Source organism: Flavilitoribacter nigricans DSM 23189 = NBRC 102662 (assembly GCF_002646595.1).
GTDB classification, from domain to species: domain Bacteria; phylum Bacteroidota; class Bacteroidia; order Chitinophagales; family Saprospiraceae; genus Flavilitoribacter; species Flavilitoribacter nigricans.
On record NZ_PDUD01000022.1, the window covers coordinates 173,015 to 230,685 of the forward strand.

The 57,671-nt window shown below is 52.1% G+C and carries 41 protein-coding genes and 1 pseudogene (2 of these 42 running past the window's edge); 29 read left to right on the forward strand and 13 right to left on the reverse strand.

Annotated features, from left to right (window positions below; all coding sequences use genetic code 11):
• The 9 genes and pseudogenes from CRP01_RS17320 to CRP01_RS17360 all read left to right on the forward strand — a co-directional run.
• Positions 1 to 2,663, forward strand: the 3' portion of a protein-coding gene (locus CRP01_RS17320) for a SusC/RagA family TonB-linked outer membrane protein (protein WP_099151335.1). It extends 520 nt beyond the left edge of the window; 2,663 of the gene's 3,183 nt are visible here — the last part of the coding sequence; its start codon lies off the left edge, out of view; the stop codon is at positions 2,661 to 2,663.
• Between the two features lie 17 nt (positions 2,664 to 2,680).
• A complete protein-coding gene (locus CRP01_RS17325) occupies positions 2,681 to 4,420 on the forward strand; it encodes a RagB/SusD family nutrient uptake outer membrane protein (RefSeq protein ID WP_099151336.1) in 1,740 nt (579 codons plus the stop codon).
• A gap of 210 nt (positions 4,421 to 4,630) precedes the next feature.
• Positions 4,631 to 7,027, forward strand: a complete 2,397-nt coding sequence (locus CRP01_RS17330; protein WP_099151337.1) for an ABC transporter permease — start codon at positions 4,631 to 4,633, stop codon at positions 7,025 to 7,027.
• Between the two features lie 473 nt (positions 7,028 to 7,500).
• The gene (locus CRP01_RS17335) at positions 7,501 to 8,919 is read left to right on the forward strand and encodes a GntP family permease (protein WP_099151338.1); all 1,419 of its coding nucleotides are present in this window, start codon (positions 7,501 to 7,503) and stop codon (positions 8,917 to 8,919) included.
• A 16-nt stretch (positions 8,920 to 8,935) separates the two neighbouring features.
• Positions 8,936 to 10,240, forward strand: coding sequence for an enolase C-terminal domain-like protein (locus CRP01_RS17340; RefSeq protein WP_099151339.1), 1,305 nt, complete (start codon positions 8,936 to 8,938; stop codon positions 10,238 to 10,240).
• A 198-nt stretch (positions 10,241 to 10,438) separates the two neighbouring features.
• Positions 10,439 to 11,362, forward strand: coding sequence for a 5-dehydro-4-deoxyglucarate dehydratase (gene kdgD, locus CRP01_RS17345; protein ID WP_099151340.1), 924 nt, complete (start codon positions 10,439 to 10,441; stop codon positions 11,360 to 11,362).
• A 259-nt stretch (positions 11,363 to 11,621) separates the two neighbouring features.
• On the forward strand, positions 11,622 to 11,948 hold the full coding sequence (locus CRP01_RS17350) for a PadR family transcriptional regulator (RefSeq protein ID WP_099151341.1): 327 nt from the start codon (positions 11,622 to 11,624) through the stop codon (positions 11,946 to 11,948).
• 67 nt (positions 11,949 to 12,015) lie between these two features.
• Positions 12,016 to 12,132, forward strand: a pseudogene (locus CRP01_RS43455) (permease prefix domain 2-containing transporter); the annotation flags it as partial.
• A gap of 54 nt (positions 12,133 to 12,186) precedes the next feature.
• A complete protein-coding gene (locus CRP01_RS17360) occupies positions 12,187 to 14,619 on the forward strand; it encodes an ABC transporter permease (protein ID WP_099151343.1) in 2,433 nt (810 codons plus the stop codon).
• Positions 14,620 to 14,650: 31 nt separating this feature from the next.
• On the opposite strand, the gene CRP01_RS17365 is transcribed toward CRP01_RS17360, so the two are convergent.
• The 3 genes from CRP01_RS17365 to CRP01_RS17375 all read right to left on the reverse strand — a co-directional run bounded on the left by CRP01_RS17365 (position 14,651) and on the right by CRP01_RS17375 (position 18,843).
• Entirely contained in the window at positions 14,651 to 15,697 is a 1,047-nt protein-coding gene (locus tag CRP01_RS17365; RefSeq protein ID WP_099151344.1) for a serine hydrolase domain-containing protein, read from the reverse strand.
• Between the two features lie 135 nt (positions 15,698 to 15,832).
• Positions 15,833 to 18,448 (reverse strand): ABC transporter permease, encoded by a 2,616-nt coding sequence (locus CRP01_RS17370; RefSeq protein WP_099151345.1) that lies wholly within the window; start codon positions 18,446 to 18,448, stop codon positions 15,833 to 15,835.
• 56 nt (positions 18,449 to 18,504) lie between these two features.
• The gene (locus CRP01_RS17375) at positions 18,505 to 18,843 is read right to left on the reverse strand and encodes a PadR family transcriptional regulator (protein WP_099151346.1); all 339 of its coding nucleotides are present in this window, start codon (positions 18,841 to 18,843) and stop codon (positions 18,505 to 18,507) included.
• Positions 18,844 to 18,999: 156 nt separating this feature from the next.
• On the opposite strand from CRP01_RS17375, the gene CRP01_RS17380 reads away from it, so the two are divergent.
• From CRP01_RS17380 to CRP01_RS17390, 3 genes are all read left to right on the forward strand, one after another.
• Positions 19,000 to 19,338, forward strand: coding sequence for a PadR family transcriptional regulator (locus CRP01_RS17380; protein WP_099151347.1), 339 nt, complete (start codon positions 19,000 to 19,002; stop codon positions 19,336 to 19,338).
• Complete coding sequence (locus CRP01_RS17385; protein ID WP_099151348.1) at positions 19,338 to 21,998, forward strand: ABC transporter permease; 2,661 nt, start codon at positions 19,338 to 19,340, stop codon at positions 21,996 to 21,998. The genes CRP01_RS17380 and CRP01_RS17385 overlap by 1 nt, the downstream gene beginning before the upstream one ends.
• A gap of 357 nt (positions 21,999 to 22,355) precedes the next feature.
• On the forward strand, positions 22,356 to 22,910 hold the full coding sequence (locus tag CRP01_RS17390; protein ID WP_099151349.1) for an FKBP-type peptidyl-prolyl cis-trans isomerase: 555 nt from the start codon (positions 22,356 to 22,358) through the stop codon (positions 22,908 to 22,910).
• Between the two features lie 21 nt (positions 22,911 to 22,931).
• Here CRP01_RS17390 and CRP01_RS17395 read toward each other — a convergent pair whose 3' ends face one another.
• Both CRP01_RS17395 and CRP01_RS17400 read right to left on the reverse strand, forming a co-directional pair.
• On the reverse strand, positions 22,932 to 23,735 hold the full coding sequence (locus CRP01_RS17395) for a DUF6683 family protein (protein WP_099151350.1): 804 nt from the start codon (positions 23,733 to 23,735) through the stop codon (positions 22,932 to 22,934).
• A 121-nt stretch (positions 23,736 to 23,856) separates the two neighbouring features.
• A complete protein-coding gene (locus CRP01_RS17400; protein WP_099151351.1) occupies positions 23,857 to 26,151 on the reverse strand; it encodes a GH92 family glycosyl hydrolase in 2,295 nt (764 codons plus the stop codon).
• Between the two features lie 209 nt (positions 26,152 to 26,360).
• Here CRP01_RS17400 and CRP01_RS17405 point away from each other — a divergent pair, with 209 nt between their 5' ends.
• On the forward strand, positions 26,361 to 27,458 hold the full coding sequence (locus tag CRP01_RS17405) for a glycosyltransferase family 4 protein (protein ID WP_099151352.1): 1,098 nt from the start codon (positions 26,361 to 26,363) through the stop codon (positions 27,456 to 27,458).
• Between the two features lie 461 nt (positions 27,459 to 27,919).
• On the forward strand, positions 27,920 to 29,416 hold the full coding sequence (locus tag CRP01_RS17410; protein WP_099151353.1) for a PhoPQ-activated pathogenicity-related family protein: 1,497 nt from the start codon (positions 27,920 to 27,922) through the stop codon (positions 29,414 to 29,416).
• A gap of 91 nt (positions 29,417 to 29,507) precedes the next feature.
• Here CRP01_RS17410 and CRP01_RS17415 read toward each other — a convergent pair whose 3' ends face one another.
• A complete protein-coding gene (locus tag CRP01_RS17415) occupies positions 29,508 to 30,587 on the reverse strand; it encodes a branched-chain amino acid aminotransferase (protein WP_099151354.1) in 1,080 nt (359 codons plus the stop codon).
• Between the two features lie 103 nt (positions 30,588 to 30,690).
• Here CRP01_RS17415 and CRP01_RS17420 point away from each other — a divergent pair, with 103 nt between their 5' ends.
• The 4 genes from CRP01_RS17420 to CRP01_RS17435 all read left to right on the forward strand — a co-directional run bounded on the left by CRP01_RS17420 (position 30,691) and on the right by CRP01_RS17435 (position 35,926).
• The gene (locus tag CRP01_RS17420; RefSeq protein ID WP_099151355.1) at positions 30,691 to 31,149 is read left to right on the forward strand and encodes a hypothetical protein; all 459 of its coding nucleotides are present in this window, start codon (positions 30,691 to 30,693) and stop codon (positions 31,147 to 31,149) included.
• Positions 31,150 to 31,479: 330 nt separating this feature from the next.
• Positions 31,480 to 32,070 carry a non-canonical purine NTP diphosphatase gene (locus CRP01_RS17425; RefSeq protein WP_099151356.1) on the forward strand — a complete coding sequence of 197 codons (591 nt, stop codon included), beginning with the start codon at positions 31,480 to 31,482 and terminating at the stop codon, positions 32,068 to 32,070.
• A 10-nt stretch (positions 32,071 to 32,080) separates the two neighbouring features.
• On the forward strand, positions 32,081 to 33,022 hold the full coding sequence (locus CRP01_RS17430; protein WP_099151357.1) for a DUF4340 domain-containing protein: 942 nt from the start codon (positions 32,081 to 32,083) through the stop codon (positions 33,020 to 33,022).
• Between the two features lie 234 nt (positions 33,023 to 33,256).
• Positions 33,257 to 35,926 (forward strand): LamG-like jellyroll fold domain-containing protein, encoded by a 2,670-nt coding sequence (locus tag CRP01_RS17435; protein ID WP_099151358.1) that lies wholly within the window; start codon positions 33,257 to 33,259, stop codon positions 35,924 to 35,926.
• A 35-nt stretch (positions 35,927 to 35,961) separates the two neighbouring features.
• Here CRP01_RS17435 and CRP01_RS17440 read toward each other — a convergent pair whose 3' ends face one another.
• Entirely contained in the window at positions 35,962 to 36,690 is a 729-nt protein-coding gene (locus CRP01_RS17440) for a gluconate 2-dehydrogenase subunit 3 family protein (RefSeq protein ID WP_099151359.1), read from the reverse strand.
• Between the two features lie 6 nt (positions 36,691 to 36,696).
• On the reverse strand, positions 36,697 to 38,412 hold the full coding sequence (locus CRP01_RS17445; protein ID WP_099151360.1) for a GMC oxidoreductase: 1,716 nt from the start codon (positions 38,410 to 38,412) through the stop codon (positions 36,697 to 36,699).
• Between the two features lie 184 nt (positions 38,413 to 38,596).
• Here CRP01_RS17445 and CRP01_RS17450 point away from each other — a divergent pair, with 184 nt between their 5' ends.
• Both CRP01_RS17450 and pxpB read left to right on the forward strand, forming a co-directional pair.
• Positions 38,597 to 39,352, forward strand: a complete 756-nt coding sequence (locus CRP01_RS17450; RefSeq protein WP_099151361.1) for a 5-oxoprolinase subunit PxpA — start codon at positions 38,597 to 38,599, stop codon at positions 39,350 to 39,352.
• 81 nt (positions 39,353 to 39,433) lie between these two features.
• Positions 39,434 to 40,123, forward strand: coding sequence for a 5-oxoprolinase subunit PxpB (gene pxpB, locus CRP01_RS17455; RefSeq protein WP_099151362.1), 690 nt, complete (start codon positions 39,434 to 39,436; stop codon positions 40,121 to 40,123).
• A gap of 329 nt (positions 40,124 to 40,452) precedes the next feature.
• Here pxpB and CRP01_RS17460 read toward each other — a convergent pair whose 3' ends face one another.
• A complete protein-coding gene (locus CRP01_RS17460) occupies positions 40,453 to 40,752 on the reverse strand; it encodes a S1 domain-containing protein (RefSeq protein ID WP_099151363.1) in 300 nt (99 codons plus the stop codon).
• 429 nt (positions 40,753 to 41,181) lie between these two features.
• Here CRP01_RS17460 and CRP01_RS17465 point away from each other — a divergent pair, with 429 nt between their 5' ends.
• From CRP01_RS17465 to CRP01_RS17490, 6 genes are all read left to right on the forward strand, one after another.
• Positions 41,182 to 41,364, forward strand: a complete 183-nt coding sequence (locus CRP01_RS17465; RefSeq protein WP_099151364.1) for a hypothetical protein — start codon at positions 41,182 to 41,184, stop codon at positions 41,362 to 41,364.
• 312 nt (positions 41,365 to 41,676) lie between these two features.
• The gene (metG, locus tag CRP01_RS17470) at positions 41,677 to 43,797 is read left to right on the forward strand and encodes a methionine--tRNA ligase (RefSeq protein ID WP_099151365.1); all 2,121 of its coding nucleotides are present in this window, start codon (positions 41,677 to 41,679) and stop codon (positions 43,795 to 43,797) included.
• A 311-nt stretch (positions 43,798 to 44,108) separates the two neighbouring features.
• Positions 44,109 to 45,470 carry an APC family permease gene (locus CRP01_RS17475; RefSeq protein ID WP_233752703.1) on the forward strand — a complete coding sequence of 454 codons (1,362 nt, stop codon included), beginning with the start codon at positions 44,109 to 44,111 and terminating at the stop codon, positions 45,468 to 45,470.
• Between the two features lie 375 nt (positions 45,471 to 45,845).
• Positions 45,846 to 47,000 (forward strand): sensor histidine kinase, encoded by a 1,155-nt coding sequence (locus CRP01_RS17480; RefSeq protein WP_099151367.1) that lies wholly within the window; start codon positions 45,846 to 45,848, stop codon positions 46,998 to 47,000.
• A 57-nt stretch (positions 47,001 to 47,057) separates the two neighbouring features.
• The gene (locus CRP01_RS17485; protein WP_099151368.1) at positions 47,058 to 47,840 is read left to right on the forward strand and encodes a LytR/AlgR family response regulator transcription factor; all 783 of its coding nucleotides are present in this window, start codon (positions 47,058 to 47,060) and stop codon (positions 47,838 to 47,840) included.
• A 71-nt stretch (positions 47,841 to 47,911) separates the two neighbouring features.
• Positions 47,912 to 50,809, forward strand: a complete 2,898-nt coding sequence (locus CRP01_RS17490) for a CHAT domain-containing protein (protein WP_143473422.1) — start codon at positions 47,912 to 47,914, stop codon at positions 50,807 to 50,809.
• A gap of 10 nt (positions 50,810 to 50,819) precedes the next feature.
• Here CRP01_RS17490 and CRP01_RS17495 read toward each other — a convergent pair whose 3' ends face one another.
• The 3 genes from CRP01_RS17495 to CRP01_RS17505 all read right to left on the reverse strand — a co-directional run bounded on the left by CRP01_RS17495 (position 50,820) and on the right by CRP01_RS17505 (position 52,901).
• A complete protein-coding gene (locus tag CRP01_RS17495) occupies positions 50,820 to 51,524 on the reverse strand; it encodes a hypothetical protein (RefSeq protein ID WP_143473423.1) in 705 nt (234 codons plus the stop codon).
• A 36-nt stretch (positions 51,525 to 51,560) separates the two neighbouring features.
• Complete coding sequence (locus CRP01_RS17500) at positions 51,561 to 52,289, reverse strand: tetratricopeptide repeat protein (RefSeq protein WP_143473424.1); 729 nt, start codon at positions 52,287 to 52,289, stop codon at positions 51,561 to 51,563.
• Between the two features lie 132 nt (positions 52,290 to 52,421).
• Positions 52,422 to 52,901, reverse strand: a complete 480-nt coding sequence (locus CRP01_RS17505; protein ID WP_170110415.1) for an RNA polymerase sigma factor — start codon at positions 52,899 to 52,901, stop codon at positions 52,422 to 52,424.
• Between the two features lie 406 nt (positions 52,902 to 53,307).
• Here CRP01_RS17505 and CRP01_RS42335 point away from each other — a divergent pair, with 406 nt between their 5' ends.
• On the forward strand, positions 53,308 to 53,448 hold the full coding sequence (locus CRP01_RS42335) for a hypothetical protein (RefSeq protein ID WP_170110416.1): 141 nt from the start codon (positions 53,308 to 53,310) through the stop codon (positions 53,446 to 53,448).
• Between the two features lie 52 nt (positions 53,449 to 53,500).
• On the opposite strand, the gene CRP01_RS17510 is transcribed toward CRP01_RS42335, so the two are convergent.
• A complete protein-coding gene (locus CRP01_RS17510; protein ID WP_099151373.1) occupies positions 53,501 to 54,970 on the reverse strand; it encodes a hypothetical protein in 1,470 nt (489 codons plus the stop codon).
• Positions 54,971 to 55,119: 149 nt separating this feature from the next.
• Here CRP01_RS17510 and CRP01_RS17515 point away from each other — a divergent pair, with 149 nt between their 5' ends.
• Positions 55,120 to 56,544, forward strand: coding sequence for a hypothetical protein (locus tag CRP01_RS17515; RefSeq protein WP_099151374.1), 1,425 nt, complete (start codon positions 55,120 to 55,122; stop codon positions 56,542 to 56,544).
• A 16-nt stretch (positions 56,545 to 56,560) separates the two neighbouring features.
• On the forward strand, positions 56,561 to 57,671 hold the 5' portion of the coding sequence (locus CRP01_RS17520) for a S8 family peptidase (RefSeq protein ID WP_099151375.1). It continues 62 nt past the right edge of the window; 1,111 of the gene's 1,173 nt are visible here — the first part of the coding sequence; its start codon is at positions 56,561 to 56,563; its stop codon lies beyond the right edge, outside the window.

The following is a 57,671-nucleotide window of genomic DNA, read 5'->3' on the forward strand; positions in this document are numbered from 1 at the left end:
ACAACAACCCGCTATACATCATTGACGGGGTACCTTCCACCAACCAGTCGACCTTAAACCCGAACGACATTGAAACTTTACAGGTACTCAAAGATGCCTCAGCGGCTTCCATCTACGGATCGCGGGCGGCAAACGGGGTGATCATCATTACCACCAAACAGGGTAAACTCGGCCGGCCCAAGATCTCGTACAGTACTTACTACGGGCTGCAATCGGCTACCAATGACGTCGAGTCGCTCAACGCCCGGGAACTGGGAGAATACCTCTACCTGGCCGATCTTTACGCCGGCAAAACCCCGGCACACGGTCAGTATACCTTCGGCTCGGACGGTTCCGTGACCATTCCGCGCTACGTATTCCCGAGCGGCGCCAATTCGGTGGATGAAAGTCTGTATTCTCTGACTCCGGACAACATCTACGCCATCACCGAATCGGCCGACACCTACTGGTGGGGAGAAGTAACGCAGGACAACGCTCCGATCGTCAACCATCAGCTTTCCGCCAGCGGCGCCACCGAAAGCGCCCGATATGCCCTCAGCCTTAACTATTTCAGCCAGGAAGCCATTACGCGTTTTGTAAGTTACGACCGGGTATCCCTCCGGGCCAACACTGAATTTACGGTAGCCAACCGCCTGAAGGTCGGAGAGAATTTCACCTTCGCCCTCGGCAACCGCAAAGGCGGCTTCGGCAACAACCAGGAACAAAATGCCGTATCCGGCTCGTACAAACACCACCCGCTTCTGCCGATCTACGACATAGCCGGCAACTTCGCCGGTAGCCGGGGCGCCAACCTGGGGAACAACTTCAACCCCTACGCCAGCCTGTTCCGCGATCAGGACGATCGTACCTGGAACCTGCGCGGATTCGGTAACGTATACGCCGACCTGGAGATCATTGATAACCTTTCCGTACGTTCCAGTTTCGGGATCGATCTGAATACTTCCCGGAGAAGGGATATCGGACGGCCCCAGCCGGAATACGTGGAGGGTAACTTCATCAACAGCTCCAGCGCTACCAATAACTACAGCTACCAGTGGGTATGGTCCAATACCCTGAATTACAGTCATACGTTCAACGACGTCCACCAGTTAAATGCCAACATCGGGGTGGAAGCTATTGAGCAATTCGGAGAATTTTTCAGTGCCGGTCGCCAGCGGTTTGCGTTCCAGACAACGGACGTCATCAGCTATCTCGATCTGGGGGATGCGTCTACCTCTTCCAACGGCGGCAACGTTTTTACGGATTACGCCCTGTTCTCCCAGTTCGGTCAGTTCAACTACAGCTATAACGACCGTTACCTGGCCCAGTTCACCGTCCGGAACGATGCCTCGTCCCGTTTCCGGCAGGCGTCCAACAGTGCCATATTCCCGGCCTTCAGTCTGGGTTGGCGGCTCACGGAGGAGCCCTTCTTCCAGAATGCCTTCCCATTTATCAGTGATTTCAAACTCCGCTACGGATGGGGCCAGACGGGTAACCAGGACATCGGTGATTACAATGCCTATACGACCTACCTCTCCAATATCTACGCCGCGGGTTATCCCATTACCGGAGCCGGTAGTAATATCGGTTTCAGCGATGCTTCTTTCGGTAACCCGAACGCCAAGTGGGAGACCACCACCTCGAACAACCTCGGCTTCGATGCCCGCATGTTCAACGACAAACTGGAACTGGAACTCGACCTCTGGAACCGGATCACCACCGATATGCTGCTCCAGGTGCCGATCACCTTTACGGCGGGTGACGGTAGCTCGCCGGCAATCAACGTAGGACAGGTGACCAACCGGGGACTGGACCTGGCGCTCACCTATTCCGATAACCTCGGCGATTTCCGCTACAGCGTTACGGGTAACTTCTCCACCTATCGCAACAATATCGACGCCCTAAATACGGAAGAATCCCGGATCTTCGGCTACAGCTCCCGGGTGCCGTCCATGACCGTTACCCAGGTGGGTTATCCCATTTCTTCATTCTACGGTTTTAACGTACTGGGTATCTTCCAGTCCCAGGCCGAGGTGGAAACCTGGCCGGAATACGGAGATTACAACGCGCCCGGAAAATTCCGGATCGAGGATGTCAACGGAGACGGTCAGATCAACGATGAAGACCGGACTGTGATCGGCAATCCGCACCCGGACTATACCTACGGTCTCAACCTGAACATCGGCTACAAAAACTTCGAACTGACCCTGTTCGGCAACGGATCCCAGGGTAATGATGTCTTCAACTACGTCCGTTTCTTTGCCGACTTCAACTCCTTCCAGGGGAACCGTTCGCGGAGAGCATTATACGAAGCCTGGCAGCCCTCCAACCCGAGCGCACCGAGATCCCAGTGGGTAGCCGCCAATCCCAACGCGACTACGCCCATCATGGATGCGAACGATCAGATCAGTAGCCGGGTATCTACCTATCTGCTGGAAGACGGCAGTTATTTCCGTCTGAAGAACGTGCAACTCACCTACAACCTGCCCGCTACCCTGGCCCAGCGATGGGGATTAGGCGGTGGACAGATCTACGTACAGGGACAGAATATGCTGACGATCACCAATTATTCGGGCCTGAACCCCGAGATCCAGACCGGAGCGGATACCACCCTCGGATTCGACGGTGGCTATATGCCGGTTTCCCGCACGATCATTTTTGGTTTGAATGTTAGTTTACAATAAAAAATAAAATTTTGATCATGAGATCTATCAAAATAATATTTACGCTGGCGGTATTCATGGGGGCGCTATCCTGCAGCGATGACTTTTTAACCAAAGCTCCCCAGGCGCAGTTCAGTACGGTGGCGCTGGAAACACCGGAAGGGGTAGAAGGTATTCTGCTGGGAGCCTACGCCATGGTGGACGGTACCGGGCTTAACGGTCAGGCACCCTGGGAAAATGACATCCACAACTGGGTGTTCGGCGGTATTGCTTCCGACAATGCGCTGAAGGGAACGGATGCCGGTGACCAGCCCGAGCAGTCCTTTATCGAGGCCTACGACTTCAACTCCTTCAATAACCACATCCGCAACAAGTGGAGAGGTTTGTACAAGGGTGTGGCCCGTACCAACGATGCCATCAACAGTGCAGAAGCGGTGGAAGCGCTCGGAGAAGACCGCAGAAGGCAGATCATTGCCGAGGCGCGGTTCCTGCGTGGACTGTTCCATTTTGAAGCACAAAAAATGTGGAAGTTCCCGGTTTACATCGACAATACCGTGTACGACATCAACAATGTAGAAAGTACGAAGATCCCGAATGACGGTAAGATCTGGGATCAGATCGAAGCGGATTTCGAGGCCGCCGCGGCGGTCCTTCCGGAAACCCAGTCTGAGGTCGGCCGGCCCACCAGCTACGCCGCCAAAGCGTTCCTGGCGAAAGCCAAGATGTACCAGGGCTGGGATGAAAACGGCAATGCCAACCTCAGCAAACTGCAGGAAGCCAAACCGCTGCTGGAAGACATCATCAATTCCAACAAATACAGTCTGGTCTCTAAATTTTCGGACAACTTCCTGGTGCGCACCAATAACAACGCCGAGTCCATCTGGGAAGTCCAGTTTACGGTCAGTAGCGCTACGGGAGACAATGCCAACCAGGGCGTTGGTCTGGCACACCCATACATCGCCCCCTGGGGTTGCTGCGGGTTCTACCAGGCGTCCCAAAACCTGGTCAATGCCTTTAAGACCGATGCCAACGGTCTCCCGCTGCCGGATTCCTACAACGACGAGAACGTGACCTGGGAAACCGAATATACCGGACCGCTGGATCCCCGCCTCGACCACACCGTCGGCCGGCCGGGTATCCTCTACAAAAATTTCCAGATCCACGGTACGGATTTTATTCGTGACCTGTCTTACGCCGGGCCTTATTCTTCCATGAAGCACGTAGCCGAGCCCGAAGTTTTCGGCATCAACGGCTGGGGGAACCTCTCCGCCAATGGCTACCGCATCATGCGCTACGGCATGGTCCTGCTCTGGCTGGCCGAGGTAGAAGTGGAATTGGGCAACCTGGACCGTGCCCAGGAGCTGGTCAATTTGATCCGCGCCCGGGCCGCCAATGCGGAAGACTTTGTGCCGAAAGCAACCCAGGGTGCCGACAGCCGCCAGAGTTTCACCGTGCTCTCCGAGCCGGCCGCCAATTACACCATCAGCGAGTATACCGCTCCCTGGACGGATCAGGATATGGCCCGCAAAGCGGTACGTTTCGAAAGCCGTCTGGAATTCGCCATGGAAGGCCATCGCTTCTTTGATCTGCAGCGCTGGGGCATTCAGGCGGAAGTACTCAACGACTATCTGCAGAGTGAATCCAGATATCGGGTTTATCTCCAGGGTAAAACTTTCGTAGAAGGCAAGAATGAATTCTATCCGATCCCGACCGAAGCGATCGACCGCTCGTACATCGACGGTCAGCCTACTTTGACGCAGGATCCATCCTATAACTAAGAAAATGAGCAATTGGGAAGTTCGGAGCACCAAACTCCGAACTTCCTGACGCTCACTGCTGAGTTCAAGATCACTACACACCAAATCATCTTCCCGCTGCATCTATGATTTTTATGAAGCTCCCGGTTCCGGTATGCCTGAACAGTATATAGGATCGGAAAGCCTGCCGGTAGTGCCTACTACTCCACCCACTTTATAAAAATCACCGACATGACTGTAAGACACCAGATCCTGATCCTGTTTCGTCAACTCCGGCGCTTCAGGGTCCAGTACCTCATTAGTTTTTCCGGGCTGTTCCTGGCCACTACTACCTTCTTACTTTTACTGCACTTCATCACTTACCATTATTCCTTTGACCGTTTTCACCAACACGCCGATGAGATCGTGCGGCTGAACACCATCATCGACCTGCCGAACCAACAAAACCGTTACGCCGCTACCGCTTTCCAGGTGGGGCCGGAAATAGCCGAACGGGTTCCCGGGATCAGGGAGGTGGCGCGAATGCGGGCCATGCCCGCTGCGGTACAGCACGGAGAACAGCGCTTTGACGAAGGACTGCTCACCTTTGTCGACTCCAGCTTCCTGGACGTATTTTCCTTCGAAGTACTGGCCGGAAACCGGGAAAATCCACTCGATGCTCCCGGTAGCATCGTACTGCGGAAAACCCTGGCCGACAAATACTTTCCAAACGAGAACCCAATTGGAAAAACGCTGCAGGTAACGCTGGGCGACCGGCAGGAAGCCGTCGAGATCAGCGCCGTGGTGGCCGATCCTCCTCCCAATTCCAGTATCAATTTTCAGATGTTGCTCAATATGCGACAGATTGAAAATGCCTTCCGGCCGGGATACGCCTCGCTGATGCCGGGTCTGTTTACTTTTTTTCGGCTGCAGCCGGGGCAACGACCGGAACAGATCGCTGCCGGTTTGGAGAGTTTTGTCGGGGAAAACCTGCCCGAAGAGTTGCAGCGGGTCATGTCATTTAATGCCCTGCCGCTCCGGGAACTGTATTTTGAGAATGGCTACCAGTTCGACGTTGCGATCAAAGGAAACCAGACCACCTTGATCAGCTTGCTGGCCCTGGCGATCATCACGCTGCTGATGGCGATGATCAATTACGTGAACATTACTACCGCACTGGGTCTGAAACGCTCCCGCGAAGTAGCGGTCCGCAAGATCATGGGATCTTCCGCCCTGCAGATCGCTACTAATCAATATTTTGATTCCCTGATCGTTATCGCCCTTACCCTGCTGCCCGCTGCCGGATTGAGCAAAATGCTGCTGCCCCAACTGGGCACCTGGCTGGATCTGGAGATCACCGCCGGCCCGATGAATCAGCTACTCTTCTGGCCGGGTTTGCTGTTGTTTGCGGTGGTGCTGGCGGCAGTAGCCGCGGTCTATCCCGCGCTGGTGCTTGCACGCTTGCCCATCCTCGAAGTGCTCAAAAGGAACCGGCCGTTTTTCCACCTGCAATTCGATCTGAAAAAGATCATGCTGGGCTTTCAGTTTGCCGTAGCGGTCTTTTTCCTCAGTTCGGCCTGGATCGTTTACAATCAGTTGCAGTTCCTGCGGGAAAAAGATCCCGGGTTCAATAAAGAACAGATCCTGTTGGTGGATGTAGCCGGTCCGGAGCTCCAGGATCGTATACCGGCCCTGAAACAAAGTCTGCAGACCGTATCCGGAGTAAAGGCGTTGTCGGCCTCCACATCCGGCATTTACGGTGTGCATACGCAGGCCAATTTTTCCGTTCCGACCGACAGCAGCGAACAAGGCTTTCTCATGGACATCAACTTCGTCGATCCCGATTTTCTGGACACCTATCAGGTGGACCTGATCGCGGGCCGCAATTTTTCGGAAGACATCCATTCGGATATCCGTAACGCATTCATCCTCAACGAAACCGCAGCCAAACGCCTGGGGATGGAGGACGCAAATTCGGCCCTGGACCTGCGATTACAGCGCATCAGCCGGGATACCCTGGAGGCTCCCGTGATCGGCGTGGTAGCCGATTACCACTTTCAATCCATGCACCAGACCATCGCCCCGATGGTGTGGCAGATCGTGCCCAGTGCACCGAAAAACGTACTGGCTATTCGCATGCAGGGAGATATGGCGGGCATCATCAGTGGCCTGGAGCAGCAATGGGCACAAAGCAGCGCCGGCGAAACCTTCGATTTCACCTTCCTGGACGAAGCCATGGACAATGCCTACCGTTCGGAACAACAAATGGGCTGGTTTATTCGGATGATCACCGCCGTGCTGCTGTTCATCTCCTGTTCGGGTTTATACGGCATGATGCTTTTCCTGGTGGAACAGAAAACGTTGGAGATCGGCATCCGCAAAACCTTCGGTGCCGGCAATTTTCAGATCCAGTCTCTGCTGTACCGCCAATATCTGGCGCTCACCCTTTTCGGTATCGTCCTGGGCGGTAGCGCCGCCTACTGGATCTGCAGTAAATGGCTGGAGAATTTTGCCTACCATATTCCGCTGCAAGCGGTCCCCATCCTGATCGCCGGACTTGCCTGCCTCCTGCTGGGCTGGCTTTCCATCGCCCTACTGGGCTTCCGGGCCGGGCAGCTGAATCCGGTGGAAGTGATGCGGGAAAGTTGAGAAAATGTGTTGAAGTGTTGAAGGGTGAATGTGTGAATGTTCGGTCTGTTTGGTTGAAAATCAGCTTTTTGCTATTCGATGAATGGGGGTGTGTTGGTTTCTGGGTTTGATGGGCTTATAAAAGAGTCATTTATCTGAAAATCAGATCATTATTATTTGATAAATTTTGGTTACACACCGTTTAACGAACACTTTTGCCGGCTGTGTAATTTTGATAATCGGCAAAAAGATTCCGAGAGACCAGCTGCTAAACGAACCCATTAATCCTGAAGTAACAGGAAGGACGTCAAATCAGTCATTTGCGATCCAGTACCCGATGACTAACCTTAACACATTTCCACTTCAACACCTCAACACACCTTAACACAAAAATCACAGTGTAAGGAATTCCCCAAGAAATACGTCCTACTGGGTGCAAGCTCTAAACACCGGCGACCTACCCGGTTGCCGGGTCAACCGCCTAAACACCCAATATGAACCCTTTTGTCCTGCTCTTGATCGGTCTGATTATCGTGTTAGGGGGGATCCTGGTTGCCAAATGGCATCCCATCCTGGCCTTGCTGCTGGGTGCCGTTGTTATTGGCGCGCTGACCAGTGATGCCCAGTTGCAGGCTTACGCACTTTCCAAGAATTTTTCGCCCGAGCAGGTGCAGGATCTGTTAGACCAGAGCCTGGGGAAAAGAATTGCGGCAGCCTTCGGGAATACCTGCGAAAAGATCGGTCTGCTGATCGCCCTGGCTTCCATCATTGGGAAATGCCTGTTGGACAGCGGTGGAGCCGAACGCATCGTTCGCAGTATGCTCGGGGTATTTGGAGAGAAACGGGCGCCTTTTGCCTTTATGGTCAGCAGTTTTGCGCTGGCCATTCCCATATTTTTCGATACTGTTTTTTACCTGATGATCCCACTGGCCCGGGCCATGGGCATCCGTAAAGCCAAGGCCTTTCCCGTGTTTATTATGGCTATCGTGGCGGGGGCAGCCATGGCGCACTCCCTGGTGCCTCCAACTCCGGGACCGCTTTTTGCCGCCAGCGCGCTGGGTGTGGGTATTGGCATCATGATGATCATCGGATCCATCGTGGGCATTTTTGCATCGGGTGCCGGTCTGGCCTACGCCTTTTGGATCAATCGTCGGCAGGATATCCCCTTGCGCAATACTTCCGCTACTTCGGTAGAAACGCTGAAAAACTGGCTGGAAAAGGACAATAAACAATTGCCTTCCCCCTTTCTCGCCCATTTGCCCATTGTATTGCCTCTGCTCCTGATCGCCGGTAATACGATTACCCAAAATCTGGAGTTGCCCATCCCTGCGGGTGTGCGGGAGGTCTTCCGTGCGGTTGGTGACCCGGTAATCGCCCTGCTGATATCGACCCTGGCCGCACTCTATCTGCTTTCCCGGCAATTCAATTTCCAGCTGAAAGCCCTGAAACAGCCCATGGAAGCTGCCGTAAGCAGTGCGGGTATCATCATCCTAATCACTGCCATGGGTGGCGCCTTCGGGGCCATGCTGCAGCAAACTTCCATCGGCAACCTGCTGATCGAACTGTCGCCGGATTATCAGATCCTGGCCTTACCCATGGCCTGGTTCATCGCAGCATTGATCCGCACGGCTCAGGGTTCCGCCACGGTGGCGATCATCACCGCCGTGGGTATGCTGACGGCTTTCGGGGCGGAGGGAGTGCTCAATTACCATCCCGTTTACCTGGCGGTGGCCATCGGTTGCGGTTCCAAACTATTTCCCTGGATGAACGACAGCGGTTTCTGGATCGTCGGCCGGATGAGCGGTTTCACGGAAGGCGAAACGTTCCGGAATTTCTCTTTTCTGATGACGGTCATGGCCGTAGCCGGACTCATCGTCACGATGATCCTGGCCAGCCTGTTTCCCCTTATTTAAAAACACCTTTACTTGCATGAAAATAAAAGACCTTAGGATTCATTCCATTGCTATTGCCGACCCTCCCTTGCGGAGTTCGTACGGCTTACACGCGCCCTACGCCCTACGCACCATCATCGAACTGGAAAGCGAAGACGGTATTATCGGCATCAACGAAACCTACGGAGGCGAAGTACCCGCCGCCGCCCTGCGCGCTATCCGCGATCAGGTCATCGGAGCGGACGCATTCCGCCTCACGGGTACGCTCAACCCGGAAATGAAATTTAAACCGGCGGGCATCGAACGCTCCCAAACCTTCCTGGTGCCGGGAGAAAACCCGCTCGACGAAAGTTCCCGCACCTACGCGGCCATTGAAGTGGCCTGCCTGGACCTGATCGGTAAAAGCCTGGGCGTACCGGTCTGCGACCTGATCGGCGGCCGGGTACGCGACCGGGTCCCTTTTTCGGCTTATCCTTTTTACAAACACGCCGGGGGTGGCGGTGAGGGCGACGATCTCCGGGACGACGAATACGGTGAGGCCCTTAGCCCGGAAACGCTGGTGCAGCAGGTGAAGCAAATGATCGACACCTACGGTTTCGGCTCCATTAAATTCAAAGCCGGCGTGCTGGATCCCGAGCAGGAAATTGCCACGGTGCAACAGATGTACCAGGAATTCGGCCCGGATGTTCCCCTGCGGATCGACCCCAACTCCGCCTGGTCGGTAGATACTTCCGTACAGGTCGGCAAAGCCCTGGCCAAAGAACTTTCCGGTGGCGGCTATCTGGAAGATCCAACCGCCGGCATCGACGGCATGTCGGCCGTACGCCGACAGTTACTGGACGCAGGCATCGATGTGCCGTTGGCAACCAATGTGGCCGTTACTTCCTTCGGTCATATACCCGAATCGGTGGAAAAGGATGCCGTTCAGATCATTTTGTGTGACCACCATTACTGGGGCGGCATGCGGCAGGTACAGCATCTGGCCAAGCTGGCGGAGACCTTTAATATCGGCCTGTCCATGCACTCCAACAGTCACCTGGGGGTATCGCTGATGGCTATGGCCCACGTAGCCGCCGCCACCCCGCATCTGACTTACGCCTGTGATACGCATTATCCCTGGCAGTCGGCAAAAGATGAGGTGGTACTCGGCGGCCGCGTACCGATTGAGGGTGGCTGTGTCGTGATCCCCGACCGGGGCGGTTTGGGCGTCGAACTGGACTACGACCAGCTGGAGCGCGGCAAAGAACGCTACCGCACTATCCCCTACCGTAAACGGGACGACGAAGCGGAAATGCAAAAACATATCGATCCGAACTGGAAACGGGTATTGCCGCGGTGGTAATTGAATGTAAAATTGCAATGGCAATAGCAATAGCAATAGCAAGTTCAATGCCCCAAGATCATTCAGTAAGTTAAATATTCGAGTACAAAGCGGCCTTTGGCTCGCTATTGTAATTGACATTGCCATTGAATTTGCCATTTTTACAGATCATGACGCGTCCCAAATTCCTAAACATCACAAATTCTTAATTCGCAAATTATGCCACTACCTATATCCCAAATAAGAGCTGCCCTGGAAGACGGGTTGTTATCCTTCCCGGTAACCGACATGGATCATCAGGGGCGATTCCGGGCCGACACCTACGCCGATCGTATTGAATGGTTCGTCAGTCAGGGCGTTTCGGCCGTATTTGTTGCCGGCGGTACCGGTGAATTCTTTTCGCTGTCCGCCGAAGAGTATACGCAGGTGGTTCAGACCGCTACGCAGACCGTCGCGGGAAAAGTGCCGGTAATCTCCAGCGCCGGACGAAGTATTCCGGAAGCGATCGCCTTTGCCAAAATCGCGGAAAAAGCGGGGATCGATGCTTTGCTGTTGATGCCGCCTTATCTGACGGATGCCCCCCAGTCGGGTATTTTCCAGTACGCCCGGACCATTCTGGAAAACACCAGTTTGCCCGTCATTTATTACAATCGTTCGAACGGGGTTTTATCGGCGGATTATATCCGGCAACTGGCCGATGCCTGTCCCAACCTGATCGGCATCAAGGACGGCACGAGCAATATGCAGGAGTTGAATATGATCATCAGAACGGTTGGGGATCGTTTGTCCTATATCGGCGGTGCACCCACGGCGGAGATCATTTCCGAGGCTTATCTCTCCATTGGGGTCAATACCTATTCATCGGCAGTTTTTAATTTTGTGCCGGAATTGGCCAATCTTTTCTACGCCAGTATGCGAGCCGGAGATACCGCCACGGTGACCAGTATTCTACAAACGTTTTTCATTCCATTCATTCAGTTGAGAAGCCGCAATAAAGGTTACGCGGTCAGCCTGATCAAAGCCGGCGCCCGGATCATCGGCAAAGAAGCGGGTGACGTGCGGGCACCACTGGTGATGCCGACCGCTGCGGAAGTCAGCGAACTGGAACGGATCATTCAGAACGGTTTGCAGCTACTCCAATAGTAAAAGGTGGTATTTACTGGACAAAATGGTGAGGAGCTCTTGGGGTCACCCACTCCCCCCCTTTCCAAGTCACCTTGTCTCCTGATCACCCCCTCCGCCCATATTGAAAAAAGGTCCGGTATTTTGTCCATAAGCCTTCGGCCCTACCCCACTGTCGCGGGCTTTAAAAGCATTTCTTTTACAAAAGTTCAAAAAATACCGGCCTTTGTTTTACAAAAGCTGAACAAATCACTACATTTGTTTTACAAATATTCTACAAATGGCAGATAATGACCGCCTCGGCAACCTGGAAGAGATGATCCTGCTGATGGTGATCCTGGCCCGGGAAGAAGCCTACGGCATTACGGTACGGGAAGCTTATATCCGGCAGTTCGGCCAGGATATTTCGCTGAGCGCCGTGCATACGGTATTGCGCAGACTGGAAAAAAAGGGATTTACCCGATCCAAACTGGGGGGAGCGAGCGCCGAACGCGGAGGCCGCCGGAAAAGACTCTACGAGGTCACCCGCTACGGTTATACCCGGGCGGCCGAGATCCAGGAGCAGCGCAACCGCGTCTGGGACCTTATTTTAAAGTTAGGCATCTGAGATGGAAAAACAACCGCCACAAACACCGCGTTGGGCCGACCGATTCCTGGCCTAGTTCTGCGCCCCCGACCTGCTGGAGGAAGTACAGGGCGACCTGTATGAATTCTTCATCCAGAACACCGACATCTACGGTGCCAGACGCGCCCGACGCCAGTACGTGCTCGACGTGCTCCGCTTCTTCAATCTTTCCACCATCCGGGGAAATCGAAAATGGCAACCCGATAAACTGTATTCCTTTATGATCCACAACAACTTCCGTTTCCTGCTCCGCCGCCTGGGCAAACAAAAGCTGAATACCGGTCTGCATATTCTCGGACTGACCCTCGGACTGAGCGTGTGCATTCTGATCGGGCTGTTCATTCAACACGAATTGAGTTTTGATCAATACCACGCACAGGCGGACCGGATCTACCGGGTCAATCAGGTCTGGGAAGAAAGTGGAGAAAGAACGGTCTATTACGACGCACCGGCACCGCTGGCGGCCGGCCTGAAAGCCGAGATCCCCGGCATCGAGGAGGTGGGCGCAGTTTATCCCCTCAGCGAGAAGATCGTAGAGATCGATCCGCATAAACGTTTTAAACAAGCCCATATCCTGATGGTGGACGCCTCCATCCTGAATATTCTGGACTTTCAGGTGCTCGCCGGTGACGGCTACCGGGATTTGCGTCAACCAAACCAGGCCCTGTTGACGGAATCCACTGCGGCTAAGTTCTTCGGTCGGGAGTCGCCGATCGGGAAAACGTTCCTGCTGGATAATGAAAGTACCGTAACTGTGGCGGGCATCATTGCCGATCCGCCCCGGAATACGCATTTGCCGGCCGAGGTCTTACTCTCCTATTTTCCCACTTCGCCCTGGCTGGTGCGCAACCAGAACAACTGGGGAATGTCCTTTGGCGCTTCGGTCTACGTGACCTTGGAGGCGGGAGTGGATCCCCAAACCCTGCATGCGCCCATCCGTGCCATGTACGACCGGAATATCAACGATGACAATGACGATCCGGAAGTGGCCTACGCCGAACTGCAGTCGCTGCGCCGCATCCACCTGGAACCCGAGATATCCGGGGGCGGCAAATGGGTAAAGGCCATGAACCCGAAATGGCTGTGGTTCTTCGGCGGCATCAGTCTGATGGTGTTGCTGCTGGCCTGTATCAACTTCATCAACCTGTCTACCGCCCAGGCGCTCACCCGGGCCCGGGAAGTCGGCATCCGCAAAGCCATCGGGGCCGGTCGCGGTCAACTGATCGTCCAATTCCTGAATGAGGCCTTTTTGCTCATCGGTATATCCAGTCTGCTGGCCCTGGCCATTACGCGCATCAGTCTACCCATTGTCAACGAGCTTACCGAAAGACAGATCAGTATGGAGATCCTGTTCTCTGCCGCCGGCCTGGGAGCCTTTGCGTTGTTTTTCCTGCTTACCGGATTGCTTACGGGACTCTACCCCGCCTGGCTGATCGCCAGATTCAAACCGGCGGTCGCGATGAAAGCGAGTTTTTCCCGGAGCGACCGGCGCTCCGATTATCTGCGGAAAGGATTGGTGGTCACTCAGTTTACCATCTCGGCGACCTTGCTCATCGGCCTGCTCATCATGTCCCGTCAGATGGATTATTTCCACCAAAAGAACCTGGGTTTTGATCAGGAGAACATCATTACCGTGCGTATGCCAGATGTGAAAAAGAATGAGCTTTTCCGAAAACAACTGGCCGGTATTCCCCAGATCGAGGACCTTTCCTTCGCCATGGCCGCTCCGGCCAGCGACAATTCCTGGACGACCCTGATGCACGAAACGGACCTGCAGGCCAAGGATCGGAAACAGGTCCGGATCATCTGGGCGGATGAACGCTACGATGACATTTATGACCTCCAGCTACTGGCGGGGCGAATGACGGAGAATAAAGACACCAATACCGTTAGTGAACAACTGCCCGAAGGCACCCAATCTCTTAAAGTACTCGTCAACGAACGCCTGATCAGGACGATGGGTTACGCCAGTCCGGAAGAAGCCCTCCACCAGCGCTTTCTGATCGGCATGAACGGCTGGGAAGTCGACGTGGTCGGAGTGATCGCCGATTTCAACATCTCTTCCCTGCACGAAGCGATCGAACCGCTGATCATCTCCCCGTTGGAAAAATTTCAGAACGAAGCCAGCATCAAATTGCGACCGGGAGAAGAACTGCCCGCTACCCTGGCGGCCATCGAATCCGCCTGGGCGGGGCTGTTTCCCGATGAGATGTACGACTTTGCTTTTCTGGAGCAGACCATTGAGCAGTATTACGAGTCGGAAAGCCGCCTGTACGGACTATTCAAGATCTTCGCCGGCCTGGCCATGCTGATCTCCTGCCTCGGCCTCTGGGGGCTGGCTACTTTTGCGGCCGTTCAACGAACCAAGGAGATTGGGATCCGTAAGGTATGCGGAGCGGATGTAACCAGTCTGATCGCCCTGCTTTCCCGGGATTTTCTCAAACTGGTATTGATCGCTCTTCTGCTGGCCATTCCGCTGGCCTGGTACGGTATGGACAGTTGGTTACAAAACTTCTCCTTCCGGATCAGTATCGGCTGGACGGTATTTCTCGTTTCCGGCATCCTCGTGATCGCTATTGCTTTTTTCACGGTGGGTTTTCAATCGCTGAAAGCCGCCCTGGCCAGTCCGATACGGGCTTTGCGAAGTGAATGATCCCTGGTACAGGGTGTAAAGGCGTTTTGCCTTACCGGCGCAGTTGGGTCTTTACGGTAGCCAGGATGCTGTCGGTCAGGTCCTTTAGTTCAGCGGGGCCGTCACTGTTGGTCATCGTGATGACCGTCAGTCCGTCCCGGTATTGCCGATGGATCAGGGTACCGAAGGAGTAAGCGTATCCGCCGTGTTCGTGCAGGAGGCTGCCGTCCTCGTCCGGTCGGATCACCCCAAGTGCTCCCTGACCGTCCAGGCTCGTTTCCCGAAAGAATTCCGCGATGCCGGCTCCGCCCTTTTCGTAAACTTCCTGTACATAGCTGATCCATTTGAAAAGATCAGCGGGTGTCATATAGATCGGGGCGTAGCAGAGGTCAAAATGTTTGTACTGCGGGTTGTCCAGGATGTCATCGCCGTACCGGGCAGAATAAGCTTTAGTCAGATTGGGGATATCTCCGGGCGGGTTTCCCGCAAAGAGGGCACCGTCCATCCGCAAGGGCTCAAAAAAATGCTTTTCCACCCAGCGCTGATAGTCCACGCCCGTTACCGAGGCTACAATTTGTGCCTGTAAAAAATTATTCAGATTGCTGTACAGATAGTCACTGCCGGGTTCGAAAAGCAGGTGCTCGATCTGCCGTAGGTCCCGGAGGGTATTTGCGTCCGAAGTAGAAGTATAAAAATTCAGGTTGGGCAGGCCGCTCCGGTAAAAGATCAGATCCTGCACACTTACGCGGTCGGCCCAGGCGGGCAGATCGGGTAAAAACCGACTGACCGGATCCGAATAACGGATCTTACCTTCCCGGATCAGATGCAGTACGGCAAAACCGGCTACCTCCTTGGCTGCCGAACCGATATTGAAGCGCGAATGCTCACTAATGGGTGCAGATCTTTGGAGATCGACAAAACCGTAATGCTGTTGCACCAATATCCGGCTGCCCCGCGCCACCAGGATACTCCCGTTGAAGCTTCCCCTTTCGGAAGGTTGGAGCACGGTTTCCCGAACCGAATCATTCAGTTTTTTACGGGTACCGCAGGCAGCACCGGCTAATCCAATGATCACTAAAAGGGTAACGATATCCCGCATGGCTTGGGTATTGGGTGGGGAAAGGGTGTGATTTTGGCAATCACACCACCCGCGGAGCGCGCGAGGCAGTACTAAAAATACGGTCTATTTCTGAAAGTAGCGGATTTGCCGGTAGAATTCTGACTACTTCGCCAATCAGTGTAATACCTCTTTCGGGTTGCGGGCCGCCGTCCGTATCGCCTGCCAGCCAACCGTGCAAAGCACCAACAACAGCACCGATAGTAAGACCAGGCCGATCAGCCCCCAACTCATATCGGCCCTGAAGGCAAAGTTTTCCAACCACATCCGGACGGTGATCCACCCCAGCAATACTCCCGGCAAAGCCGCCAGCAATACGAGAATTACAAAACTCCGGCTAATCAGTATAACGATGGCGGGCAGATCTGCTCCCAACACTTTGCGAATACCGATCTCCCGCGTACGCCGGCCGGTCAGATATGCCGCCAGCCCGTACAGCCCGGCAAAGGCGATGAAGATGGTGATCAGCGAGAACAGCAGGAACAAATGTCCCCGCCGTTGATCTTCTACATACCGGTTCTGCAGGTCCTCGTCCAGAAAACTGTACTGCAAATATTGGTCGGGAAACAGTTTATTCCAGGTCTGTTCCAAATGACGGATCGGCCCGGACGGATCACCGCTGATCTTGAGTACCAGATTGCCGGAGACGGGCCCCAGACGAAACAACTGCGGCTCGATGCCCGTATGCAGGGAACTCTGGTGAAAATCGCGGACAATGCCCACGACCCGGTAAGCGTGCGGATTACCCCAGCCTCCGAATTTGACCAGGGCCCCCAGGGCTTCTTCTCCCAGCCCGAAACTGCGCACGAAAGTCTCGTTAACCAGCACATGCTCCGTAGAATCAGCCGGAAAATCCGGAGAAAAATTCCGGCCGGCTACCAGCTCAATGCCCATCGTTTGCAAATATCGGTGGTCGATCCGGCCCGAACGGATGAACTGGGGTTCAGCAGCCTGCGCACTCACCGGCCGGTTCACCATGCCGCCCAGGCCGGGAACAAAATCACAGCCGGCAACGGACTCAATGTCCGGATCCCGGGCCAGCGTAGTCTGCAGGAGATCGCTGCGAGCTGCGGAAAGCCCCCCCGGCAATTGCACCTGCAGGATCTGTTCCCGGTCGAAACCCAGGTCCTTCTCCCGCAAAAAATCCAGTTGCCGGTCGATCATTCCGGTGCTGATCAGCACAAAAATGACCACGGCAAACTGAAATCCCAGCAGCCACTGCTGGAGGGGAGCCGATCGGGTAGTGCTGTTTTGCAACACGCCGAGCACTTTAAAGGAAGACAGAAAAAATGCCGGATAACTGCCGCCGATCATTCCGAGCCCAAGGGTGACCGCCAGTAGGATCAGTAAAGGCTGTGGCTGTATTAAACGAGTCGCATCGAGGTGGAGATCCAGCAGCGCATTGAGCGGATCGATGGCTATAACCACGATCAGCACGGCGGCCAGCACCGCCAGCAGGGTCAGGAAAAGGGATTCCGCCAGAAATTGCAGGATCAGTTGGGAGCGGCCGGAGCCCAGTATCTTGCGCATGCCGATCTCTCGGGCCCGCCGGCCGGCCTGAGCCGTCACCAGATTGACGTAGCCGATAAAAGCGATCAGCAGTAAAAGCAGACCGATCCCGCCAAAGATGAGCAGATAGGTCGATCCTCCCGCTTCCTCGTAATGAATGCGGGGCAGAGGCACCAGTTCGTGCCGGGCGTGAACCAATACTTCATCCCGTTGGGCATCCAGGTACCGGTCGTAAATACCGGTCAGTTTTGGAGCGACGTTTTCAGGAGCAATATTTTCCCGGAGCAACAGGTAAGTATAAACATTGAAGCGGCCGAAATAATAGTTATCCAGATCGGGATCCGTTTCGGCCGAGATCATGGCCTCAAAAAAGAGGTGCGTATTGCGGGGAAGATCGCGGTACACGCCGGAGACTTCCAGCGGATAAGCCCGCTCTTCGCCGTTGGTACGATGATCCAGCCGGGTCCGCAGTACTTTCCCCATCGGATCCGCCGTACCGAAGATCCGGCGGGCCATGCTTTCGGAGATCACCACTTTACCGGGGCCACGCAGCGCCGTGGTGGGATCTCCCCGGAGCAGGTCAAAGGAAAACAGTTCAAATACATTGGAATCCACGGCGATGACCTGATCCGGAGCGGTCTCAAACATTTCCCCCCCGTAGTCCAGCCGGACCTCATTGGAAAAGAAACTAAAAAACCGCACGTAAGCTTCAATTTCCGGATAATCCTGCAATGCCAGCGGGGCGAGATTGGCCGGCGAACCGGACCAGTTCACGTCCATCACCTTTTCGTGCGTTTTAATCATCCGGGTCTCGATCCGAAAGATCCGGTCCGCGAGCCGGTGGTTGCGATCGTAACTGGATTCGAAATCCAGGTACAGTCCAATGCAGATGGCCGCGGCGATCCCGAGCGACAGGCAGCTCAGATTGAGCAGATTGTAAGTCGGCTGCCGGCGAAAATTCCGGCGGAAGATCTTAAAATAGCTGCCCAGCAGCCGGAATGGCCCGACCACGCCCTGCGGCCACCGAAAAGAACGGACGATGCCCGGACGAAAAAGCAGTAGTACATCGCGGATAAAGTAGAGATCCGCTTTTTTCCGGCCCATCGCCACTACCCTTTCGCCGTAGAGTTCCAGCAGGTCCCCTTCGATGAAGCGGTGGAGTTGCGGATCGCAAAACCAGCGGAAGAAACGCAAAAAGAACCGTGGTGGACGAAGTTCAGACATACGCCAGTACTGATGGTTTGAACGAACGGACCTCTCCGGCCCGCCGGCGAACTGTTTTAAAAATCAAATTTCATTCCCGGTACGATCTTCATATCCGCCCAGAGGCCGTTGCGCAGATCACGGGTGTATTCCAGCGCCCGCCGGCCTTCGGCCGTGATCTGGTAATACAATTTCGGGCGACCGGCCCGCTCCTGGGTTTCCTCGCCGGTATAGGAGCTGAGATAAGCTTTCTGCTCCAGACGTTTCAGGGCCGCCTGTAGCGCACCGACACTTACCGTGCGACCGGCCCGTTCCTCGATCTCTTTTTTTATGGAGACCCCGTAGGCTTCGCCGTGCAGTACGCCGACGGTCAGCATGACGATCTCTTCGAATTCTCCAAGTTTATATCGCTTCATCAAAATAATTTCCTAATTGTAGTATTATCGCAATATAGATGAATTTTAAAATAATTTCCTAATTGTAGTATTATTTTTCTCCGGCGAAACCAATACTACGATTAGGAATTAACCCTAAGTTACACTAGATTTGCAATACTACAATTAGGAATTAACATGAAAAAATATCAATTGGGGGAGTTTGAGGAGATCGTGATGCTCACCGTTGGCATTCTTTATGATGAGGCCTACGGCGTAGCCATCAAGCAGGAGATCAAGGACCGGCTCAACCGGAAAGTCAGTGTAGGGGCCCTGCAATCGGCGCTCCGCAGACTGGAAAAGAAAGGCTTCCTGACCTCCAGAAAAGGCGAGACCAACAGCAAAAGAGGCGGCCGCCCCAAACTCTTCTTTCAGATCACCGCTCTCGGCCAGAGAGCGCTGGAATACTCCAGAGACAGCCGCAACCAACTGTGGGACGCCATTCCGCAATCCGCTTTAAAACTAAAGATCTCCTGATGGAACCAAAGTCAATGACCGGACCATCCCGATTGCTTTTACGGATATTCCAGTGGTTCTGCCGCCCGGAATATCACGCCGATATTGAGGGGGACCTGCTGGAGTTGTTCGAAATCCGCCGGGAAGAACGTGGGCTATCCTACGCCCGCTGGCTGCTGTTTTTCGATGTTCTGCTGCTTTTTCGCCCCTCTCTGATCCGTCCTCTTACCGGAATCAATCCTTTCAAATACCCGACTATGTTTAGAAACAATTTGAAGATCGCCTGGCGGCATCTGCTCAAAAATCGCTTCGTGACCGCCATCAATCTGGCCGGCCTGGTGATCGGTATGACGGCGGCCCTGTTCATCTGGGAATACGTGCACTACGAACGCAGTTACGACGATTTCCACGAAAAAGGAGACCGGATCTACCGGGTACGCACCGACCGGATCAAGGACGGCGTCACCTTTATGCAATTTGCCGCCGGCGCCGCCGGTGTGGCCCCGCTGATCAAAAATAACTTTCCCGAAGTAGAGGACTACGTGAAACTGACCGGTGCCCGTGAGGGTATTTTCCAGTACCAACCGGATCGATACATTTTGGAAGACAAGGCTTTCTTCGCTATGCCTTCTCTGTTCGATGTGTTTTCCTTTCCCCTGCTGGAAGGCGATCCGGACCAGGTGCTGACCGAACCTTTTACCGCCTGTATTTCGGAATCTACCGCCCAACGCTTGTTTGGCGACGAAGATCCGATCGGAAAGACCATTACCCGGGACGACCGGGAGCAGTACAAGGTCACCGGTATTTTCGCCGATGCTCCGCCCAATTCGCATCTGAAGTTCAATATTCTGCTTTCCTACGTCACCTTTTCGGATGTACTGACTGAAGGCGGCACTTCGGAAACCGCACTGACCTGGGACGGCTTTTACTCCTACCTGCTGCTGGAACCGAATGCGGACTGGCAGGCGCTCGAAGCCAAGATCCCCGCGGCGGTGGAGGCCAATTACGATGCCCAGATGCGGGAAAGCATCGCCTTTTACCTACAGCCTCTGGAGGACATTCATCTGACGTCCAATTACCTGATCGAAGCCGAAGTGAACGGCAATGGCAAAACCGTCCGTTTTCTATTCCTGATCGGCATCAGCGTGCTGCTGATCGCCTGGTTCAATTACATCAATCTATCGACGGCCAATTCGGAACTGCGCGCCAAGGAAGTGGGGGTTCGCAAGGTGCTGGGAGGTAGTCCCGGCAAGCTGGTCGGCCAGTTTCTGACCGAAGCGGCCCTGCTGAATATTTTTGCGATCCTGACCGCATTTCTGCTGGTCCGTATATTCCACGGCGCATTTGAATCCCTGATCGGAGAAGAACTGCCCCTGACCCTGTTCTCGGACGCCAGGCTGCTGGGCATCACCGCACTGGTCCTGCTGCTCGGCACTTTACTTACCGGGTTGTACCCCGCGTTTGTCCTTTCTTCCTTTAAACCCATAGCGGTGCTCAAAACCGGCTTTTCCGGAAACGGCAAAGGCAGCGGGAAATGGCTCGGCAAAGGCCTCGTGACCTTACAGTTCATCGCATCGGTGGGCCTGATAGCGAGTACGTTCATCATTTTCAAACAGCTCAACTACCTGCAGGACACCAAGATCGGTCTGAATATCGACCAGACGCTCGTTGTAAAGGGTCCCAAAGTTACCGACTCTACTTTCGTGAGCAAATCGGCTATCTTCAAACAACAGATCGAACAGATCGGCAGTGTCAAACAACTGACGGCATCGACCTCGATCCCCGGTCAGGCCTTCGGCTGGACGGCCGGTGGCGTACGCCGGCTGAATGCGCCCGACGACCAGTCGGAAAACTTCCACGTAATGGCCGCAGATGTGGACTATACGGAACTCTACGAAATGGAACTCGCAGCGGGCCGACACATGTCGGTCACCATGGGCAGTGACGGTCATACGGCCTGCCTGCTCAACGAAACCGGTGCCCGCTTACTGCAATTCAATTCGCCGGAGGAGGCGATCGGTCAGAGCATCGAATTCTGGGATCAGCAATTCACCATTGTGGGCGTACTGAAGGACTTCTACCAGCAATCGCCGAAATCGGTGGTGGAGCCGCTGGTGCTGCGGGCCAAACCGCCGCAGTGGGGTGCGGATTACTACTCGATCAAGCTGAGCACGGATGACCTTTCCGGTTCACTCGGTCGCGTCGAATCCATCTGGTCTGACCTGTTCCCCGGCAACCCCTTTGAGCATTTCTTCCTCAATGACCATTTCAATCAGCAGTACGCGGCGGAAACCCGATTCAGTAAGGTATTCTCCCTCTTTTCCGGGTTGGCGATCCTGGTTTCCTGTATGGGGCTGTTTGCGCTGGTCAGTTTCATGACGGAGCGCAAACGCAAGGAGATCGGTGTGCGCCGGGTATTGGGTGCTTCCGTTACGAATATCGTCGGCCTGCTGTCGAAAGGATTCGTCAAACTGATCGCTCTGGCGCTGGTCATCGCCACTCCCCTATCCTGGTACGCTATGCAGCAGTGGCTCGAAGGCTTCGCCAATCGCATCGATCTTTCGCCCTGGTCTTTTGTGCTGGCCGGACTCATCGCGCTGGGAGTCGCTTTTGCCACCATCAGTTTTCAGAGTGTGCGGGCGGCCATGGTAGATCCGGTGGATTCGCTGCGCAATGAGTGATTTTAGACTGCGGCTGACCGCAAATCGATAAGCTAAGCGGAAATTTTCCGGCCGGGATTCCAGGCGATGTCTCTTTTTGAAGACCGTTTGGGATCCCGGCATTGCTTTTTAAAAACCCCTGATCTTTAATGCTTTGAGCCGTGAGTTTCGCTTTTTTTGCCGGCCTGCTCCGGGCGGCGCGGCAAGTATCGGCAGTCAGCAACTGTCCGACAAACTATCATAAAATTCCCCGCGAACCGTTAGTTGTATATTATTTTGTCGCCGTTTACATTTTTGAAGAAGTGATCTGGCCCTTTCTTTGCCGGTGCAACGGCCCGGTGCGAGGTAACGTCGGACACTCTAAAATTTAAAGCCAAAATGAATACATCTAATCGTTTCAAAACATTTTTTCAGGGAGGATTTATCGCATTATTCCTGGTAGCCGGTCTGTTTTCCGGATGTCAGAAAGAGGAATTACCTCCCTCCGCTCAGGAAAACCTGGAGCGGGTACTGTCTAATGTGGATCCGGTACAGTTGAATTCCGATATTGCGGTCATTGATGATTCGCTGGACATGTGGGGTCTGGCCGATATGGTACTGAAGGAGCCCAACGGAGTGCGGTATCTGATCGATTCCACCGGTTCGGGCAACCGACCGGTCCTGGAGAATATCGTTGAGATCAATTATTCCGGTCGTTTGATGTCTACCGGGGAGGAGTTCGACTCCGGCGAGAATGTCAGCTTTATTCTGGCCAATCTGATCGCCGGGTTCCAGACGACCCTACCGCTGGTGCCGACCGGTTCTAGAGTAACTTTGTTTATCCCTTCCGGACTGGGTTACGGACCGAACGACGTACCGGATGCCGCCGGCAACATCGTCGTTCCCGCTAATTCCAACCTTATTTTTGAGGTGGATCTACTGGATATTTTTTAAGCGACTTTTCCGAAAAACAGTTCAGAATTCCATACCCCGGTCCGTGATGCGCATGTTTACCGCTCTTTCCCCCAGCAACTGCACCAGGTTGTTGTAGGCATTGTCCTGCGCCTGACGCAGTATCGCCTTGTCATCATTTTCCAGGGCATACTGGTAGAGCTTGAAACATTCGTTCGTCATAATGGCCAGGGATTCGGTAATGGACTGTTTTTCGGTATCGTTCATTTTTACAATGCTGGGATCTTCGCTCAGCATTTCTTCAAACTGGCAGAAGAGCGTCCGCTCCTGATCCAAACTTACCGTTTTACCGCTGCGCGGCCCGCCGCCGATGGGCGTAATGGAAGATACCCGCATTTTGGTGGATAGCAGATCGTGCATGATCTGGTAGTTATTGACCACGTAGTAATTGAACGCGTAAGCGACATTATTGGGCGGGAAACCGTCCTTGCGGGCTACCTCCTGGTAGAGATCGATCAAACCTTCGTAGTACTGCACCGCTTTGGCGCGCTCCTGCGCGTTGCCTTCGATCTCGGCCAGTTGCCGCGGCAAAATGGTACCAACGCCGGGCTTGAAATAGGTAACCGGCAAATTGGCTACGGATTTCCGGCGCAGGCGGGTATGATCGTAATTTTGCAGTACCGGTTCGATCAGCAACGGCTTATTGGCCATATTTTTCAGCAGTTGCCGGGAGAGTGGCTTTTGCTGTAGGTGTTGCTGTAAAGCATGGCTTCCCGATGGGTTGGCGGGGAAAGCAATATTCCGGATCTGTGTGAATGCCGGCAGGCTGAATCCGATGAGGCAGATGATCGTTCCCAGTCGTCGCATGTTCATTCTGTTTTTTATTGGCAGGTGGATAGTTAAAGCTTTCTTAATAACGAAAGCCTTCCCCCTAAAATTATGATCTTTTGGTTGCTTCTTACAAAATGATCTTTCGGCAGTTACGCGCTTACTCCTTACTCATGGAATACGGGGTCGCCGCCGGATCGCTGGCCCAGCTTTGCTCCGGATTCGCGCCCATCTGGAATTCGAGTTGACCGCCATTCCAGATGCCTTCGTGACCGATCCAGGTCCGGTTGAATACCTGACCGTTCAGGCGGGCCGACTGAATGTAGGGGCGATCCTCCGCATTGTCCCGCGCGATCACATCGAAGGTATTGCCGTTCTCCAGATGCAGCCGCATTTTCTGAAACAACGGGCTTCCCAGCACGTATTCCGGTGTACCCGGACAGACCGGATAGAAACCCATGGCGCTGAAAACGTACCAGGCCGAGGTCTGTCCGTTGTCTTCATCCCCGCAATAGCCGTCCGGGGTGGCGCTGTATAGTTTGTCCATCACCTCCCGCACCCGTTGCTGGGTTTTCCAGGGCGCCCCCGAATAGTTATACAGATAGACCAGATGCTGAATGGGTTGGTTGCCGTGCGCGTACTGCCCCATGCCTACGATCTGCATTTCGCGGATCTCGTGGATCACAAATCCGTAGTAGGATTCGTCGAATACCGGACGCAATTGGAAAACCGAATCCAGTTTGGCCGTAAAGTTCTTCCGGCCACCTACCAGGTCAATGTATCCCTCTACATCCTGGAAAACCGACCAGGAGTAATGCCAGCTATTCCCTTCCGTGAAGGCATCGCCCCACTTGAAGGGGCTGAACGGGCTTTGGAACTGTCCGTTCTTATTTTTTCCCCGCATCAGGTTGGTCGTCGGATCAAATAGATTGCGGTAATTCTGAGCGCGTTTGGCGTAGAGATCTACCTCCATCGGGGTTTTCCCCAGTTCCTTGGCCAGTTGCCAGAGCGCAAAATCCGCGTAGGCATATTCCAGGGTCCGGGCGGCATTTTCGTTGATGTCGACATCGTAGGGCACATAGCCGAGTTCGTTGTAATATTCCGCCCCAAAGCGGCCGACCGAGTTGACCGGTCCTTTACCCTGAGTATTTTTCACGGCGGCTTCGTACAGCTTGTCAACATCGTACCCGCGGATCCCCTTGATGTAGGAATCGGCAATGAGAGAAGCTGAATTCGATCCGATCATACAATCGCGGTGTCCCGGGCTGGCCCATTCCGGCAACCAGCCACTTTCTTCGTAGGTATTCACCAGTCCCTGCATGATCTGGCTGTTCAGTTCCGGATACATCAGGGTGAAGAAGGGAAATACGGCCCGGAAGGTATCCCAGAAGCCGTTGTCCGTAAACATATAGCCGGGCAGCACTTCACCGCTGTAGGGGCTGTAGTGTACGATCTGGCCGGTGGCGTCGATCTCGTAAAATTTGCGCGGGAACAGCAACAGGCGGTACAGGCAAGAGTAAAAAGTTTTCAGATTATCCAGCTGATCGTCTTCGATCTCAATGCGCTGCAATTCCTTCGTCCAGGCGGCGTGGGCTTTCTCCATGGTCGTGGCAAAATCATCCGCGCCGATCTCCCGTTCCAGGTTGAGCGCGGCCTGCTCCGGGCTGATAAAGGAAGAGGCTACTTTGACGTGCACCTGCTCGCCGGCCTTGGTCGCAAATCCGATGATCGCCCCAACGTGATCCGCACTGACTTCCAGTTCGTTTTCCAGCAACGTGGTATCCTTCCAGCTGTGCGCCACGGTGAATTCCTTATCGAATTCCAGTACAAAGTAATTGTGGAAATTGGAGGGTACTCCTCCGCTGTTATTCCGGCAATACCCGATGATCTTCCGCTCTTTCGGCAGGATCTTCACCATCGAACCTTCGTTATAAGCATCCAGCACGATATAAGCCGAATCGGTCTCCGGGAAGGTAAAGCGAAACTGCGCGGCCCGCTCGGTGGGCGTGATCTCGGTGGTCACATCGTGATCCGCCAGGTATACCTTGTAGTAATGAGCTTTGGCGGTCTCCGCCTTGTGCGAGAACCAGGAGGCCCGTTCGGCCTCTCTGAATTCCATTTTCCCGGTCACGGGCATCAGTGAAAAAGCCGCATAATCGTTAATCCAGGGGCTCGGCTGGTGGGTTTGTTTAAACCCGCGGATGTGCGTCGCATCGTAGGCGTACATCCAGCCGTCTCCCATTTTGGCCGTTTGCGGGCTCCAGAAATTCATGCCCCAAGGCAAAGCGATAGCCGGATAGGTATTGCCGTTGGACAGGCTGAATTTAGAATCGGTCCCCATCAGGGGATTGACCAGATCGGCTACGTCCATATCGGCGGTGCGGTAGACGGGTTGCGCCCGGGAAATAACGGAGAGAAGAAATAAGGCCAGGAAAAGAAAATGCGATTGCTTCATGATGGTTGTTAGTGATTCCGGATTAAGGGCACGGTTAAACTTCGCCTATCGTTCGGTGGAACTGTCTCCAAAAACGAAGTAAGATCCAGGCCGATATGGGAAGTTCAGGCGATGTGCCCTACATGATGCGGCAAATGTAATGAATTCAGGCAGATTCCCCCATCTTCCAAAACTTAGCTTACTTTGCAACTGCATTTTCGAACTCAGCTATGGCCAAAAGGATAATCTGTACGGTAACCAATGACCTCTCCTACGATCAACGGATGATCCGCATCTGCGACAGTCTGGCGGGTGAAGGCTACGCGGTGCTGCTGCTGGGGCGGGAACTACCGGCCTCGATTCCTCTGCAAAAACGGGAGTTCGGGCAAAAACGGCTGCGCTGCTATTTTCACCGAGGTAAGTTATTCTATCTGGAATACAACCTGCGCCTGTTACTGTTCCTGTTGAGTCAGTCGGCTGACGTAATCTGTGCGGTGGATCTGGACACCCTGGCTCCCGGTTTTCTGGTAAGTCGGATTAAGGGAAGTATTTGCGTGTACGATGCCCACGAATATTTCACTGAAGTGCCGGAAGTGGTAGATCGCCGTCTGACCCGGGCGATCTGGGATCGGCTCGCGCGTACGCTGGTACCCCGGCTACGCTACGCCTACACGGTAGGGCCGCGCCTGGCCGGCATCTTCCGGGAGCAATACGGGATCCCTTTCGAAACCATAAGAAATCTGCCGCTTCGGCAATCCGCACACATTTCCCCACCGGATCCGGAAGCCCCCCGGATCATCCTCTATCAGGGCCGTCTGAATGCCGGCCGGGGCCTGGAAACGGCCATCCGGGCCATGCAGCAGATTGATGGCGCCGTACTCTGGCTGGCCGGTGAAGGAGATCTGTCCGAATCGCTACGCCAACAGGTGCGGGCGGCCGGACTGGAGGAAAAAGTGAAGTTCCTCGGCTATCTCGAACCCGGCGACCTGCGTGAACTGACCCTCCGGGCCCACATCGGCCTCAACCTCCTGGAAAATAAGGGTCTGAGCTACTACTATTCCCTGGCGAACAAGGCCTTCGACTATATCCAGGCCGGTTTGCCTTCCGTTCAGATGGATTTCCCGGAATACCGCGATCTGCAGGAAAAATACGGAACCTTCGCTCTCTTACCGCAACTGGAAACCACGGAGCTGATCCGCGTGCTCCGGGAATTGCTGGAAGGTGATGAAACATGGCGGGAACTGCACGAGCGTTGTCTGCAGGCACGGATGACTTTGTGCTGGGAGGAAGAGGAAAAAAAGCTGGCGGCTTTTTATCGCCGTATTTGAGGGAGATTGGGAGACAGACAGGGAGACAAGGAGATTGGGAGACAGACAAGGAGACAAGGAGACAGGGAGACTGGGTGAAAGCGTTGGGTTACCCCTCTACAATTCTTCGGGGCTCCTTCTCCGCCCATTTTTGAAACAAGATGTCCAGTAGAATGAATCATGCGAATCAGGGGTTAAACTTGGAATCAATGTGTAGGTAGCAAAATGATCATTTCCGGCTTAGCGTGCCGTAGGTACGCCATATAAAACCACATTGCGTACCTACGGCACGCTGAACCTCCCAAATTGTTGAACGGGCTACCTATAGCTCGTCCCTACGGGACTTTTAACTCCTGATTCGCATGAACCATAGCACCGTGCTTCCATTAAGCCCTGTTAATCAAAAATTTAACCGTTACCTTTTCAATCTTGCGCTAATTCGTTTACATTGAAATATACTTTTATCTAAAACCAAAACACCTATGCCTTTTCCATTTCACCTGCGCACTTTTTCCTGGAGAAAAGTGCTTTTTCTGAGCCTGCTCAGCCTGATGATCGTTCAATGCCGGGAGGTTACCCCACCGGATAAAGTCGCCGAGATCGAAACTGCCGGAGCGGTCGCCTACGACACGCCGCTCGACCGGTACGTGCACGCGCCGGATACTGCTTTCCGGTATTCTCTGGTCGACACCCTACCCGGGGAGGGATTTACCACCTATATCGTCCGCATGGTTTCCCAGCGCTGGATGACGGAAGCCGAGGTCAAAGATCCGGTCTGGTGGCACTGGCTCACCATTGTAGTGCCGGACAATGTGCAACACGAAAAGGGCCTGCTGTTCATTGGCGGCGGCAGCCGAACGCGGGAGCAACCCGAAAAGACCGACGAGATGGCCGCTCAGATCGCTCTGGCCAGTCAGTCCGTAGTAACTGCGCTGCATAATGTGCCGAACCAACCCACCGAATTTGTGGGCGACGATTATGGCCCCCGCAAGGAGGATGAGCTGATCGCTTACGGTTGGCGGAAATTCCTGGAATTGGGAGGAACCGACGATGCCGCGATCTGGCTGGCCCGATTCCCGATGACCAAAGCGGCCGTACGGGCCATGGATGTCGTTTCCGAACTGAGTGAATCCCTGGCCGGCAAAAAGATCGATGAGTTTGTAGTAGCCGGCGGATCCAAACGCGGCTGGACCACCTGGACGGCCGGGGCGGTTGACGATCGCGTAGTCGGTATCGTGCCCATTGTGATCGACATGCTGAATCTGGTGCCTTCCTTTGAACACCACTGGAAAGCCTACGGGGCCTGGGCTCCGGCCGTGGGCAACTATGTGGAAGAAGGGATCATGGACTGGATGGGTACGCAGGAGTTCGAAAAGCTGCTGGAGCAGACCGAACCTTTCTCCTTCCGCGAGCGCTATGATCTACCGAAGCTAGTCCTGAACGCTACCGGTGATCAGTTCTTCCTGCCGGATTCCTGGCAATTCTACTGGAACGACCTGCCCGGCGAAAAACACCTGCGCTACGTCCCCAACAGCGAACACTCCATGCGGGAGACCGACGCCATGATGAGCCTCGTAGCCTTTTACCAGGATATTCTCACAGAAACACCCAGACCGGAATTTGACTGGTCGATCGAGGAGGGAGCGATTTTGATCCGGACGACGGAGGAACACCCGCCGCAATCCATCACCCTCTGGCAGGCCCACAATCCGGATGCCCGCGATTTTCGGGTAGAGATCATCGGTCGGGCCTGGACCTCCACGGAAGTACCCCTGCGGGAGGACGGCACCTACCGCCTGGAAGTGAACGGACAGCCGGAGGGTTATACGGCCTTTTACGGTGAACTGGCTTTCCCCAACGGCAGCAATCAGCCGCTGAAGCTGAGCACCGGAGTGGTGGTCACGCCGGACACCTATCCGCACCAGGCCTACGTACCGCAGGTACCGTCGGGAGCGACCGTACTCGGAGATGATAAGTAGGTAAAATGAAAAGAGGAGTGCAGCAGGTCGGGAATCCCGGCACCTACGCACTCCTCTTTTCTTATATATACCGAATATATTTCGGCGGATCTTAATCTACCAGCTCCAGGGATTTTACCTCCTGTACCCAGCCGTGGGTATCCTCTACCCGACCGGAACGCATACCGTCGATCCAGTCCTTGATCATCGGGCTCACCTTGCGGTCCTCGATGGGAGGCAGCGTGATGACGCGATCTCCGTAAGCCAGTTCGGCGACGTGGGAAACCACCGCGGCGGTACCCGTACCGAAGATCTCCTCCAGTTCTCCGCGATCGTGCGCGGCCAGGATCTCATCGATGTGTACCGGTTTTTCAATTACCTCAAATCCTTTTTCTTTCAGCAGGGTGAGTACGGTGTCGCGGGTGATCCCTTTCAGAATAGCTCCGTCGGTAGCGGGCGTGACTACTTTCCCGTTGATCACGAAAAAGATGTTCATGGTACCTACTTCCTGGACATATTTGAATTCGCGGCTGTCCATCCACATTACCTGATCGTAACCTTTTTCCTGGGCGATCTTGGCGGGCAGCAGGGAAGCAGCGTAGTTACCGGAAGTTTTGGCTTCACCGGTACCACCGGCAACCGCACGTACGTAGGTTTGCTCGGCAACCAGGCGCACCGGACGGGAATAATAAGGACCGACCGGACCGGTAAAGATAATGAAGCGATATTTAGAAGAAGGACGCACCCCAATGAATTCGTCAGTAGCGAACATGAACGGGCGAATGTACAATGCACTACCCTCCTGCGGCGGGATCCAACCCTGATCCAGTCCGACCAAAGCGTGCAGGCCTTCCAGGAACAGTTCTTCGGGAAGATCCGGCATACACATACGGCTGGCCGATGCGTTCAGACGCTTGGCGTGCATTTCCGGGCGGAAGAACATGGGCTGGCCGTCCAGATTTTTGGAAGCCTTCATGCCTTCGAAAATGGACTGCCCGTAGTGAAGCACCATGGAAGCCGGATGAATGGTAAAGGGTTCGAACGGTACAATACGAGGATTGATCCACTCGCCATCCTCATAATCGGCGACAAACATATGGTCCGAAAATACACGTCCAAAAGGAATATTTTCAAAATCTACCTCGTTCAGCCGAGATTCCTTAGTTTTGGTGATATTTATATTGTATTTCATTAGGGTGGTTTTTGCAATGATACATGAAAATTCTAAATTTAGCAATACGAACTCCCGAATTCAAAATTTAATTTTTCAAAAGCCTCTTTAAAAATAAAAAATTTTGAACAATAGCTTTTTCGATTTCGAATTGTTTGCAGCACCGGACAGGCATACCGCCCTGGAAAAAATGCAGGGGCAGGGGCAGGCCGGAGTCCTGGCTGTTTACACCTTCGAAGACGATGGTTTGAAAGATCGGGAATACCTCGCTACAATACTAAAGCCTAAACCTTTAGAGTTTGACTTACAAAAAGACATCTTTTTTTTGGCTTTACAAAAAAATGAGGTCATTTCTGCTGCCGCAATTATTCAAAAACACGCTCCCCGTCAAATTCTGCTATTCGGCTGTGCGCCGAAAGACCTCGGTATCCGCATTCAACTAACGGATTACCAGCCGGTAAAATTCCAGGGAATCGGTTTTTTAAAGGCCGATTCGCTCCACCGGATCCGCACGGACCGGGAAAACAACGACAACCGCCGGGCGGGTGCGCTCTGGGTGGCTCTGAAGGAGCTGTTCCAGTAGGCAAAAACCGCTTTCGGCTCCCGGCATAAAAAAAGCAACAGTAAAGGGACGCAGTAAGTTTCAGCGGATCGGATTTTCTCCGGTTTTCTGTTACATAGGGACTGGAAGCCGGAAGGTCACCGTTAAGTTTGGGATTATTCCGCTCCACTTTTCCCGCCCCGGTCTTTTTCCGCTCTACGTACTAATTTTTACCTTGCAGGCTGCGTTAAGTTTTTACCGCCGGATGGAACTGCAACCTCAGCTTCCGGCGTTTACCAACTTTGCTGACGTAAACGGTTAAAGATTTTCCCAAACCACTTTGCGTCCAGTACACCATTTAAAACCCATAGCATGGAAACCATCGTTTTCGCCACGGCCAACCAACATAAAGTCCGGGAAGTGAACCAACTGATCGGCGACCAGTACAACATTCTGAGCCTGAAAGATATCGGTTGCGAGGAAGATATTCCCGAAACCCAGGATACGATTGCCGGCAACGCCCAGCAAAAAGCCCGTTACCTGAAGGCGCATTACGGCCACGATTGTTTTGCCGAAGATACCGGTCTGGAGATCGATGCACTCGACGGTGCTCCCGGAGTCTATACCGCCCGCTACGCCGGGCCCCAGCGCGATCCGCAGGACAATATGCAACTGGTACTCGAACAACTGGCGGATACCGGCATGCGGAGTGCCCGCTTCCGCACCGTCATCGCTCTGATCCTGGAGGGCAAAGAGTATCTTTTTGAAGGTGTCGCCGAGGGCGAGATCGCCGAACAACAGAGCGGCACGGAGGGTTTCGGATACGATCCAATCTTCGTTCCCGAGGGTTACGATCAGACTTTTGCCGAGTTGGATAGTGCGGAAAAGAATGCCATCAGTCACCGGGGCAAAGCCGTGGAACAACTGGCCCAATTTTTAAAAAATTACCACAAACAGCAGTGATACCTTCCCTATGAGTGCAAGGAATGTGGTTTTGATATTGATGTTCGGTAGTGTGATCTACGCTGCCTATTACCTGTACCGGTCCCATACCATTCAACCGTTACAGGCCGACCTGATAACTATTGATACCAACCGGATCAGTCAGTTGCGGATCCATCCCCGCGACAATTCACAAAAAAGCATTCAACTGCAACGGGAAGAAGATTACTGGATCGCGTCCAACGGGCAGGTCCACCTGCGGGCCTTACCCACTCCCGTAGCGTCCATCCTGGGCAACCTGGTAAAGATAACCACCGTTGATATTGCGGCCAAAGAAGAGAACGACTGGCTGAAATACGGGCTCGGTACCGGGCAGGGTGTGCGGGTAGAGGTATACGAGGGCAACGAACTTGTGGAGGATTTCTGGGTAGGCAATACCGTTGATGATCCCTCGGGGGCAGATAGCCTTTCCTTCATCCGCATCCACGAAGAGCAGGAAGTCTACGCCGTGCGGGGTCTGAGTACCTGGCCGTTCCGGCAGACATTCATCCAGTTCCGTCCCCGTAAGCTGTTGGCCCTATCTTCCGAAACGCCGGTAGACAGTTTTGCCTTCCAGCTCCCGGATACGCTTTTATCCTTTCAGCGCTCCGGCCAGGAATGGCGATGTAACGGTGCCCCGATCCCGGATCCGTCCCTGGTCCAACGTTTCCTGCGCGATCTGCGCCACATCGAGTCGACCGTTTTTGTGGACGATTACGATTACAACCTACCCGAAAGCAATAAATTCAATTCTCTGGTGCTCTACCTGCCACAAACGGAACAACCCGTACTGGTAGACGCTTACCTGGATACCCTGCGGGAACTTCCGATCATTCTCCATTCCAATCAAAATCCCACAACCTGGTTCGGCAGTGATTCAAGTGGGGTGTACAGCCGTCTTTTCTGGCCGGTGGATTCTCTGATGATCAATTGATTCCGTACCTCCCGGCCGTTATCTATCGTCCAGAGCGACAGTAGTTTCCGCAATACCGGGATGAGACCATCCGGTACCTTCAGCATAATTATTGGTTAGGTACGAGCTTTTCCCGATACCGCCCTGGGAACTTAGCGCGTAAAATTTTATATTAGAGTGTGCACCGGATCGGGTTGCGGATGCAAATACCGCCCGGGGACAAAACGCCAAGCGGCTCAATTCAACCTCAGTTATATGAAAATCTTTTACTCGCTACTCTTTATCCTACCATTAACGACCTTATCGGGTCAGGAAATAAGCGCCGACGCTAATACCTTACTGCTTTTGCATTTTAACGAAAGTACGACCGGGGATCAGGGTGAAGTGCCCCTGACCGCCGATAACATCACCTACGCGGCGGGCATCCACGGCGAAGCCGTAGAGCTGTCCGCCGGCAGCACGCTGAGCTATGCTTCCACGGATAATATTCAGGTTTCCGAAGGCACGATTGAATTCTGGATCAATCCCAGCTGGTCGGCCCCCGATCCCACCCACCGGGCATTTTTCGGTTTGGGCAACGACTTGCTGCTGGTGAAAGATGGGATCGATAATTTCCGCTTCATATTACGATCGGATGATTCGGAAGCCTACCAGGCCTACAATCTGGGAAGCTGGCAAAGCGGCGAATGGCATCACCTGGCGGTCAGCTGGGAAATCCCCGGTCGCATGAAAACCTACGTAGACGGCATGCAGGTCATCGACCACAGCAGTGCAGCGCAGGACCTGATCACCAATGTACCCGATGCGATCTATGTCGGTTCCCAATTCGGTTTTTTCACGGCCGAGATAAGCGTGGACGAATTACACATCAGCAATGTCGCCCGGACGGAGCGGGAAATTTCCGCTCATTACCTGGCCGGACTCAGCCTCCAGAGCATAGAGATCCACAACGACTGGTACCCGGCGGGCCCCATTACCAGTGCCGAACTAATGGAAAGCTGGTGGCGCTACCCAATCGTTATGGGTGACACCGGATCGGGTTTGGTGACTTTACCCAGCGCCGGACTCAACTGGAGCAGTAATGATGAAGGAATTGCCAGGGTAGACAGCACGGGCAAACTGATCGGGGTAGCGGCCGGACAGACGACCGTTAGTTGTCAGCTTGGTGCTCTTTCCGCTTCGCTGACGGTCACCGTGACGGCTCCGGTGCTCCCACCGGAATACGAGACCATCGATCCGTACCTGAGCACGCCCGATGAATGTGCCGTCACCGAAATACCCGTGGTCATTCTGCGCTATCTGCCCACCGCAGATGGAGTGAACCTGGATGTGCGGCATGCCCCCGATTTCTGGACGCTCAACCCGATCACCCTCGACCAGGCGAAGCAGCGCATCGATGCGTTCGATCTGCGGGTGAAATTTAACGGAGAAGAGGGTTCGCGTTTTCGCGGATACCAGTCGCCCGGAGCGGTGCCATATCTCGGCTACCGGGTAGTTGAATACATTACCGTTTACGAACCGATGCCGCGAGGCCGGGTTATCGCCGAAGTTGGAGGATATCCCATTTCCATGACGGATTTTCATTCCGTATTCGACCGCTTTGATCTGGAACATTACATCAATGATCTCGGCGTCAAGGAGGTATGGTTCTGGAACAATGGATTTGATCCGAATTACCCTTCCTACGATCCGGCTATCCACGATGTCAATTATTTTCGGACCGGTTGGGAATCCAACATGTCCGCCGTGAACGGCATTGATATTTCCAACAGCGACCGTTTCAACGGGGATCTGCCGGTTTACGATCATAGCTATATCGTGTACGAACAAAACCTGCGACGCACCCAGGCCGAGGCGGTGCACAATCGCGGACACCAGCTGGAAGCCATGTTCAGCTACATCAATTTTTTACAGGACGGCAATAACGATCTGTTTTGGAAAAAATTCGTCGGTCAGGACGAAAGCAGCGCTTTCATTACCGGTCGTTGCGGCTGGACCCATATGCCGCCGAACACCACAGCGGATTACGATTATCTGAACGAGACGCTGGCCGATTCCGATATTGAAGACTGGAATCCGGACGGCACCGGCACCACCCAGTCGGTAAACGTGGACACTTGGGGCACGCTCAGCTACGACTGGCCGGGAGTTGCGGATTTCCCACAGAAAACTGAATCGCAATGGTATCTGTACTGGATGCAGAATATGCCCGGTTACGGAAACGAGATCCCCTACGGGGCCAACTATATGACCAATTGGTGGCAATTCGTCAGTCACTGGGACGCAGCCCTGGCTGCCGGCCTGGGTTTGTACGGAAACACCCCCAGCCCGGGAGAACCGGATCTGTGTTGTCTGGACGAACTACAGCTTTCAGAAATCACCATTCCTCCGGGCACCTACCAGGCATCCGGCATCGTAAGCGCCTCCGGAACGGTGGATGATACCGGAGAGGTCACTTTTAAATCAGGAGAAAAGATCGTATTGGAAGCCGATTTCACGGTGCCGCCCGGCGCACAGTTTTCCGCTCTTATCGAAGATTGCGCACCACCGCCACTCTTGCGTACCGCGGACAGCCCCCGAATCAGTCAGGTGCCGAATTATCAATATCAGCCCCATTTGCGGCGGCCCCGGTTAGCGCCCGAAATTCCGGAAGTCAGGACAGGGAGCAGGGATATCCGGATCTATCCCAATCCTACGACCGGCCAATTGAATATTACGGCCCCATCCTTTCCGGCCGGGTGGATCCAGATAAAAATAACAGATCCCCGCGGTCAGCCCGTGCAGGAGATCTCCTGGCATTCAAATGCCGAAAATTCCATGCTGCAAAGGAGTATTGACCTCGGGGATCTTCCCGTCGGAATGTACTTTATCGTATTCCGGCTCCCGCACGACCAGTTCGTCCGGCGGGTTTTATTACAAAACTAATCTGCGGCTTCCCGGAGCGGCCGGGAAGTATTCGATCAGTTCAGCAGATTGCCATCTTCGTCCCATTCCGCAACCGCTTCCCGTTGTTCGGGGGTGACGCATTTGGCCAGCCATTCTTCCTCGTAGGCCAGACCGTGCTTGTCGAGTACGTTCTGCGGTACTCCATCCCACACATTGGGGCGGTTGCCGACGTATCCCAGGTCCTGCAGTCCCATTTCTGTGGTGTAATAGCCGGTCAGCGTCAGGTTGCGCATGCGGTCAAAGAAAAGCACGCCGGCACTTTGCCGGTCGGCATCCGGATCCGGATAGGCGATCTCATCAATTATCGTCACCTGCTGCTCTTTACTGAGGTCTTTGAACTCCACGCCAAAGTCCTTTACCGAACGGTGATTCAGCCAGCTGATGCCACCGCGCAACGGCAATTGGTGGGAAGTGATGTCTTTCGAAATGAATTCAATAAAGGCCGGAACTTCCGCATCCGTAGCCGAACCGAATTCTTCACTGGCTGGCAGGATGATATCACACAGGATGGCGATGGTCGTCATCTCGTTGTCCGTAAAAAAGGTCTGAGATTTAAGCATTTCGTCATAGGCCTTTTCTTCGGGAGTCCGTCCGTAGTGTCCGTTGCCGGAAGCTGCGTTGTCCGCATTGTCCGCGCCGGTATCCGTATTGGTCGTATCGGCCTCCGGAGCACACCCGTTCAACAGCGCGGGAGCCGCCAGTGATCCGATCAGAAAGGATTTTATACTATCTCTACGATCCATAATTGCTTAGATATTTTGCTTTTTGAGCTGGTCAATAATATAATCCGACGTCCGCCAGGACAGGGCCAGAATAGTCCAGGTCGGGTTCTTGTCGGCTTGAGAAACGAAGGGGCCGCCGTCTACCACAAATACGTTCTTGGCATCGTGCAACTGCTCGTATTCGTTGGTAACGGAGGTGCGGGGATTCGATCCCATCCGCGTCGTACCCACTTCGTGGATGATCCGGCCGGGAGCAGCCAGTCCGTTATCGGGATCAGACGGCTTGTTGCCCAGCGGCGTAGCACCCATGGCGTGGAAGATCTCCTCGAAGGTGTCGTGCATGTGTTTGGCCTGTTTGCGCTCGTGGTCGGACCAGGTATAGTTGAACCGCAGCACGGGAATCCCCCATTCATCTACTACATTGGGATCGATCTCGCAGTAATTGTCCTCGCGGGCAATACACTCCCCACGTCCGGAGATGCCCATCACGGCACCGTAGTGACGCTTCACATCGTCCCGCAGTTTGGAACCATAGCCGCCTACTTCCTTGCCCACGAGTTTATTCATATCGGTGGCGTTGAAGCCGAAGCCGTAGGAAGGCATCCCCAGGCCACCCCAGATCTCCATGTGGTAACCACGGGGAAAGTCGAGTTTTCTGTTATCGAGCCACCAGGGCGTATAGACGTGCATCCCCCCTACCCCGTCCTCGTTGTAGGTTTCGCGATCCATCAGAGCCGGTACGAAAGCTGAACGGCTGGCACCGGTAGAATCGTGCAGGTGTTTCCCCATCACACCACTGCTGTTACCCAGTCCGTTCGGGTGCTGGGCCGACCTGGAATTCAGCAGGATCCGGGCCGATCCGCAGGCCGAAGCCGCCAGAACAACTACCTTTCCTTTGAGCTGGTATTCTTTACGATCTTTTTTGTTGACGTAGGAAATGCCAGTAGCCAGACCTTCATCGTTGGTCGTCACTTCCCGCACCATGGATTCGGTATACAGATCGATCTGACCGCCGTTTTTCTGGGCCGGGAAGATCAGACACGTACCCGCTGAGAAATCCGCATAAACGGAGCAGCCCCGGTTACACTGACTGCAATAGAAGCAGACGCCGCGATCTTCGTTGATCCGTTTGGTGAGAATGGAAAGACGGGCCGGGATAACCGGCACATTGGCCTTACGCGCACCTTTGATATAGTACAATTCGTGCAAACGCGGCTTGGGCGGCGGCAGGAAAAATCCGTCCGGTTCGTTCGCCATTCCTTCCTTGGTGCCAAACACCCCGATCAGTTTGTCTACCTTATCATAATAGGGTTTTACATCCTCGTAGCTGATCGGCCAGTTCTCACCCAGACCGTCCACATCTTTGTGCTTGAAGTCCGTAGGACCGAACCGCAGCGAGATACGCCCCCAGTGATTGGTACGTCCTCCCAGCATGCGGGAACGGAACCAGTCGAAACGGGTACCCGGCATGCGGGTGTAAGGCTCGCCATCGATCTCCCAACCGCCGTAGGCGGCATCAAATTCTCCAAAAGCCCGGGTAGAGCCCGCGCCGCGCCGTGGCGACTCCCAGGGCCATTTCAATTGAGTTTGTTGTTCAGGTGCCGCAGGATCGAAAAACGGCCCCGCTTCCACGATGGCAATATTCAGCCCTGCTTCTGATAATACTTTTGCGGCCATTCCACCGCCTGCTCCAGAGCCTACTATGATAGCATCATATTCTTTGGAGGATCCCATTATTTGCATATCAATCAAATTATTTGATCGGAAAATTAGAAAATCTTTTCCTGTAGCGGTAATGTGGAAACAAAAAATGGAATCCGGCAGACATGCCAAAGCGTAACAAAAAGAAGCTTTTCATCCTTCGGGCTCCTATCATTTGACGCAAAATTCTGATATTCACAACATCCGCTAAAAGATTTAAAACCGTATGGACCAGCCAGCACTTCAATTTGACCTCAACTGTGATCTCGGGGAAAGTTACGGCCGTTTTGAGATCGGCAACGATGACGCTCTTTTCCCCTACCTCACTTCCTGTAATATCGCCTGTGGTTTTCACGGCGGTGATCCCCTGCATTTGGAAAGCACCATTCAGAAGGCGATGGAGCACCAACTCCGGATCGGCGCCCATCCCTCCTATCCCGATCTGATGGGTTTCGGCCGGCGTAAGATGCAGATCCCGGTGCAGGAATTGCGGGCGATCGTTAAATACCAGGTGGCCGCACTGAAAGGCATGGTGGAAAGCGCCGGCGGCACCCTCGCCTACGTCAAACCCCACGGAGCCCTGTACAACAGCATGGTGAAGGATCCGGAAGAAGCGGCGGCCGTGATCGACGGGATCAGATCCATCGATCCGGAACTGGCGGTGATGGGACTGGCCGGCAGTGCCGTCAAAGCAGCGGTCGAATCCGCCGGTATGACCTTCATTGCGGAAGCTTTTGCCGACCGGCGCTACACCGATGCGGGACAACTGGTGCCCCGGGATACCGAAGGCGCCGTCATCCACGATCCGGCCGCAGCGGCAGAGCAGGTGCGAAGTGTAGTCCAGGAAGGACAGCTAAAGACCATTTCGGGAAAGCGGATGAATTTACAGGCCGACAGTTTTTGTATCCACGGGGATAATCCCGCTGCGGTCAGCATTCTGCAGGCGATCTATCGGATTTTTGGAATCACGCTGAAAAATTAGCGGCAGCTCCATTCGCAGAGAGCTTTGCCATCCCTAAAAGCCCGTTTTACCGATTTAACCACTAACAAATTCACACTACCGATGAAAATCCACTTCCACACCTACGGAGATCGTGCCCTGCTCATTCGTTGGGAACAACGGATTGATCCGGCGATCAATACGGATGTAGTCCGCCTGGACCGGGCTATTGCGGCGGCAAAGATCGAAGGTATTCAGTTCAGTATCCCGGCCTATTGCTCGCTGACGGTCGGTTTTCATCCCGATCGGATCACTTACGAACAACTCTGCGACCAGATCCAGTCGATCCGATCCAAAAGCTCGGATCCTGTCGCTGCAACCCCGACCAACAGGCAGGTGGAGATCCCGGTTTGCTACGAGGGCGCCTTCGCTCCCGATCTGGAATGGATGTGCCAACGTACCGGCCTCGATCCATCCCACATCATCCAGCTGCATACAGGCACACTATTCCGGGTATACATGCTGGGCTTCATGCCGGGCTTCCCTTACCTTGGCTCTCTTCCCAGTGTATTGGAGGCTCCCCGTAAGGAAACGCCCCGATTGCGGGTACCGGCGGGTTCCGTTGCCCTGGCGGGATTACAGACGGGCATCTATCCGATCGAATCTCCGGGCGGCTGGCAAATCATTGGACGTACTCCCCTGCAGGTATTCGATCCCAGCCGGGAAGAGCCTTTTTTATTGCGGGCCGGGGACGAAGTGCAGTTTAAAGCAATTGGATCGGATGAATACGAGGAATTAAAAAATAAGTTGTGAAATTTTAAATTACAAACTTTTTTATACTATCTTCACCCATGCAACGGTGACGCGTCTTGCTTCACCCTGAACCATTCGACGTTTTTTTCCCTACACTCAGTATTAGATTGCTTTACAATTAGGCTGTTCCTACGACGATGGATCCGGTTGGGGGACAGAATTAATTTTACGGACTTTTGCGGCCCCGGCGGCCTCGGGAGCAGGGAAGTTCTTGTGCCTGTTCTACGGGATTGGGTTCGGTGGCCGGCGGTGGAGGCCAGGGATGGGACCCTCCCTCAAGACCCACCGTCTGCCTGGCAATGAGCTCGCCGTTTTTTTCCCACTAGGTGCTACTTACGGAAGTTCAGAGGATCTTCCCCCCGATCCAGATGCTGCCGGTCACGCACCAACTGTTGTGCGTATTCCGTTTTCAGGTCAGCGGAAGTAAATAACCGGCCCCGAAGCAGGTCGGCGGGAGAAACGACCACGTAGACGAATGCTCCCGGTACCAGGCTTTTTCCCGCTACTACCATTTTGGCCGGGATGCTGGTGATAATATTATTCCCATTTAATGTATCCTGAACCAGATAAAGACCCGGGCCTTTAACTTCGGTGACGGTCCCTTTTCGGAGGGTGAAGACTCTTTTCATACTTATCGGCTATTTGCGAGCAATCATCTTGAATCAGTCCGCATGATCATCAGTGCGGGAAGATGGCTGTGTCGTTCAACGGCTTACTATTCAAAGCATTTATTCTCTGCCTGGTTTTACCAATATGCTATGGCAGAATTGCGAAGGTAAGATGCGTTTTTTCCGGCGGGAGCGGATAGCGAGTACAATACTTCCGGAACTTTTTCACTCTTGCAACAGTTTATCAATTGTTATTAATTGGCCACCAAGAAGCCGGACATGATGTGGATGCCCTTTTTTTAGTCATCGGACAAATGCTCTAAGTTCAATTTTTGCCAGAGCATTCCTCGAATAAGATTAGCTGCATACCATGGAAAAACCGCCGGGCAACACTTATAAAATTTACCAAAACTGAAAACAACCTCCATCCATATTGACCTGAAAGCAGTAGTGACCGAAAAGGTCAACTGCCAACTGGTGTACCGGACCGAACTGGGCAAGGTAGTCACCAAGCAGGGGATCATCCGGGATGTTTTCACCCAGCAGCAGCCTCCGCTGGAAATTGCCGTTTTTGAGAACGGCCTGCCTATTCCTACCCAAAATATCCTGCACATCCGTCGAATGGAGGGTTGATCCCTCTGTAATATCCATATTCATACTACTCTACCAAATGAGAAAGACTGGGAAACCAGAAGATCGGGTGACGGGGAAAGAGCATTGCTTTTCTCCCTTGCTCAGAGTATCCTGGTCACCTGCTCGACCCATTTTGAAAAAATGTACAGTATACAGTAGTATGATCTATATTATCTGTATATCGTGATCCGTTCTGATCCCCGAACGTAAGCTAACTTATGGATCAGCGGTCGGACACATCCATCAATTACCAAATATTTCTCTTTATATTCGCGGCATTCGTTGCATAAGCGACTCTAATGTTATACTTACATGGATCAACCAAAAAGATATCTGATTACTTCTGCACTTCCCTACGCCAACGGGGAGCTGCATTTAGGCCATCTCGCCGGTGCTTATTTGCCGGCTGATATATACGTACGTTACCTCCGTCTCCTGGGCAAAGATGTAGTTTGGGTCTGCGGTTCGGACGAACACGGAGCGGCCATCACCATGAGGGCCAAGAAAGAAGGCATCAGCCCCAAAGAGATCATCGACAAATACCACGAACTCAATAAGGCTACCTTTAAAAAACTGGGTATTTCCTTCGACTATTACCACCGGACGAGCGCCCAGCTGCACCACGAGACCAGTCAGGATTTTTTCCTGCGCCTACACGAAAAGGGCGATGAGTTCGAAGTGCGCACTACCAAGCAATACTACGATGCGGATTTTGATCAGTTCCTGGCCGATCGATACATTAAGGGTACCTGTCCCCGGTGTGGGCACGAAGAAGCTTACGGCGACCAGTGTGAAAACTGTGGTTCCGACCTCTCCCCGATCGAACTGATCGATCCGGTATCGACGCTAAGCGGCAAAAAGCCGGAACTGCGGGAAACCCAGCACTGGTATTTCAAACTCGATGAGCACGAAGCCTGGCTGCGGGAATGGATCGCCACCGGAAAACTGGACGGCGAACAGCACCACAATCCGGATAACTGGAAAAAACACGTGATCGGTCAGTGCCTGAGCTGGCTGGATAACGGTCTGCAGCCCCGGTCCATCACCCGGGATCTCGACTGGGGGATCTCCGTTCCGCTGGAAGGTGCGGAGGGCAAGGTACTGTACGTCTGGTTCGATGCACCGATCGGCTATATTTCCTCCACCAAACAGTGGGCGCTGGAGAACGGCACCGACTGGGAGCAATACTGGCGGGACGAAGACACGGCCCTGATCCACTTCATCGGTAAGGACAATATCGTATTTCACTGCATCATCTTCCCGGCTCTGCTGCGGGCTTACGGCGGTTATGTTCTGCCGCAGAATGTACCGGCCAATCAGTTCCTGAATTTTGAAGGCCAGAAGTTTTCCAAATCCAAAGGCTGGGGGATTGAACAACACGCCTATCTGGATGAATTTGCGGATTTCCCCAATAAGGAAGATGCCCTGCGCTACGCCCTGTTGCGGAACCTACCCGAAAACCGGGACAGCGATTTCAAATGGGACGAATACGTGGATTACCACGATAAGGAACTGGCCGATAAGCTCGGCAATTTCCTGAACCGGGTGATCGTGCTGACCAACAAATACTTCGACGGGCAGGTACCGGAGGTACAGCCCGGTGTCAGCGACGCTATCCAGGGAGCCATCGAGCTGACGGATAAGCTGACCGCCGAAATAGAAGCATTTAGTTTCAAACAGGCCGGACTCTATCTGATCGAACTGGCTTCTTACGGCAACACTTACCTGCAGGACGTTTCGCCCTGGAAGATCTGGAAAACCGAACCGGACAGTCCGCTCATCAAGGAATGCATTTATGTGAGCTTACAGATTGCTACCCTGATCAGTGCGCTCTGTGAGCCATTTATTCCGTTTACCTCTCCGCGGGTACGCAAGCAATTGAACCTGCCTCCGCTGGAAAATGGGGACCTGACGGAAGTGCTCCGCAAATTGAAAGCGGGCGAATCCCTGCTGCCCGCCAACCACCGGGTCGGGGAGCCGGAAGTACTGTTTCCGAAGATCCACGATCGTAAGGATACCAGTCGGCTGGAGATCATCAACCGGCAGAAAGAGAAACTGGAAGCTATCCTGGCGGCAGAGCGCGGCCCGGAACGCGAACCTATGAAACCGGAGATCCAGTTCGATGATTTTGTAAAACTGGACCTGCGCACCGGCACCATCACCGCCGCCGAAAAAGTACCCAAGGCGGATAAGCTGCTTAAATTATCCGTCGATCTGGCCTCCGAGCAGCGGACGGTAGTATCGGGAATTGCCGAACACTATAAAGCAGAAGAGATTGTCGGCAAACAGGTCGTACTGGTGGCAAACCTGGCCCCCCGAAAATTGCGGGGCATCCTCAGCCAGGGTATGATCCTGATGGCCGAAAATGCAGACGGTAAACTGGTATTTGTCAGTCCGGAAGACGGATTCGGCAACGGTTGGACCGTTCGATGATATATCCATATAATATTGATCGGTGAGCTGTTTTAGCGACGGTAGTTTTGCTTAACAGTTCACCGTTCCATCATGGCCTATCTTTTTAATCTCGTGTTGACGCTATTCTGATCGAGCCTTTCCAATTTCTTTAGCAGATACAAAAATTTCAGGCGGAGCTGAGAGGTATCGGCCGCAATTATTCATTCTCCCCTTATGTCTTCGTTTAACGCCGCTTTAACTTCTACTACGCACCTCCCGTGTTATTCTTACGTTAATCAATGTGTAAAGCCCGCTTGCCCGCTAAAAAGCACGTAGCTTTACGAATAACTATGAAAAGTACCCTGCCTAAAAAAGTAATTGTGCGACCCAGGGCCAAAGGTACTCCACCACCCGTCATGAAAAAGATCGGCTGGAGCAGTGCGGCGGCCATTGTGGTAGCAAACATGATCGGAACTGGTGCCTTCACCAGCCTCGGTCTGCAATTGCAGTCGCTACAGAATACCTGGGCGGTACTTTCTCTTTGGGTCTTCGGCGGCTTGATCTCCCTTTTCGGTGCTTTCAGTTACGCGGAACTGGGTACCCGCTTCCCTCGTTCGGGCGGCGAATATCATTTCCTTTCCAAGCTTTATCACCCTTTTATCGGTTATTTGTCGGGCTGGGTTTCCCTTACCGTCGGATTTGCTGCATCGGTGGCGCTTTCCGCCATGGCGATGGGAGCTTATCTGGTTGCCTATATTCCGCTTTCCGGGAAGATCATCGCGGCGCTCGCTATCCTCTCGGTATCCATTGTGCATTCTTACAGTATCCGGCAGAGTAGCCGGGTCCAGAATTTTTTGACGATCGTTAAGATCGGGCTGGTCCTGCTGTTTATCGTCAGTGCTTTCGTTATGGAGCCGGATCAAAACGCGATCGACTGGTCTGGCGGCTGGCAAGATGAATTATTCTCACCCAGCTACGCCGTAGCGCTTGTATACGTGATGTACGCCTTTTCCGGCTGGAATGCGGCGGCCTACATTGTGGATGAGATCAAATCTCCGCGCCTGAATCTACCCAAAGCGCTCATTGGAGGCACACTGCTGGTGAGTGTTTTATTCGTACTGCTGCAGTGGGCATTTTTGCGGCAGGCCAGCGTAACACAGTTGCAAAACAATGTGGAAGTTGGGCAGATCGTTGCCCATCTGATGTACGGCACTCAGGGCGGGCAGTTGGTAAGCGGGCTGATCGCCTTATTACTCATCGCGGGTATCAGCGCCATGACCTGGGTAGGTCCGCGGGTAACGCGTACCATGGCGAGCGATTACAGCGTCTGGCAGTCTTTTGCCCGGGACAACCAATATGGTATCCCGGTGCGGGCCACCTGGCTCCAGACCCTGATCAGTCTCTTTATGGTATTGACCAGTTCTTTCGAGCAGGTATTGATCTACAGCGGTTTTGTCCTCCAGCTCTTCACTACCTTGACCGTTGCGGGCGTTTTTATCGGTCGCCGGCAAAACAATAGCAAACAGTATTATAGAAGTCCGGGCTATCCCTGGATACAGATCATCTATCTGGCTTTCAGTATCTGGATGCTGATCTATCTGATGATCGACCAGCCGTACGAAAGCCTGATGGGATTGAGCAACCTGGTCATCGGGGCGATCTCCTACTGGTGGAGTATCAAAAGAAGTCATATCGATCCGGGACAGGCCTGACCATCGACCCATTTGAAAAATAATAAGTAGAAGTGGTTGGCTAAGGGCGGCAAAGGCGATGGTCTGGGAGCGAAATAATTAGCCGCTTTGGTGGGTCGCACAAAAAGAAACGGCGAGTAACCTTCGTTACTCGCCGCCTTCATAAGCTTCTTAGTCAGGTGATTAAAAAGTGCCACATTGAATTCCTGATCCAAATGTAAGACATCTGATGGTTCTATACCATTCAATGCTGTGAACGGAGTGCTTTGTGCATTGAATGACAAGATTGATGCAGCAAAGTATTTCACTCGATGGGGCGGAAATGGTAATTTTACTATAAATTTATAGTTTACCTCAAGTTGCAAGACAAGCGAGGGGGTTTCTGAAAGACAAAATATGCAGGGTCAAGTAAAAAAAACGGGCGGGTCGGATCTGAAACTGATCCTGGTGCTGACGGCGGTCTTTACGCTCAGCCAGGTCACTACTTTTTTCCGGATCTACGCGCAACACCAAATGGACGGCGTGCCGCTGGATTGGGGCGGTGCCATTTGGGATCGTTTTTTGGCCTGGATCATCGGATTTATTTTTCTGGTAGCCATCGTGATCACCACGCGGCGCTATTTACTGGAGAAAAAATCCTGGCCACTGACCATCGGCATTCACCTTTTTATCGCGGCGGTAGTTTCCTTTATCTGGTACGTCACCCTGATCTCGATCTCAAAATTATTCGGACCGACCAACGGTGAGGCCTTTGCCAATTTCGATCTCCTGTACTGGTTCTTTATGAATTTTGATAAGCTGTTCCTGCTTTATCTCTGTACAGCCATTATCACCTACGCCTATTACTACGTGCAGCGCGACCGGGACAATCGTATCAACCGCTCCAAAATGGAAAACCAGTTGCTGGAAGCCCGGCTGAAAATGCTGCAATCCCAGTTGCACCCGCACTTTCTGTTCAATACCCTCAACAGCATCACCTCCCTGATGGATGTCGATATCCATAAAGCCAAGATCATGACGGTGGATCTGGCCGATCTGCTCCGTCATGTACTCGCTCACAAGGACGTTCAGTTGATCAACCTCGACGATGAACTGGCCATACTGTCCAAATACGTGGATATCGAAAAGACCCGTTTCTCGGATGATCTGGAGATCAACTGGCACTTGGAGGGCGATTTCAAGCGGGTACAGATCCCGAGCATGTTGTTGCAGCCCCTGGTAGAGAATTCCATTAAGCACGGATTTTCCCGTCAGCACCCCAGCCTTCGAATCGACATTCGTCTGAAACGCCTGAAAGACCGCCTCCAGGTGATCATCGAAGATAACGGACAGGGCATACCCCAGCAGGAAGCCGGAACGATCTTTGAAACTGGTACCGGCATTCAGAATACCCAGCAACGCCTGGAATCCATTTACGGTGATCAACAGGTATTTTCGGTCACCAACAAACCGGAAGGCGGGGTGATGAACCTTATTGAGATCCCACTGGCCCTGAGTGTGCAGTCGCCGCTGACGGAAGTGTCGAGATCCCGGGAGGTCCTGACCAGTTGAACCCCGTTCTATTTCCCCGTATCTATCATTCATAAATCATTTTTTACGCAATAACCAATGGTTCGCACCCTGATTATCGACGATGAAGCGCTGGCCCGCCGCCGGATCCGGCACCTGCTGGAACAGCGTTTGGACGTGCACATTCTGGGCGAATGCAAAAACGGACAGGAAGCGATTAGCGCCATTGAAACCGAAGAGCCGGACCTGATCTTTCTCGATATCCAAATGAAGGATATGACCGGATTTGAGGTACTGGAAAGTATCAATGCCGATATTTTCCCCCTGGTCATATTCGTAACGGCCTACGACCAGTACGCTATCAAAGCCTTTGACATCTTTGCCTTTGACTACCTGCTGAAACCCTTTAAGGAAGAGCGCTTTGCTCTCTCCGTCGATAAAGCGGTAGCTAATCTGCAGAAGAGATCCGTTTCCGATCTCGCCCATTCGGATCAGATCAAATCCCTGCTTACCTACCTGAGCGATCAGCAATCACCGGCCACTTCACCGGCCTTTTCCAATACCATTCCCATCAAGGGATCCGGGAAGATCTCTTTTGTCGAGATCATGGATATCGTCCATATCGAAGCTTCCGGCTATTATATCGAGATCCATACCGCCGATAAGAAATACCTGCTTCGGGAATCCCTTGCCAATATGTCCGACCGGCTGGACGACCAGTTCTTCCTGCGCATCCACCGGTCTACGATCGTTAATTTGCAGTACCTGGAAGAGATCCAGAATAAGAGCGCCAGCGAAGTGGAAGTCGTTCTGAAAACAGGCCGGACTTTTCGGGTGAGCAAATCGTATAAGGATGTTTTGTTTGAGCGGTTGGGGATTTGAGAGGTTTTAGCTGAGGTGACTACTCATTTGGAGCTTTGAAGTACATTGACTATTCCGCTAAACCCTTTACAGTGAGAAGATTGATATTTGGCACACTGACTATTTGTATTTTCCTGGGATGCTATTCCTCACCTACCGAAGAAAAAATTTCGGCTGGCAATCCAGTCGGATATTCATTCGCCCATTACCCACATAACAATCCCAATTCACGACGGGGAGATAGTCTGCAATGGAAACGCGCATATACGACCTCCAATCTGGCCTACCAGGAAAGCCTGGCAACCGGCACCTGTACGCTTTTTGATAGTATCTATATCTTCAACCAGATCAGTCGTAACGCTTTATCCCTGAAAGACACCGTTATTTTAGCGCCTTATTTAGAATTCGTTGATTCCTGCTTACGCGCAGAAGATATAAAGCAGGCCCATCATTTAGGGTTATTGGCTGATCATGAGTTCAACCTGGGAAAATGGGCTATGTTTCGGGGAGCTTACCGCGAGGCCAAGACCTATCTCCATTCCGCATTACAGCAATACGAACGGCTTCATACTCCTCCGCATCTTCGAATTTCCCAAGCCCAGAGTGAACTCGCGGCAATGTATCACACTTTCCATACTAGCCTGGATTCTGCCAAACTATATGCCGAAAAATCCGCCAGGCAATATCTGTACATTCCGGACCTGTACGCACACCATTTGGATAATGAATTTTTAAGAGCCGAACTGGCCGGTCAGGAGCGCAACTTCTTATCCGGGATCGGATACCTAAATAAAGTGATTGCGGAACTGACGCACATTTCCCGTGCGGATACGATGTTTCTGGTGCAATGCCTTAATTTAAAAGGTAAACTCCTAAGAAAAATCAATGACTGGGAAGAGAGTTATCGATTCCTCCAAAGCGCCTATCAGCTTTGGAAACAATGCTGCCTGCAAGATCTCCGTGGGCAGGAAGTCTATCGGGAATTGTTATTTTATCATTCCTACCGGGGCCAGGTTGATAGTTTTCACCATTACTTTAACGAACTGACGGGTCGTTTTTCCCCTGTGGAAATGCAATTTATTGTGCCCGATCGTATCCTCAGTAATTTCTATCACGATACCCAACAGTACGGCCGGGCGATATCCCTGCAAAAAAAATTGCTCACTGATTACGAAAATAACCCTTTTGCCGATCGGGAACTAATCCAGCAGGCTTACTATATCCTTACCGATTCGTATCGAAATCTTGGTCACTTCGATTCGGCCGGCTACTACAGTGCGCGGAGGATACTTCTTGGGGCACCTCCGGATACTACTCAGGATCAGTGGGACCGTATTATTTCCCGTGAGGTTGCCCTACGTCCGGAACAACTGGTGCCATACTATCAGCTCATCCAGAATCTCTACTATCAATACCAGCAGGAAAAAAACAGTTTCTTACTCAAACGGGCATTTCGCCTGTGCCAGCTTACCGATACGATCGTACAAAACACCTTCGCCACGATCCCCGAACATGGGATAAGTAGTTTCCTGGAACAGATCCATTCGATCTACGCGCAGAGTTATTCTATTGAGATCGCCTATGAATTGTACAAAACCGAACCACGCAGGAACTACATGGACTGGGCCAATCGGTTTATGGAAAGAACCAAATCGTCCCTTTTATACCGTGACCTGCTGATTGGTACAGCGTTAGACAATCATGATCTCTCGGAGACTTGGAGAAAAAAAGAAGATGAATTAAATGCAAAGATCCGTGCGGTTTCCCGAAAGGTGATTAATTCAGAAGAAAGTGGAGCCCTCGCTAATCTACTACTCGAGCAAAAGACGCTCTACGAGTCTATAGCGTCTTACTACCCCGAATATTATCGAGCCAGGGTATTTCAGGAAATCCCGTCCCTAGCCGAGATCCAGAAAAAGCTTCGGGGAACAAAACAGGCTATCCTGCAATATTTTGATGATGGACATAAAGACTTTTTACTGCTTATTCGTTCTGATACTACGCTATTCCTGCGCCTTCCTGCTGACCAGACGGCCCACGACGCGCTTTCGGATGCCAAAACGCTCTTATTTGCTGATACTCCAATCGATATTGAAAAATTCACCGGGCTTAGTCATCAAATTTACGAAGGATATTTTGCCCCGGCAGCAAATTATTTAAGTGATATTACTCAATTACTGATCATACCCGGCCACCGCTTAGATCAATTCCCTTTTGAGACCTTGCTTGTCCAACCATACGGAACGTTAGACCATCATACCCCTTTTTTGATCAAAAGATTCAGCGTCCAGTATGCTCATTCGTTGAAAAATTACTGGAAGCACTTACATTCCATAAGCTATCAGGGCAACCGATCCAAAAAAGTGCTGGCTTATGCCTTCAACGACCGTGATGAAGTAGTCGGTTTCATCAAAGACCTGCCGTATTTATCCGGGTCACCGAAAGAGCTGGATGATATTAAAAACAATGTGCGATTGCAGATCGGGTCGCGTTTTGTTTATGGTAATGGCAATCGGAAAGCACAATTCCTGAAGTACGCCCAAAACGGAGGGTATGACCTTATCCACCTATCGCTACACGCGAGGTCTAACCTCCGGAATCGCTTTGATAATCATATCTACTTTCGCAAGCTCCGGAATGATATAGACACCTTGTACGGTTTTGAGATACCTCCCCTGAGACTAACTACGGAACTGGTAGTCCTGAGCAGTTGCCAGACTGCCTATGGCCCCAATCAGGCCGGGGAAGGTACCTACAGTCTTGCGAGATCATTCATCCAATCCGGAGCTAAAGCGGTCATTTCTTCACTCTGGAATATCGAACAGTCGGCCGCCAATCAACTGGTGCACCATCTGTATACAGAATTGCCAACGGCTACTACACCGGCCGAAGCCTTGCATCGGGCCAAGCTGAAATTGCTCGATGAATCAGCTGATTTTTTTCTGGACCCGCGGTACTGGGCGGCTTTAATTTATCACTGTGGAGGGTAGTTTCACATCATTAACCGTATATGTCCTTCTCCTCATTCGTAAAAGGATCATACTCCCTGATGTATTCATAATATCGATAATCCCGGGGATCATCAACTATAGGATCTGCTAATGGCTTTGCGTACACTACACTAACATTTTTCGAGTAGGAAATACCTAGTATATTCTCGTAAAGCAAAGGAGTTTTCATCGATCCGATCGATACCTGATCCTTTCCGATTGAATTAAATTTCAGAACTAGGTTCTCTGCAGTACGCTTATCTTCAAAAGCGAAGAAAAAGGAATTTCCATTATCGAGCACAAAAGGGAAGAAATAGTGCTTGTTAAAGTGGAATAACATGCGATGGGCATTTGTATAACCGTCGAGTGAATAAGTGGAAGGGCACCCGAAGTCTCCCTTAAATTTGGGCCCGACCAGGCCAGTAAGGGAAGCTGCCATCAAACCATTGAATTGTTCACCAATGTGCTGATGGTCATCAGTAATAATAGCTGCATTGCCATCATATTCCACACGAACACGCTTCATTAATTTTCCGGGTACATGTAAATGGGCCATTAACAATTTGACCTGTACAGTAGAACCGGGCAGGGTACGATCGGTCACAAAGCAGTTAATATTGGAGTAGGGTCCACAATTGATTTCCCAGAGAAAGTTATGTGGATCAGGTTTCCGGGTACAGCCACTAATACAGCCTTCTACAGATAATAGGGGCATAATTCGATTTTTAAAATTATAACAAAAAGGTTTAATTTATTCCAGCGCCGGACGATCCGCAGCTATCTCCACAATCAGTTGCCCGGCAAGTCGTCCATAGGCCGTCTGCTTTTGAGCTAATTCGTCCAACAGTTTAGATGCCTTTTCCACATCCTGCTGCCCAAGATAGGCCAATGCCAGATACCAGTTTGACGGGTCGGATAAATTATATACGGCCGCCATCGGTCGGAATAACTCGAGTGATCGTCCGGCAAGCTCGTAATCGCCTGTGGCCAGATAACTGTTTCCCAAAAAAAACAAACTTAGGCTATCCGGAGTTCCATCATTTAGAGCATTATATTGCAGAATAGCATTTTCCCAGTCTTCAGCACTATAATATTGGGCGGCCAGACTCCGCAGGCTGTCCTTGGCATTATCACCGTTGTTACCGGCTTTAACCAAACCTATTCCTGGAAAAGGACTAAAGAACTCAGCTACCAGTTGCTCCGGCCCGGAGTTCTTTATAAGCATTCGGATGAGAAAAACCGAAACGATAATCAACAAAAAAGTTGCCGCAGCGAGCTGTATCTGCTTCGTTCCGAATCGCAGCTTGTTCCGGACTCGTTTGGTCTCTTTGTTCCATTGTTCAGCTTGTTGGAATACTGCTTTCCGGCCCTGCTCATTGAGCATTTTTCCCAGGCCGGACTGGTCTTCGGCTGTCAACGCGAATCTCTCTACGCTCGAAAAAAGTGCATTCCTTCCCGCTCGTTCTATCGTTTGGATCATCAGTTCTACTTCCGCTTTGTTACTGGCAAATACTTGATCCCGTTGTAACCGGTCCTCTACCTCCGCCCGGGCTGTTTCATCCAGGGTGCCCCGGATATATGCTTCCAATATTTGTAGATCACGATCCATGTATTAAACTTCTTGTCGACGTAAACGATGAAAGATCTGCTGCAGGCGTTTCAGACACTTGTACTTTTGATTCCTGACTGTACTTTCATTTTTATAGGCCATCTGCTGACTGATCAGCCGGGCCGATAGATTCTGGTAATAATAGAGCGTAAGTAATTCCCGGCAGGGTTCTCCCAACGCGTCTAGTGCGGATTCCATTACCTCAAATTCAAGCTCCTCCTGCACCGGGTCTTCCCAATTATCCATTCCGGATAAAAATTCATCAATTGCTTCCCGGATCCTGATCTTCCGTCGCTGTATCTCCGGGTATTTATTTTTGCCGATAGCAAAAAAGTAAGATTTCAGAGAGCTACTAAGTGTTTTCAGTTTGCCTTTAAAAATATTATCGATGAAAATAGTATACACCAGATGGAACAGATCCTCTGCATCCTGACTGATCAGTTGATACCGCTGGTTGATCCATGGGATAAAGACTTTTCTCATTTCTAGATATACCGCCCGCATCGTCGGCTCATCATTTTGCCTTATTCGATTGATCTTTTCCTGGTCTGTCATAGGTAAGTTAGGCCTTCTTAATAAAAAAGAAAAAATAATTGCCCCTTATGGGTGATGTTTCAATCATTTGAACATAAATATAATGAAGGCTTTTTTAATTGCACCTGTAACATCATCTAACAAGGTGTTGCAAGGCAAAGCCTTCTTCCATTCCAACAATTATACAGCTGTAACTGCAACCGGCTGCCCTGGGCAGCCCTGGCAGTTCCGTGGTTGTCGGCGCGCATGACACTACGGAAATGGAATGTCCCTGCCTGTTTTCAGGCAATCGCAAATCCATTTTCTAATCGGACTGCAGAGACCTTGAGCTACTGCAGACCCCAATTTTACTGTCATGCAACAAACAGAAAAATTCAATCTGGAAAAATTTAACGATCACCAACTGAACGATGCCGAACAACTAAAGATCAAAGGAGGTGACGGCGACGAAGATACCTGTACGCAGATCGTTACCGAAGAAGAAATATGCCTTTAAGGATCATTCGGAATACAGATCCATCGAAGTGTCAAAGGCAAATTGTACTTTATTATATAGGGTTGCCCGTATCCGGGTGGCCCTTCTTTATTTGTCTGATCTTCTCCAGCAACCAAAACTTTCCCTGCATATAGGGCTCCCTTTCCAGGGCGTCAGCTAATTTCTTCAGAGCTCCTTCCCGGTGCTTGTAGGTAGATATCTGTGCTAGCTGGCGCGCATAACGGCTAAATCGCCGGAAAGCCTTAATCTCGGTTTTGGCCAGTCTTTTATCATTCCTCACATATTCCTCAAAAGCCAAAGCATAATGATGAAAAGTTTCGAAAAAAGAGGAATCGTCGAGAAAAAATTCAAAATGAGCCTGTAGCAGGAGCATTCGGGAGCGGTTAACTAACAAACGGGAGCTGAATACATGATCCTTCAGTGTTCTCATACAGGCAAAGTACTGCCCCTGGTAATAATCTGTATGGGCATTGGCAAATTTCTCGGCATCTACCCGAAAATCATCTGCCAGATAACTACTGTATTTTTTCCTAAACTCCGCCACATAATCAAACTCCTTGAGGGAGTTACCAATTGAGATCATATTGAGAAAGGTATGCTCCGTTATTTGCTTTTTGTGAATTAAAATGCCTTTTTCTACTCCAAACTTATAAAGACCAAACAGAGCCGTCAAAACGTCATTATTTCCCGTTTTCAGCAGACGAGATGCATCATTGAGTAAGGCATAGAATAAGATTTTGCGATCCCTGGTCTCCAATTGATCCTGCACAGTCAGGAATTGCAGGTGGAAAGTTTCGAACTGCACAAGGTCGCCCATTATTTGTTGCTCCAACCGCTGCCGGTACAGCTTTACGGCAGCATTAGGATAGTGCCGGGCCAATTCGTCGAGCAGGTCTAGCCCGATTGATTCCGGAGCGGATCTCTGCAACCGTAATTGCCGCTCGCGTTTTTCATTGGCCAACCTCAATTTTCCTAGTAAATAATACTGATCCAGCCAGGCTTCTGCTTCCTGCAGGGGACTACCGTCCTGAGTTTGGCGATAGGTCGTCCCCACCTGATAATACAGTTGCTCATAGAGCTTGGTAAGTACCAAAAAATCGGCTCGATGTATTACCTTTTCTTTTTTAATCCTGTTGGCTAGTCTTTCACTTTCTTCTTCCATCCAGCCATAACGTCCCTTTTCTGCAAAAGCGCTAATCAATAACTGGGCCTGGAGGTTCTGGTCCTGCTGCAATTGGCAGTTAATCAAAAAGGCCCGAACCTGGTTGGATAATTCGCCCATAAGATTACGCAAAACCTTATCGTTATAGGGTTTGTTCGGATAGACCTTTTGGAATAGACCTTTTTTATCCAACCCGGCCTGATCGTAATCCGGATGATATTTTTTCAACAGATCATATACCCGTATCAATCTTTGGTTGGTGTTGCACCAATCCGATTGTAACCATTTTCCAAAATTCCTGAATGGCTTTGCTTTTAACAGCCGGAGTAGCTGAAATACTTTGGCTTCATGAAATTTCATTTTCATGGCAATTTAACAACCTAACCATCTATACATCAGCAAGATACAAAAATAAAGCCTAAGTTTTGTCATGGCAAATAGTGAAATTGCTGGTTGCACTAAAAATGGGACCGAAATAACTTGCAGTATATTCTATTAAACCCCATACTATGAGTACCCTGGAAGTGATCATCGGCCTCGTTTTTGTATTTCTACTATTAAGCCTGCTGGCTACTATCCTGCAGGAACTGATCTCCGGTTTATTATCTCTCCGGGGCCGGGTCTTACTCCGGGCCATGATCCAGTTTCTGGAGCTTGACCAACTGGGTAAGAAAGATGTTCCGGCCAGGGAAACGGGAAAAATCAATTCCTTTTCACTAGCCACTTACGTGCAGGAAAGGGAACAGACGAAAAAAGTTTCCCGGTATATCCGCTTGCACAGTCGGGCCTATCACAAATACATTTCCCACAATCTGGGTATCCGGCGTTTACCGTCCTATCTGACCAGTGAACAGGTGCTGACTATCATTCAGGATATCAGTGATCAGGATCTGAATGCTCCCCAAAGACAAACACTACATCCCATCATCCAGATGGTTCCCGACCGGCTACTCAAGTGGACCTACCTGATCTGGCAATTTTTCCAAACTGATGATCCGAAAAGTAGCCGGCCAACTACGGAGCGAGGGGTAATTGAGGGGGAAAAGGACCTGGATCCGGAGTCTTTTTCTGCGGAAAAAGCGCCCTCCACCCATCCGGTGATCAAAAAAAAGCTACAGCGTGATAAACTGCTCGCCAATCTTTCAGACCCTGAGTTACAGGCTAATCTGACCACCATTTTACAACCAACACTTTCGGAGATAAAATCAACCCCTAAAGAGCGGCTTATCCTCCAACCGGTCGTATCGGCTAAAGAACAGCAAAAGGCCAAAGTCGAATTCAAGCAAAAGTACGATGACATGATGGCCCGGGTTACAGGCTGGTACAAGCGTCGGGTCCAGTTCGTTTTGCTGGTGATCGGTATGATCCTGGCTATCGGTATGGACGCCGACGCGATCCGGATCTATGATTACCTACAAGCAAATCCCAGCGAAAGGATCGCCGTGGTGGAGCAGGCTAATACCTTTCTTGAAAATTACACTTCCGCGGAATCTTTCACCGGTATTATTCCCAAGGATTCTAACCGATTAGACAGTTTGGCGGACCGGGCAGCAAAATTGCTGGAAACCGAATTCAGGCCTTTGGATGGTTTTCTAGGTTGGAAATGCCGGGAAAAGACCAGTAGCCGGAGACTTACCGAAATTCGCCAGGCAACAGAAGCCGGAGAAGCAGGAATCTCTCATAGCCGCACCGAAATTGAATGCGGAGAATTTACAGTCACTCTAGCCGCAATCAGCAACGAAATAACGGCCCGGCGAATGGTCGGCTGGATCATCACCGCACTGGCCATCTCTCTGGGAGCTAATTTCTGGTTTGATCTGCTGAAACTGCTGATCAATATCCGGAATGCGGGGAAGAAGCCAAAGAATGAAAAAGAACAGAAAACCAACAGAGCTTCCATCACTGAAGACGAATTGGCAAATTCAGTAGGCTAATATCAATTGCGAAAAAATGAAGATCGTTTTTCAGGCAAATACGAAAATCAGGGAGAACCTGGACCACATGGATGATTCCACAGTACTCGGTATCGTCCGGCAGGGCCAGATCGTTGAAGTGGAAGCATTGCCGGTACCGGGGCCGAATTTACGGGATAGTTATAATGGTGAAACCAGAACGAGCGATGTTTGGTATCGTGGTGAAAATAACTGGTATTACTGGGGTGGCTGGGTTAAATCGGTAGAGAAGCTCGGACCAAGGCAGGATATTGACTGGAACCAGCTGAAATACCGTGAGCAAAATATGAATTGGGCTATTGGAGATTTTAATTTAGCTGAACAGGCCTGGCGAAAAGGCATCAGAGGTAAGGACATGAATGTGGCTATCCTCGATTCCGGTATCGCTCCCCGTCATTTTAAGCAAGATCTACCCGAGAACATCATCCTTGCCCGAAAAAATTTCACTGATGATCAGCCCTCTGATATAAAAGATACCGTAGGGCACGGTACGCAATGTGCCGGCCTCATAGCAGCCAGAGGCAATTATGACATATTTGGTATGGCCCCGGAAGCCAATCTGATTATCGGAAAAATACTTCGAAGAAAAGGAACCAATCATAAAAAAGTTGCGGAAGACCTGATCGCTGCTTTAGAATGGTTGATCGGATTGGACAATCCCATTCATGTTCTATCCTTATCAATTAGTCTGGACAAAGGGTCTCTTTACGAAGATCAAATCAAAAGCCTGGAAACGCTCATTCGGAAGCTTGTAGACAAGAAAGATACGTTGATCGTTGCAGCAGTAGGAAATTCCAGTGGCTTTGCGGAATTCTATCCGGCTCTCTTCCAAGAATGCCTTTCGGCTGGCGGATACGACCGGAATAAGCGAATACTGGCCGACAGTACGATCAATCCAAAACTGGACCTATTAGTACCCGGTCATGACCTGCTCACCACGTCCGGTGATGTGGATCAGACTATAGAAATAACCAACAGAATGAGCGGCTCCAGTAGCGCGACTGCCTTATTGAGCGGCTTAGCCTGTTTGTTGCGACAAATGCACCCACATCTAAGTGCCGGCGAGATCCGGGAAAAGATCTTGAGAGAGGCAATTGATGGCGAGCCGA

Bases quoted from the DNA above. Each gene is read 5' to 3' on its own strand.
- CRP01_RS17325 (WP_099151336.1), top strand. From the start codon at position 2,681: ATGAGATCTATCAAAATAATATTTACGCTGGCGGTATTCATGGGGGCG.
- CRP01_RS17330 (WP_099151337.1), top strand. From the start codon at position 4,631: ATGACTGTAAGACACCAGATCCTGATCCTGTTTCGTCAACTCCGGCGC.
- CRP01_RS17335 (WP_099151338.1), top strand. From the start codon at position 7,501: ATGAACCCTTTTGTCCTGCTCTTGATCGGTCTGATTATCGTGTTAGGG.
- CRP01_RS17340 (WP_099151339.1), top strand. From the start codon at position 8,936: ATGAAAATAAAAGACCTTAGGATTCATTCCATTGCTATTGCCGACCCT.
- kdgD (WP_099151340.1), top strand. From the start codon at position 10,439: ATGCCACTACCTATATCCCAAATAAGAGCTGCCCTGGAAGACGGGTTG.
- CRP01_RS17350 (WP_099151341.1), top strand. From the start codon at position 11,622: ATGGCAGATAATGACCGCCTCGGCAACCTGGAAGAGATGATCCTGCTG.
- CRP01_RS17360 (WP_099151343.1), top strand. From the start codon at position 12,187: ATGATCCACAACAACTTCCGTTTCCTGCTCCGCCGCCTGGGCAAACAA.
- CRP01_RS17365 (WP_099151344.1), bottom strand. From the start codon at position 15,697: ATGCGGGATATCGTTACCCTTTTAGTGATCATTGGATTAGCCGGTGCT.
- CRP01_RS17370 (WP_099151345.1), bottom strand. From the start codon at position 18,448: ATGTCTGAACTTCGTCCACCACGGTTCTTTTTGCGTTTCTTCCGCTGG.
- CRP01_RS17375 (WP_099151346.1), bottom strand. From the start codon at position 18,843: ATGAAGCGATATAAACTTGGAGAATTCGAAGAGATCGTCATGCTGACC.
- CRP01_RS17380 (WP_099151347.1), top strand. From the start codon at position 19,000: ATGAAAAAATATCAATTGGGGGAGTTTGAGGAGATCGTGATGCTCACC.
- CRP01_RS17385 (WP_099151348.1), top strand. From the start codon at position 19,338: ATGGAACCAAAGTCAATGACCGGACCATCCCGATTGCTTTTACGGATA.
- CRP01_RS17390 (WP_099151349.1), top strand. From the start codon at position 22,356: ATGAATACATCTAATCGTTTCAAAACATTTTTTCAGGGAGGATTTATC.
- CRP01_RS17395 (WP_099151350.1), bottom strand. From the start codon at position 23,735: ATGCGACGACTGGGAACGATCATCTGCCTCATCGGATTCAGCCTGCCG.
- CRP01_RS17400 (WP_099151351.1), bottom strand. From the start codon at position 26,151: ATGAAGCAATCGCATTTTCTTTTCCTGGCCTTATTTCTTCTCTCCGTT.
- CRP01_RS17405 (WP_099151352.1), top strand. From the start codon at position 26,361: ATGGCCAAAAGGATAATCTGTACGGTAACCAATGACCTCTCCTACGAT.
- CRP01_RS17410 (WP_099151353.1), top strand. From the start codon at position 27,920: ATGCCTTTTCCATTTCACCTGCGCACTTTTTCCTGGAGAAAAGTGCTT.
- CRP01_RS17415 (WP_099151354.1), bottom strand. From the start codon at position 30,587: ATGAAATACAATATAAATATCACCAAAACTAAGGAATCTCGGCTGAAC.
- CRP01_RS17425 (WP_099151356.1), top strand. From the start codon at position 31,480: ATGGAAACCATCGTTTTCGCCACGGCCAACCAACATAAAGTCCGGGAA.
- CRP01_RS17430 (WP_099151357.1), top strand. From the start codon at position 32,081: ATGAGTGCAAGGAATGTGGTTTTGATATTGATGTTCGGTAGTGTGATC.
- CRP01_RS17435 (WP_099151358.1), top strand. From the start codon at position 33,257: ATGAAAATCTTTTACTCGCTACTCTTTATCCTACCATTAACGACCTTA.
- CRP01_RS17440 (WP_099151359.1), bottom strand. From the start codon at position 36,690: ATGGATCGTAGAGATAGTATAAAATCCTTTCTGATCGGATCACTGGCG.
- CRP01_RS17445 (WP_099151360.1), bottom strand. From the start codon at position 38,412: ATGCAAATAATGGGATCCTCCAAAGAATATGATGCTATCATAGTAGGC.
- CRP01_RS17450 (WP_099151361.1), top strand. From the start codon at position 38,597: ATGGACCAGCCAGCACTTCAATTTGACCTCAACTGTGATCTCGGGGAA.
- pxpB (WP_099151362.1), top strand. From the start codon at position 39,434: ATGAAAATCCACTTCCACACCTACGGAGATCGTGCCCTGCTCATTCGT.
- CRP01_RS17460 (WP_099151363.1), bottom strand. From the start codon at position 40,752: ATGAAAAGAGTCTTCACCCTCCGAAAAGGGACCGTCACCGAAGTTAAA.
- metG (WP_099151365.1), top strand. From the start codon at position 41,677: ATGGATCAACCAAAAAGATATCTGATTACTTCTGCACTTCCCTACGCC.
- CRP01_RS17475 (WP_233752703.1), top strand. From the start codon at position 44,109: ATGAAAAGTACCCTGCCTAAAAAAGTAATTGTGCGACCCAGGGCCAAA.
- CRP01_RS17480 (WP_099151367.1), top strand. From the start codon at position 45,846: ATGCAGGGTCAAGTAAAAAAAACGGGCGGGTCGGATCTGAAACTGATC.
- CRP01_RS17485 (WP_099151368.1), top strand. From the start codon at position 47,058: ATGGTTCGCACCCTGATTATCGACGATGAAGCGCTGGCCCGCCGCCGG.
- CRP01_RS17495 (WP_143473423.1), bottom strand. From the start codon at position 51,524: ATGCCCCTATTATCTGTAGAAGGCTGTATTAGTGGCTGTACCCGGAAA.
- CRP01_RS17500 (WP_143473424.1), bottom strand. From the start codon at position 52,289: ATGATCCAAACGATAGAACGAGCGGGAAGGAATGCACTTTTTTCGAGC.
- CRP01_RS17505 (WP_170110415.1), bottom strand. From the start codon at position 52,901: ATGAGAAAAGTCTTTATCCCATGGATCAACCAGCGGTATCAACTGATC.
- CRP01_RS42335 (WP_170110416.1), top strand. From the start codon at position 53,308: ATGCAACAAACAGAAAAATTCAATCTGGAAAAATTTAACGATCACCAA.
- CRP01_RS17510 (WP_099151373.1), bottom strand. From the start codon at position 54,970: ATGAAATTTCATGAAGCCAAAGTATTTCAGCTACTCCGGCTGTTAAAA.
- CRP01_RS17515 (WP_099151374.1), top strand. From the start codon at position 55,120: ATGAGTACCCTGGAAGTGATCATCGGCCTCGTTTTTGTATTTCTACTA.